Here is a 57447-nt window from a genome sequence, read left to right on the forward strand (position 1 = left end):
GTACCACCAGTACGGGGAGCCGGGGACCGAGCGGGCCGTGAAGCGGTATGCGGCCGCGTACGGGAAGGCACAGGTCTCGGTGCAGTGGCGACCGGGTGACTACGACCGGCAGACGGCGGCGGCGCTGCTCACCGATTCCGGGCCGGATGTGTTCGAGGTCAACGGGCCACTGCTGGAGCAGATCCAGGGCGGGCAGGTGGCCGATCTGACCGATGTGGTCGAGCCGGTCAAGGACGACTTCCATCAGGCCGCGCTGGCGCCGAAGATCTGGCAGGACAGGATCTGGGGCATCCCGCAGGTCGTGGACATGCAGCTGCTCTACTACCGCAAGAGCCTGCTGCGGGAGGCCGGGGTGCCGCCGCCGCAGACGCTCGACGAGCTGGTGGACGGGGCGAAGAAGCTCAGCGGCAAGAGGACCAAGGGGCTGTTCCTGGGGAATGACGGCGGGGTCGGGGTCCTCGGTGGGACGCCGTTGTTCGCCGCCGGGCTGAGTCTGATCACCGAGGACGGTAAGGCCGGGTTCGACGATCCGGCAGCGGCGCGGACGCTCGGGAAGATCCGGCAGCTCTATGCCGACAAGTCGCTGCTGCTCGGCGCCCCCACGGACTGGTCCGATCCGGCCGCGTTCGTCCAGGGGCTGACCGCGATGCAGTGGTCGGGGCTGTGGGCGATGCCGCAGATCAAGAAGGCCCTGGGGGATGACTTCGGGGTGCTGCCGTTCCCGAAGGACGGGAGCGGCGGGAAGCCTTCCGTTCAGGTGGGTGCCTATGGCTCCGCGGTCAGTGCGCGGAGCCAACGCAAGGCGGAGGCCAAGGCCTTCGCGAAGTGGCTGTGGGTGGACCGCACCGACTACCAGCAGGACTTCGCGCTGTCGTACGGCTTCCATATCCCGGCCCGGATCTCGCTGGCCAAGAAGGCCGAGCAGCTGCGCCAGGGACCGGCGGCGGACGCGGTCCGGCTCGCGTCAGATCACGGCTATGCCGAGCCGCTGTTGTGGACGACCGCGGACCGTACCGCCTACCAGGACGCGCTGAGCCGGATCATCAAGGACGGCGCCAACCCGGAGAGTGAGCTGAAGACCGTGGTGCGCAAGGTCAATTCCGAGCTTCAGCGGATCAAGAAGAAATGACCGTGGGAGGGAGCGGCGGGGCGGTCGCAGAGCATCCGCCACCGTCCCGGACCCCGGCGGTGCCGGATGATGCCCGGCGACGACGCCCGCTCGGTGCCCGGCTGCTCGGGCCGCAGCGGCGGAATCTGTGGTTCTGGGCCTTCGTCGGGCCGTTCGCCGTCGGGCTGGGGCTGTTCACCTATGTGCCGTTGGCCTGGAGCGTCTACCTGAGCTTCTTCGACGCGCACAACACGGTGAGCCCGTCCGGCGCGGACTTCGTCGGGCTGGGCAACTACACGGCGATGGTGACCAACGAGGCATTCCTCGGCAGCCTCGGCACCTTCGCGCTGTTCACCGCCTTCATCGTGCCGGCTACCTACGTCCTCTCCCTGGCGCTGGCGCTGATGGTCAACCGGCTGCGGTTCGCCCAGGCGTTCTTCCGGTCGGTGTTCTTCCTGCCGACGGCCTGCTCGTATGTGGTCGCGGCGGTGATCTGGAAGCTGTCGATCTTCAACGGGGTGCGGTTCGGGCTGGCCAACACCGTGCTGGGGTGGTTCGGGGCGGACCAGACCGCGTGGCTGTCGACGACCGATCCGCCCTGGTACTGGCTGGTCATCGTGACCGTACGGCTGTGGCTGCAGGCCGGGTTCTACATGATCCTTTTCCTGGCCGGGCTGCAGCGGATCTCCCCGCAGCTGTACGAGGCGGCGGCGGTGGACGGGGCGCGTCCCGGCTGGCAGACCTTCCGGCATCTCACCTTCCCGCAGCTGCGCGCCACGTCGGTGGCGGTGGTGCTGCTGCTGGTGATCAACGCGTTCCAGGCGTTCGACGAGTTCTACAACCTGCTGAGCGATGCGCGCGGCTATCCGCCGTACGCCCGGCCGCCGTTGGTCTACCTCTACTACACGGCGCTCGGCCGGGATCAGAACCTCGGGCTGGGCAGCGCGGGCGCGGTGATCCTGGCGCTGATCATCGCGGTGGCGACGGTGGTGCAGGCCCGCTGGTTCGGCCTCGGACGCAAGGAGGAGTGAGCGGGATGGACGACGCGCTGACGAGGGCCGGGCGGGCGCTGCGGTGGGTGCTGGTGGTCGCGCTGGCGCTGCTGTTCCTGGTGCCGTTCTATCTGCTGGTGCGGAACGGGCTGGCGACCGAGCAGGACATCACCGCGCCCGACTGGACGTTCTTCCCGCGGGTGCTGCGGTGGTCGAACCTGACCGAGGTCTTCCAGGACCCGAATCTGCCGCTGGGGCGGGCGCTGCTCAACTCCACGCTGATCGCGGTGTCGACGACGGCCGGCACGGTGCTGCTGGCCTCACTCGCGGGCTACGGCCTGGCCCGTATCCCCTACCGGCACGCCAACCTGGTCTTCTACGCGATCCTGGGGACGCTGATGGTCCCGGCGGCAGTGACCTTCGTGCCGAGCTTCGTACTGGTGTCGACGCTCGGGTGGATATCCACCCTGCGCGGGCTGGTCATTCCGACGCTGTTCAGCGCGTTCGCCTGCTTCGTCTTCCGCCAGTACTTCCTGGGCTTCCCCCGGGAGCTGGAGGACGCGGCGCGGGTCGACGGGCTCGGCTACTGGCGGACGTACTGGCGCATCGTGGTGCCCAACACCCGCCCGGTCTTCGCCGCCGTCGGGACGATCGTCTTCATCGGCGCCTGGAACGCGTTCCTGTGGCCGCTGGTGATCGGGCAGGACCAGGAGGCCTGGACGGTGCAGGTGGCGCTGTCGACGTTCACCACCGCGCAGAACCTCAATCTGCACGAGCTGTTCGTGGCCGCGGCGGTCTCGATCGCCCCGCTGGTGGTGGTGTTCCTGTTGCTGCAGCGGTACATCGTCGCGGGGGTGGAGCGCAGCGGGATCGACGACTGACGCGTTGAGGACGCCCGGCCGAGGGGGTACGGTGCGTGGCATGAGCACGCACCTGGATGTCCGTGAGGCGGCACCGCGCGACCGCGGTCCCCACGGTGTGTGCGCGCCCCGCGGCCTGAGCTTTCTGCGCCGCCGCGGCCGGGTGGGCTCTCCCCCGGCCGGCTGTTCCTGTCGGGCCTGACGGCTCCGCGCGCTGACGCCCGGCGGACAGGCCCCACGGCCGGTCCGCTCCGGTGTCCCGGCGCACCCCACGGCCGGGTTCGCCCCGGCGCACCCCACGGCCACGCCCGCACCAACATCCCCGTGTCCCGGCGTCCCGACACCCGTCCGCGCCACCCCGCCGGTCACGGCTCCCCCTCCCGCCCCCCTTCTCGCGTTCCAGGAGGACCAGTTGACGACCCTCGCCGATTCCGCGGCTCCCCCAACCCCCGCCCTGCGCCCCCACCGCATCCCCGCCGACGGACTGTACGAAGGGCCCCGGCTGCTGCGCCGGACCCCCGACGAATGGGAGGACCGGCCCTACGAACGCTTCGAGGTCGTGCCGCAGGCGGCCACCATCGGGGCCGAAATCCGTGGGCTGGACCTGTCCCGGCCACTGTCCGGGGGGCTGCGTACGGAGCTGAACCGGGCCCTGCTGGAGTGGAAGGTGCTGTTCTTCCGAGGGCAGCGGCTGAGCTCCCGGGCGCAGCGGGAATTCGCCAGGAATTGGGGCGAGCTGGAGACCAATCCGCTGCTGGCACGGGGTGATTCGAAGGATGTGGTGCGGTTCGACAAGGCCGCCGGCGGTGCCGTGACGTTCGAGAATGTATGGCACACGGATGTGACGTTCCGGGAACGTCCGGCGATGGGCGCGGTGTTGCAGCTGCGGGAGGTGCCGCCGGCGGGCGGGGACACCCTGTGGGCCGATATGGCGGCGGCATACGACAATTTGCCTCCGGAAATCCGGGCGCGGATCAATGAGGCCCGGGCGGTGCACGACTATCTCCCGGGCTTCGCGCGCCTCTACTCCCCGGCGCAACTGGCGCCATTCCAGGAGGAGTTCCCTCCGGCCGAGCATCCGGTGGTGCGCCGGCACCCGGAGACGGGGCGGCGGATGCTGTTCGTCAACGCGTCCTTCACCACCCGCATCGTGGGGCTCGGCCAGGCGGAGAGCGACCGGCTGCTGCGGCTGCTGTTCCAGCAGGCGCAGGTCCCGGAGTTCCAGGTCCGCTGGCGCTGGCAGGCGGGGGACCTCGCGTTCTGGGACAACCGCGCCACCCAGCACTACGCGGTGAACGACTACGGGACGCGGCGCCGGGTCGCCGAACGGGTCGCCATCGCGGGCGACCGGCCGTACTGACCGAACCGCCGGTGCCGCCGGGAGCCCGGACGTCCCCCGCGCCCCCGGCGGGCGGCCGGGCGCAGCGGGCACCCGGCGCGACGCCCCCTGTACACCCGCCGCCGTCCCCGGCGCTCCTCATCGGAGCCGCTCGTACGCCGCCTCCTCCGCCGGGCGCGCACCGCGCAGCAGGGCCGCGCCCAGCGGGGTGAGGGTGTGCAGCACCGCGTTGCCCTGCCGCAGGGTGAGCAGCAGTCCGGCGTCGCGGAGCACCGTCGCGTGCTGGCTGGCGGAGGCCAGCGAGACATCGGCACGGCGGGCGAGTTCACTGGTGGTGCAGCCGACGCCGATCCGCTGGAGTATCGCGGAGCGGGTCTGGCCGACCAGCCGGCCCAGCGAGCGCTCCGGCGGGATCTGGGGCGTGAGCCGGGGCGCGGGGTGCTCCACGGGATAGACCAGGACGGGCGTCAGATCCGGGTTGTGGAAGGTGACGGGGGCGCGGCGGCAGAAGTACGACGGCAGCAGCAACAGCCCCCGGCCGTTGAGGTGGAGATCGCGGTCCACCGGATAGTCGGCCTCCAGAACCGGCGGGCACCAGCGCATCATCGGCGACAGCGAGGCGAGCAGCTGGTCCGCGCCGCCGTCGAGCAGCGCCCGGCCGCGGGCCGCCCGGTCGGCCTCTATGCGGCCCTGGACGCGCGGCCAGTACGGGGCGACGGCCGCCTCGTAGTAGCGCTGGAGTATCCCGGCGAGCCGGCCGAGCGCCCGGGTGTCGCCGTCGGCCATCGCCCGTATCCACGACGGGAACGGGCGGGCGGCCGTGGAGAGCCGGGCGAGCTCGGCGCGCAGCCGGACGGCCGGTGTCTCCCGCAGGGCGGCGAGCGCGTCGGTCATCCCGAGGAGCCCTTCGGCGGGCGTCAGGAAATCGGGAAAATAGCCGCGGGTGGGCACCAGCGGTGCCAGCAGCCGCGCTTCGCCATTCAACCTTCCCCGTGTTTCCGATCGCCATTTGCCGAACGCCGAATCGTCCCGCCTGTCACGCAGCCGGTGAAAGCTTAAGACGGTCTCCCACAGTGCGTCCGGGCGTGCCGCAATGCGCACACGGGCCAGATCGAGTCCACTGAAATGGACGCGTAACACCGAACCCCCACCCCTGGTTTCCTCAGTCGGCCCCCGGCACGCCTGAGTATGCACGCCAACACGCGCGGTCACCATGCCCTTTTGGCCAGACTTGAAAGTGGTCGCGCCACCAGGGGGCCGGAAGGAATGCTGTACTCAATTCAACGGCGGCACGAACGGCCCGGGTTGCTCGATCCCGTGGGGGGTGATGGGCAAGGAACCGGCCGCTCGGCAGCCCCGCTGAAGGCCGCCTTCCCGCGCCGACCGGGGTGGCGGCAGCTCCCGAGGGGGGAGTCCGGAGAAAGCGAGGGCGGCACCTCCGCACAGGTGCCGCTCTCGTCGGACCGGTCACACACGCGAGGGCACCGCCCCGCCCGCCCCAAGGGCACCGCCCCGCAGCCCCTTCCCACCGGATGCACCCACGGGAACACGGGGGCAGGCTGGAGGCATGGCCGAGCACCCGCCCGTCATCGTGCATCCGCCGTCGCCCACCGGTGGCCGGCGCATCACGATCGAGGGCGAGATCCTCGGCCTCGCGTACAGCAGCATCGACCTTCTCGAGTTCCTGCGCCGGGCCGGTCTGGACACCGACGTGGTCTCGCTCGACGACCACGACCTGATCGAATGGCGGGGCGGCGGCCACAACGTCTGGATGTGACGGCCCCGGGTGAACCGCGCCCCGGCCCCCCGGCACGGGAGCCGGCGGGCCCGGGAACCGAAGCGAGGGCGGCACCTCCGCACAGGTGCCGCCCTCGTCGGGGTGCCGGAGCCGACGGTCAGGCGGCTGAGGGTGAGGTTGCCTTCGCGCCGGCTCCGGTGGGCTGTCGGGGCACCACGGACGCGCCTGGCGCCCGGGGTGCCCCGGTGGGGTCAGCGGCTGTCGCTGCCCTTGGACTCGGCGGCCGCCCGGCCCGCCTCCAGCCGTGCGACCGGGATGCGGAACGGGGAGCAGGAGACGTAGTCCAGTCCGGCCTCGTGGAAGAAGTGGACCGACTCCGGGTCACCGCCGTGCTCACCGCAGACCCCGAGCTTGAGGTCGGGGCGGGTGGCGCGGCCGGCCGCTGCGGCGTTGCGGACCAGGGAGCCCACGCCGTCCTTGTCGATGGTCTCGAACGGGCTGACGCCGAAGATGCCCTTCTCCAGGTACGCGGTGAAGAAGCTGGCCTCGACGTCGTCGCGGCTGAAGCCCCAGACCGTCTGCGTGAGGTCGTTCGTACCGAAGGAGAAGAAGTCGGCCGACTCGGCGATCTGACCGGCCGTGAGGGCGGCGCGGGGCAGCTCGATCATCGTGCCGAGGGTGAGCTTGAGGCTGACGCCGTGGTCCTTCTCGACCTCGGCGATGACCTGCTCGGCCTCCTCGCGGACGATCTCCAGCTCCTGCACGGTGCCCACCAGCGGAATCATGATCTCCGCGCGCGGGTCGCCCTTGGCGTTCTTGCGCTCGGCCGCGGCCTCGGCGATCGCCCGTACCTGCATGGCGAACAGACCGGGGATGACCAGGCCCAGGCGGACACCGCGCAGACCCAGCATCGGGTTCTGCTCGTGCAGCTTGTGCACGGCCTGGAGCAGGCGCAGGTCGTTCTCGTTGGCGTCCTTGCGGGCCTCGGCGAGCGCGACCCGCACCGACAGCTCGGTGATGTCGGGCAGGAACTCGTGCAGCGGCGGGTCCAGCAGCCGCACGGTCACCGGCAGTCCGTCCATCGACTCGAACAGCTCGATGAAGTCGGCCTTCTGGAGCGGCAGCAGCTGGCTGAGCGCGGCGTCCCGGTCGGTCTCGGTGTCGGCCAGGATGAGGCGCTCGACCATCTCGCGGCGCTCACCGAGGAACATGTGCTCGGTGCGGCACAGGCCGATGCCCTGCGCGCCGAACCGGCGGGCGCGGGCGGCGTCCTCGGCGTTGTCGGCGTTGGCACGGACGCGCAGCCGGCGCACCCGGTCCGCGTACGCCATGATCCGGTGGACGGCCTTGACCAGCTCGTCGGCGTCCTCGGCGCCGGCGTGCATCCGGCCCTCGAAGTACTCCACGACCGGGGACGGCACGACCGGCACCTCACCGGCGTAGACCTTGCCGGTGGAGCCGTCGATGGAGACGACGTCGCCCTCTTCGATGACGGTGCCGTCGCTGGTCGTCAGCCGGCGGGCCTTGGTGTCGACCTCCAGCTCCTCGGCGCCGCAGACACAGGTCTTGCCCATGCCGCGGGCGACGACGGCGGCGTGCGAGGTCTTGCCGCCGCGGGAGGTGAGGATGCCCTCGGCGGCGATCATGCCGTTGAGGTCGTCGGGGTTGGTCTCCCGGCGGATCAGGATGACCTTCTCGCCGGAACGCGACCACTTGACGGCGGTGTACGAGTCGAAGACGGCCTTGCCGACCGCCGCGCCCGGGGAGGCGGCGATACCACGGCCGATCGTCTCGGACTTCGCGCCCAGGTCGAAGCGGGGGAACATCAGCTGCGCCAGCTGCGCGCCGTTGACCCGCTGGAGGGCCTCGGCCTCGTCGATCAGACCCTGGTCGACGAGCTGGGTGGCGATCCGGAAGGCGGCACCGGCGGTGCGCTTGCCGACCCGGGTCTGCAGCATCCACAGCTTGCCGCGCTCGATGGTGAACTCGATGTCGCACAGGTCCTTGTAGTGCGTTTCGAGCGTCTCCATGATCTGCATCAGCTCGTCGTACGACGCCTTGTCGATGTTCTCGAGGTCGGCGAGCGGCACGGTGTTGCGGATACCGGCGACGACGTCCTCGCCCTGCGCGTTCTGCAGGTAGTCGCCGTAGACGCCCTGGTGGCCGCTGGCGGGGTCGCGGGTGAAGGCGACGCCGGTGCCCGAGTCGGGGCCGAGGTTGCCGAAGACCATGGAGCAGACGTTGACCGCGGTGCCGAGGTCGCCGGGGATGCGCTCCTGGCGGCGGTAGAGCTTGGCGCGGTCGGTGTTCCACGAGTCGAAGACCGCGCGCACGGCGAGGTCCATCTGCTCACGCGGCTCCTGCGGGAAGTCGCGGCCGGTCTCCTTGGCGACGATGTCCTTGAAGTGCGCGACCAGGGTCTTGAGGTCGGCGGCGTCGAGGTCGATGTCGACGCGGACGCCCTTGGCCTGCTTGGCCTCCTCCAGCGCCTCCTCGAAGAGCTCGCCGTCGACGCCCAGCACGGTCTTGCCGAACATCTGGATGAGGCGGCGGTAGGAGTCCCACGCGAACCGCTCGTCACCGGCCTGCGCGGCGAGGCCGGAAACCGACGCGTCGGAGAGCCCGATGTTGAGGACGGTGTCCATCATGCCGGGCATGGAGAACTTCGCCCCGGAACGCACCGAAACGAGCAGCGGGTCATCGGCCTGGCCGAGCTTCTTGCCCATCTGCTGCTCGAGGGCGTCGAGGTGCTCGGAGACCTCGGCACGCAGTGCCGCGGGCTCGCTGCCGCTGTCGAGGTAGACCTTGCAGGCTTCGGTGGTGATGACGAAGCCGGGAGGGACGGGAAGTCCCAGGTTGGTCATCTCGGCGAGGTTCGCGCCCTTGCCGCCTAGCAGGTCCTTGAGGTCCTTGTTGCCCTCGGTGAAGTCGTAGACGAACTTCGTGGCCGAAGGCTGGGTTACGTGGGGATCTTGTGTTTCCGGCACGGCACTGACTCCTCGCCGACGGGCTGCCCTGACGGCGAGGAACATACCCAGATCGAAGGCGTATGGGTACGTCCACTTGGTCGACATACCCGTGTAACCAGTCGTCCGCCACCAGATCGAAAGTGATCATGCGCCTGGAGCACACTTCATTACCTGAATGCATCACTGCGCTCCGCAGTCATTCACGGATCTTATGCTACGCACTGCGACGAATGAGTTAAGGACTCGAACGAATGAAGCATGGCACCCGGTGCCACTATTGGAGAGATGGAGCCTCACTCATTCCGCTCATCTGAGCGCACCCCCTATCAGGGGTGGCGAGAATCACGCGCTCATGTGTGACCTGGTCCCATCATTTGGACCCCCGGCGGCCCTGAGAGCAAGGACCGCGCACACCGACACGCAGGCCCACGCACGGACGGCAGACCCACTTTCCCCACGATCCAGGCATCCCTTCACGCCACCGGCCACGGAACACGGAGCGTCAGGATCAGGCCATAGTCGTCGCCCACTGGGAACAACATGTGAGCGCGGGCCGGGAGCCGCCCGACGACGCAGCGGCGGACCCCGCCGGCCCCGGGCCGGTCCGCGAGGGCCAGAAAGACACGCAGCGGGCCGGCACCACGGCCACGGCCCCGCCGCTACCTCTTGGCCCGTCGCCCGCTCCGCCGTGGGTGCGGGTCCCGGCCGTCCAGCAGTTCCAGTCGCCGGTCCTCGCCGTGGGTCTCGATCTGCGCCACGATCCGGTGCAGCAGTTGCGCCAGGTCGAGGGCCTCGTCGTCACTCAGCCCTTCGGTGACGAAGACCTCTTCGGCGTTGAACTCCGGGAAGAGCCGGGCCATCAGCCGCTCTCCCGCGGGCGTGAGCGCGAGCAGCGCGAGCCGGCCGTCGGCCGGGTGCGCCTTGCGCTCCAGCAGGCCCCGGCTCTGGAGGGTGCGGGCGACGCCGGTGAGCGTGCCCTTGGAGATCCCGGCTTCCTCGGCGACCTGCCGGGTCTCGCGCTCGCCGCCGGTCCACACCACCCAGAGCACGACGAAGGAGGTCCAGGTCAGCTCGACGCCGCGCAGTACGGAGTTCTCGAAGTGCTGGCGTACGGCGGCCGCGGCCCGGTAGAGGTGCGCGACCGCCGCCATCCGCTCGTGGCTGACGGGGGTGTCCCCGATCTTGGCCTGGACGGCCTTCTCCGTGTCCACGAGGGAACGGTGCCCGCTCACCACGGCGACTCCTTCGGCCTCGGTCCCGCACGTCCCCGCCGGGTTCCGCAGGCGGCGGTACGGGCTGCCGGGTGCCGCCCGTACGGGCGCAAACGGTAGGGCGGCACGGCCTCGGCGGCGCGTGCCCGCGCGCTGACACGCCAGGGAGGTACCCGGGTGCCGTAGGGGTGGGGGCCGGAGGCGCCGTTCCGGGCCGGTCAGCCGCCCGAGGTGTCCAGCTCCGCGCCCGCGTCCACGCCGGCGCAGTCGTACGGGTCGTCGAGCCAGCCGTCGGGCAGGACGACGCGGTTGCGGCCCGAGGTACGGCCGCGCGGGCCGTCCGCGCCCACCGGCCACGGCTGGTCCAGGTCCAATTCGGACAGCAGCGCGTCCAGCTCGTCGAGGGAGGAGGTCACCGCGAGACCGCGGCGCATCTCGGAGCCGATCGAGAAGCCCTTGGTGTACCAGGCGACGTGCTTGCGGAAGTCGATCACGCCGCGCTTCTCGTCGCCGATCCACTCGCCGAGGAGGGTGGCGTGCCGCAGCATGACGGCGGCGACCTCCTTGAGCGTCGGCTGGGCGCCCACCCGTCGCCCGCCACCACCCTCCAGCGGAAGCGCTTCGCGCCCTGATTCCGTGCCTTCGAAGGCGGCCACCAGGTCGCCGAACAGCCACGGCCGGCCGAGGCAGCCGCGCCCGACGACCACGCCGTCGCAGCCGGTCTCCCGCATCATCCGCTGGGCGTCCGCGGCCGACCAGATGTCGCCGTTGCCGAGCACCGGGATCTCCGGGACGTGCTCCTTGAGGCGCGCGATGGCGTCCCAGTCGGCGGTGCCGCCGTAGTGCTGGGCCGCGGTGCGTCCGTGCAGGGCGATCGCGGTGATGCCCTCCTCGGCCGCGGTCCGGCCGGCGTCGAGGTAGGTGAGGTGATCGTCGTCGATGCCCTTTCGCATCTTCATCGTCACCGGCAACGCCCCCGCGTTCGCGACCGCCTCCCGCAGGATCGAGCGCAGCAGGTTCCGCTTGTACGGCAGCGCCGAGCCGCCGCCCTTACGGGTCACCTTCGGGACCGGGCAGCCGAAGTTGAGGTCGATGTGGTCGGCGAGGTCCTCCTCCGCGATCATGCGGGCGGCCTTGCCGACGGTGTCCGGGTCGACGCCGTACAGCTGGATCGAGCGCGGCTTCTCGGTCTCGTCGAAGTGGATCAGCTGCATGGTCTTCTCGTTGCGCTCGACCAGCGCCCGCGTCGTGATCATCTCGCTGACGAACAGGCCCTTGCCGCCGCTGAACTCCCGGCACAGCGTCCGGAACGGGGCATTGGTGATCCCGGCCATCGGCGCGAGGACCACGGGCGGCTGCACCGCGTGGGGGCCGATCTGCAGCAGAGTCATGGCGGCGATACCTTCGGCTTTCTTCGGCTTCCGTTGGCGGGGCGGTCGGGCCGCGGCCGTACGGGTCACCGGCCGCTGCGACCTCCCATTGTCCCGCACCGCGCGAGTGGCCCCGCCAGGGCCGGGGACGGCGGATCGTTGTAGCGTTCAAGAATGCCTGAGCTCAGCCGTCGACGGCGTCTTCTGGTGCTGGCGATCTGCTGTATGAGCCTGCTGATCGTCAGCCTCGACAACACCGTCCTCAACGTCGCCCTGCCGTCCATCCAGCATGACCTGCACGCCTCGGTCGCCGGTATGCAGTGGACGATCGACGCCTACACCCTGGTCCTGGCGGCACTGCTGATGCTGGCCGGGTCCACCGCCGACCGGCTCGGGCGGCGCCGGATCTTCCTGGTCGGCCTGGTGGTCTTCGCGGCCGGCTCGCTGCTGTGCAGCCTGGCACCCAGCCTGGAGTGGCTGGTGATCTTCCGGATGGTGCAGGCGGTCGGCGGCTCGATGCTCAACCCCGTCGCGATGTCGATCATCACCAACACCTTCACCGAGCCACGGGAGCGGGCCCGGGCCATCGGGGTGTGGGGCGGCGTCGTCGGCATCAGCATGGCGGCCGGTCCGGTGATCGGCGGGCTGCTGGTGCAGACCGTCGGCTGGCGTTCGATCTTCTGGATCAACGTCCCGATCGGCGCGCTCGCGCTCTTCCTGACCCTGCGCTACGTCCCCGAATCGCGCGCCCCCAGGCCGCGCCGCGTCGACCCGGTCGGCCAGCTGCTGGTGATCGGGCTGCTGGGCTCGCTGACGTACGCGATCATCGAGGCCCCGGACGCCGGCTGGGCCTCCCCGGAGATCCTGGCGTTCGTGCTGGTGGCGCTGGCCTCCCTGGCCGGGCTGATCGGCTATGAGCGGCGGCGCCGGGAGCCCCTGATCGACCTGCGGTTCTTCCACAGCGTGCCGTTCAGCGGGGCCACGGTCGTGGCGGTCTGCGCCTTCGCCGCGCTGGCCGGGTTCCTGTTCATCAACACGCTGTACCTGCAGAACATCCGCGGACTGTCCGCTCTGGACGCCGGTCTGTACATGCTGCCCATGGCGGGGATGACGCTGGTCTTCGCGCCGGTGTCGGGACGGCTGGTCGGCAGCCGCGGCCCCCGGCTGTCCCTCCTCCTGGCCGGTACGGCGATGGGGGCGAGCGGGCTGCTCTTCGCGGCGTTCGGCGCGCAGTCGGCGAACCCGCTGATGTTCACCGGCTATGTCCTGTTCGGCATCGGGTTCGGCCTGGTCAACGCGCCGATCACCAACACCGCGGTGTCCGGGATGCCCCGCGCCCAGGCCGGGGTGGCCGCCGCGGTGGCCTCCACCAGCCGGCAGGTCGGCCAGTCGCTCGGCGTCGCGGTGATCGGCGCCGTACTGGCGAGCGGGGCGCATGCCACCGCCACCGCGGACGCCTTCCTCGCGGCCGGCCGCCCGGCGTGGTGGATCATCACCGGCTGCGGCGCGGCCGTCCTGCTGCTCGGCGCGCTGACCACCGGCCGGTGGGCGAGGGCGACGGCCGACCGCACGGCGGAGCTGTTCGGCGACGAGGCCCTGGGGTACCGGCCGGCGGACGCGCGGTCCTAGCACCTGTTCGTTTTGATCAGGCCGGAGTACCTGTCGTTTTGATCAGGCCGGATCAGGGAGCGAGCCGGTCCACACGACTGGTCCTGGACGGGCGGCCGGTGGCTTCGGCGCCGTGCGGGCTCCGCGGAAGAGGCGGTTCCGCCGCCCCGCGAAGGGGGCGCCTCCGCCGCTGCGTGAGCGGGGCGCGCGGGCGCTCACTGCGCGCCCATGAGTCCAAGCACCTTGTTGACGGCCTCGACGATCGGTACGCCGAGCGCGCCGAAGGTCGCGGCGATGCCCGCGACGGCGTACAGCGCCCGGTGGCGCTCCTGCGGCGGGACGTTCGCCCCGGACCGGAGGGCGGGCAGCGAGTCGTCGAGGGCCTCGGCGCCGGCCTGTGGGACCTGGGCACGCAACTCCTGTACCAGGGAGAGGAGTTCGCGGAGAGCCTCCTGCACGGCGGGGGACTCCGGGGCCGGGGTGACGCGCTTGTCGATGCCGACGTTGCCGGAGCCGCCGTGCAGGGTGACGTGGTCGCCGCCGCCCAGGTAGAAGTGCTGGTCCCCGCCGCTCATCAGCTCGCCATCCCCACGTTGCCGGTGCCGCCGTACATGTTGACGTTGTCTCCGAAATAGTAGTGCTTGGGGCTGATCGCGACGGTGTTCACCCGTACCACGAACTCCGCCTCGGGGTTCTCGATGGCGTGCGCGATCTGGTGGGCGAGCCGCCGTAGTTGGTCCGGGTCGGGGCTGGTCACCACGGCGGTGGAGGAGCCCGTCGTCTCCACGGCCAGGACGAAGTGCGGGGCCGCGCCGAGCACCTTCAGCATCTCCACCAGGGAGTAGACCAATGCGGCACCCGCGGCGATCACCACGAGCGCGGTGACCCCGCCGGAATCTCCGCTGCTGCTCCCGAAGCCGCCACTGGTGGCGGTGAGCAGGACGAGGAGGACCGTCCCCAGTCCGAGGAGCAGCAGCCGCTTCACGAAGAGCACCACGGCGTCCTTGCGCCGGGGGTGGATGGTGAGTGTGTACACCCGCGCGACGTTCTGGAGCGGGTAGTAGGCGTCACCGACCCAGAGCAGCCGCTTGCTGACCCTCAGATCGACCCCGATGACCGGCTGGGCCGCTGTCGGCGGTGCCACGTCGGGGTGGGGATCGGCGGCAGGCGGTGGTCCGGCAGGGGGCTGCGGCGGGGCGGTGGGCGGCAGCGGTGGGGCGCCGGGAGGCGGGCCCCCGGCGGTGCCCTGAGCCTCTGCCGGCGTGTTCCACGACGGCTCCGCCGGTCCTGTTGACGTCACGCGAGTCCCCCTCCGCAGACCTCACCGAGCGAGGTCCGGTCACCTCGTGGCAAGGAGATCCGCTTCTCTCCCTGCCGCACCGACGCAAGAGGTTTCACTGTGTCAGACGTCTTGCCGAAGAAGGAAGTTGGTCCTCCAGGGCGGCTCCTCGTCCGTACGGTCACACCGCGGCGAGCGCCGCCGGCTCCGCCGCCAGCCGCTCCAGCCGCTCCCGGGACGTCTCGTCCACGGGCGTGTAGGACAGCAGCTTGGGACCGTCGTTGGGGCCCGTCCACAGGCTGGTGGCGGTCAACTGCAGGGTGCCCACCCGGGGGTGGCGGAAGAGCTTGACGGCGCTGACCGGGCGGAGGATCTCGTGCTGCGCCCAGATCGCCCGGAACTCCGGCGACGCCTCCGTCAGCCGCGCGACCAGCGCCTTCCAGGCCGGCTCGGCGAGATGCTCGGCCATCGACGCCCGGAACTTGGCGGCCATCACCCGCATCGTGGCCTCCAGATCGCCGACGCCCGCCCGCCACTCGGGGTGGGTGAACGCCAGCCACATGCAGTTGCGGTCCTCCTCGGGCAGCGCGTCGAGGTCGCACAGCAGACGGCCGTAGGTGGGGTTGTAGGCGAGGATGTCGAACCGGCTGTTCTGGACGGCAGCGGGGAACGGCGAGAGCTGTTCCAGGATCTGCCGCAGCTCCCGGGTGACGCCCGTGCACTCCCGGCCGGGCACCGGGTCGACCGCCCCCGCCAGCGAGAACAGATGGCTCCGCTCGGCGCGGTCGAGCAGCAGCACACGCGCCACCGCGTCCAGGACCTGCGGCGACACATGGATGTCCCGGCCCTGTTCGAGCCAGGTGTACCAGGTGACGCCGACCGCTCCCAGGTGCGCGACCTCCTCACGGCGCAGGCCGGGGGTGCGCCGGCGGGCGCCCCGCGGCAGTCCGACCTGCTCGGGCGTGATCCGCTCCCGGCGGCTGCGCAGGAAGGCGGCCAGTTCGGCCCGGCGGGCGGCGGCGTCGCGCGGGGCGGTGCCGTACGGCGTGGTGCCGTACGGCGTGGCGGGGCCGGGGCCGGCGGCAGGCTGCGGCGGAGACGGGTCCACGGTCATGGGTCCAGCCTGCCGCAGGCCCGAGCCGGTTGCCAGGTAGCACTGGTACCAGGATAAGGACACTCTGGTACCCGTTTGAGCGGTCGGCGATCGTCGACTCCGTGAGCGAAACCCGAGCACAGACGACCACCCCGGAAGCCCTGGCCGTGCCCGCCGCGGCGCCGGCCACCGCCCCGGGGGCCGCGTTCCCGGACGCCCCGGCGACCCCGGGGGCACCGGCCGCACCCGGCCCCGCCCCACAGCAGCAGCGGACCCCGACCGTGCTGACCCCGCTCGGCCTGCTGACCGTGCTGCTGGGCGCGGCCCTCCCCATGATCGACTTCTTTATCGTCAATGTCGCCCTGCCGACCATCGACCACGACCTGCACGCGGGCCCGGCGATGCTGGAGATGGTGGTGGCCGGTTACGGCGTCGCCTACGCGATGCTGCTGGTCCTCGGCGGGCGGCTCGGCGACATGATCGGCCGCCGCCGGATGTTCCTGTGGGGCCTGGCCACCTTCGGCCTGACCTCGCTGGCCTGCGGTCTGGCACCGGACGCCTGGACGCTGGTGGCCGCCCGGGTCGCCCAGGGCGCCGCGGCCGCCCTGCTGCTGCCCCAGGTACTGGCCACCATCCAGGCGACGACCACCGGCAAGCGGCGCGCCAAGGCCCTCAGCCTGTACGGCGGCACGGCCGGGGTGTCCAGCGCCGTCGGCCAGGTGCTCGGCGGACTGCTGGTCTCCGTCGACCTGATGGGCACCGGCTGGCGCGCGGTCTTCCTGGTGAACGTCCCGATGGCCGCCGCGGCCTGGCTGCTGGCCGCCCGTACGGTCCCCGAGACCCGCTCCCCGCACCCGGCGCGGGTCGACGGCCCCGGCACCGCGCTGCTCGCCGCCGCCCTGATCACCCTGCTGCTGCCGCTGACCGAGGGCCGGGCCGCCGGCTGGCCCCTGTGGTCCTGGGTCCTGCTGGCCGTCTTCCCCTTCGTCGCCACCGCGTTCGTGCTGTGCGAGCGCCGGGCCGAACGCCTCGGCCGGACGGCGCTGGTGCCGCCCTCGCTGCTGCGCATCCCCTCCGTGAACAGCGGACTCCTGATGCTCGTCCCGTTCACGCTGGGCTTCGGCGGCTTCATGTTCGTGGTGGCGGTCGCCCTCCAGAACGGCCTGCACTACGGCCCGTTCGCCGCCGGACTGTCCCTGGCGCCGCTGTGCGCCGCCTTCTTCCTGGCCTCGCTCGCCGGCCCGCGGCTGGTGCTGCGGTTCGGGCGGCGGGTGGTGATCGCCGGGTCCCTGATCCAGGGCACCGGGCTGGCCCTGCTGGCGCTGACCGTGCACGCGGGCTGGCCCGGGATATCGGTGGCCGGCCTCGCGCCGAGCATGGCCGTGCTGGGCATCGGCCAGGGCATGGTGATGCCGGTGGTGATGCGCATCGTGCTGAGCGAACTGCCGGTGACGCAGGCGGGCGTGGGCGGCGGCGTCATGGTCACCACCCAGCAGTCCGGCCTCGCCCTGGGCGTGGCCACCCTCGGCACCCTCTTCCTCTCGCTGCTGCCGTCCATCGGCATCCGCGACGCCCTGCTCGCCGCGCTGCTGACGCAACTGGCGATCGTCGCGGGCACGACGCTGCTCACCCTGCGGCTGCCGCGCACGGTGCGCTGAGGCGCGCTGAAACGCGCTGACCTGGGCCGACCGCGCTGATCGGGAACGGCGGGAGGCGGGGGAACAACGGGGAACGACCGAGAACGATCGACGTGACGGCTGACAGATATTGAAATCTGTCAGCCGTCATGTCATGGTGAATACACGACGTTCCCCGTCCCTCCGCCACCTCACCCCGTCAGGAGCACGCTGTGCAGACCCGCACCCTCGGCACCACCGGCCCGCAGACCTCCGCCCTCGGCCTCGGCTGCATGGGCATGTCCGCCCTCTACGGCGACAGCGACCGCAGCGAATCCCTCGCGACCGTCCACGCCGCCCTCGACGCGGGCATCACCCTGCTCGACACCGGCGACTTCTACGGCATGGGCCACAACGAACTGCTGATCAACGAAGCGCTGCGCACCGCCCCCGCGGCGGCCCGCGAAAAGGCGCAGCTCAGCGTGAAGTTCGGCGCCCTGCGCACGGTCGAGGGCGGCTTCACCGGCTATGACGGCCGGCCGAACGCGGTGAAGAACTTCGCCGCGTACTCCCTCCAGCGGCTGGGCGCCGACCACATCGACATCTACCGGATCGCCCGGCTCGATCCGGACGTCCCGGTCGAGGAGACCGTCGGCGCCATCGCCGAGCTGATCGAGGCCGGGCACGTCCGCCACATCGGCCTGTCCGAGGTGGGCGCGCAGACCCTGCGCCGGGCCGCCGCCGTGGCCCCCATCGCCGACCTCCAGATCGAGTACTCCCTGATCTCCCGCGGCATCGAGGAGGCGATCCTGCCGACCGCCCGCGAGCTGGGCATCGGCATCACCGCCTACGGAGTCCTGTCCCGCGGCCTGATCAGCGGCCACTTCACCCGCGGCCGCCGGCTCGCCGCGAACGACTTCCGCGGCATGAGCCCGCGCTTCCAGGGCGAGAACCTCGACCACAACCTCGACCTGGTGGACGCACTGCGCAAGATCGCCGAGCAGAAGGGCATCTCGGTCGCACAGACCGCCATCGCCTGGGTGCTCTCCCGCGGCACGGACATCGTCCCGCTGGTCGGCGCCCGCCGTCGCGACCGGCTGACCGAGGCCCTCGGCGCCCTGGACGTCACCCTGGACGCCGACGAGCTGACCGCGATAGAGAACGCCTTCCCGGCCGGCGCCGCCGCCGGTGACCGCTACCCCACCCAGCAGATGGCCCACCTGGACAGCGAGCGCTGACGGCCGGGGAGACGGGAGCAGCAGAAGGGCCCGGACCGGGACCCCGTGGCCACCCTTCGGGTTCAGGACACGGCCAGGTACCGTCCGGTGGGTACCCACCCTCCGTGGGTACCCACTGTCCGTACCGCGCCCTTGGCCCCACCCGTGTCCTCCCCGCGGCACCCTCGCCCTCCCGAAAGGCCGACCGCACCATGCCCCCCGAGACGTTGACCCCCGAGCGCATCCTCGAAGCCACCGAGGAGGTGCTGCGCCGCTACGGCCCGGCCAAGGCCACGGTCGTGGATGTGGCGCGGGCCCTGGGCGTCAGCCATGGCAGCGTCTACCGCCACTTCCGTACGAAGGCGGCACTGCGGGAGGCGGTCACCGCGCGCTGGCTGGACCGTACGAGCCAGGAACTCTCGGTCATCGTCGCGGCGGAGGACCCGGCGCCGGAGCGGCTGGACCGCTGGCTGACCGCCCTCTTCGAGGCCAAGCGGCACAAGGCCGGGGACGACCCCGAACTCTTCGCCACCTACATGACGCTGATCGGAGAGAGCGGCGGTGTGGTCGACCGGCATGTCACCGACCTCGAAACCCAGCTCACCGCCCTCATCGAAGCCGGCGTCAGCCAGGGCGACTTCCACACCCCCTCCCCCGCCACCACCGCCCGCGCCGTCTTCGACGCCACCGGCCGTTTCCACGACCCGTGTTACGCCCCCGAGTGGTCCCGCCCCGGGATCACCGCCGACTTCGAGGCCGTCCGCGACCTGGTCCTGCGCGGCCTGCGCACGGACACCTGACCACGGCACACCGGGCACGGGACACGGAACCGGGGCGCACGGAACCCGGGCGCACGGATCGCGGCGAGCCGGGCAGGGCGACGTGAGCAGGGCAGTGTGAGCAGGTCGGCCTGAGCCGGACGGCCGGAACCGGGTGACCGGAACACGACGGCCGGAACCGGGTGACCGGAGCAGCAGGTCGCGGGCAGCTACACCGGGCCCGCCGTGCCGTGCAGGAAGAGGGCCCAGGCGAGGGCGCCGAAGGCGGCGGTGTGGAGGACGGCGCGGACGAGGTTCCAGGTGACCCAGCGGCCTTCGAAGGCGGCTCGGGCGGCCTCGGCCTGGTCGTCCTCGCCTGTATCGGCCGTGTCGAGGGCGGTGTTGAGCGGAACGTTGACTCCGCTGGTGACGAAGAAGCCCGCCAGGTAGGTCACCAGCGCGGCGAGAATCCAGGGCAGGGCCACCCGCCCCTGGTCGTTCCAGGCCAGCACGGTGGCGAGGAGGAGCAGCGGGACCGGCAGCAGAAAGGGGAGCAGGAACCAGCCGTTGAGAATGGCGCGGTTGATGTTCTGCATGGCCTGGACGAAGGTGCGGTCGGCGCTCCGGGCCAGGCCGGGCATCACCGCGTAGGCGAAGGCGGCGAACAGGCCGGCCATCAGGCCCGCGCCGAGCGTCGCGACCAGGAGCGTGACGGTCTGCAGTGCTCTCATGGCTCCCCCGTATCCGGTACGTGGGCCGACCCTACCGAGCGGCGCCCCCGGAGCCCGCCCCTTCAACGAGACCTGCGCTCAGGGCCGTTCCCCCGCCGCCCGTCCGGGACCGCACGGCCGACTCCGCGGCGCACCCGTCCGACCGGCGCAGCACGCCGGAGGACATGTTGTCGCACCGTTGCCGAAGGGAGCGGAAGCCCAGTGAGCAGTCCTGCAGCTCCCAGACGATACGCAGCGTCCACCGCCGGCCGAAGAGGTCGAGCGCGGCCATGAGCGGCCGCCCCGTGGACGAACCACGGACAGGCTGTCCTGGCGCCGGCGTTGCCATGGCGGCATCTCCTCCGGACCCTCGGCGCCGGCGATCACCGCACGCAACGGGTGCAGGGGCCGCTGCCCCTGCACCCACCGGCCCGCTGTCGCACGGGGACGAGCCGCACCGTCGACCCGACCACCGCACCCACCACGTCCCGCCGCGCGACACATGTGCATCCCGCCGCGCGGCACACTTCCGGGCACGCCCGCTAGCCCCCCACCCCCAGGAACCGCAGCACCGCCAGCACCCGGCGGTGGTCGGCGTCCGCCTTCGGCAGGTCCAGCTTGGCGAGGATGTTGTTGATGTGCTTGGCGACCGCGCTCTCGCTGACCACCAGCTGTGCGGCGATACCCGCGTTGGAACGCCCCTCGGCCATCAGCGCGAGGACGTCCCGTTCGCGGGCCGTCAGCCGCTCCAGCGGATCGCTCGCCCGGCGCACCAGCAACTGGGCGACGACCTGCGGGTCCAGCGCGGTGCCACGGTCCGCCACCCGCCGCAGCGCCTCGATGAACTCCTCGACATCCGCCACCCGCTGCTTGAGCAGATAGCCCACCCCGCTGGTGTTCGTCGCCAGCAGATCGGCCGCGTACCGCTCCTCGACGTACTGGGACAGCATCAACACGGCGGTACCGGGCCACTCCTGACGGATCGACAGCGCGGCCCGCACCCCCTCGTCCGTGAAGCCCGGCGGCATCCGGACGTCCACCACCGCGAGGTCCGGCCGGTGCTCCTCGACCGCGGCCAGCAGCCCCGGCGCGTCCCCCGCCTCGGCCGCCACCTCGAACCCGGCCATCTCCACCACCTTGACCAGCCCGATCCGCAGCAGAACGGAGTCCTCGGCGATCACGGCACGCCTCACATCGGGCACGGCAGCTCCACGCTCATCATGGTCGGGCCCCCCACGGGGCTGCTCATCCGGAAAGTTCCGTCCACGGAGCGCACCCGCTGCGCGAGCCCCCGTAGACCGCTCCCCCTGGACGGATCGGCGCCGCCCATCCCGTCGTCGGCGATCACCACCCGCAGTATCTCGCCGAGCCGGGTGACCGTCACGTCCGCCCGGGTCGCCTCCCGCGCGTGCTTGGCGATGTTCGTCAGCGCCTCGGAGACGACGAAGTACGCGACCGCCTCGACGGCCGGGGCGGTCCGCTGCGGCAGTTCCGCCGGGAGATCCACCCGCAGCCGTACGGGCAGCGGCGCGCGGGCCGCGAGCCCCGACAGCGCGGCGTCCAGGCCCAGTTCGTCCAGAACGGCCGGATGCAGCCCGCGCACCAGGTTGTTCAGCTCCTCGATGGCGTCCTTCGCCTCGCGGTGCGCGGCCTCGATGACCTCCCGCGCCTCCGGCGGCAGATCCGTGAGGGTGGCCTTGGCGAGCCCGAGGTTCAGCGCGAGGGACACCAGCCGCTGCTGCGCGCCGTCGTGCAGATCCCGCTCGATACGCCGCCGTTCCGCGTCGGCGGCGTCCACCGCACCGGCCCGGCTCTCGGTGAGGTCCTCGACCCGCCGCGCCAGCTCGTCGGACCGGCTCACGCCCAGCACCGCCCGCCCGACCAGGATCTCCAGCCGGACGAGGCCCGCGGCCAGGGCCGGCACGGCCGCGAGCGCCAGCAGACCCAGCACGCTGAGGTAGGTGGCCGCGGTGGTGTAGCCGCCGTGTTCGATGCGCCACCGCGGCGGGACGAGCCACACCCACACCAGGACCAGTGCCGCGGTCAGCGCCGTCAACAGCAGCCCCAGCAGCAGGACTTCCAGCACGCCGAGCAGTGGCCCGACCAGCACGTTGTAGCCCAGCTGCCGCTTGCCCGCCGTGAACCGCAGCCGCGGCAGCTCCACCCCGCATATCGCCCGGAAGCGCCAGCGCTGCGCCTCGGTGAGGCCGTACCCGGCGATGACCAGCAGGGTCAACGGGACGGTCAGGATCACGGGGGCGTCAGAGGATTTCCCGCTGATGGTGTCGGCCAGCGGGGACAGCGCCCACCAGCACAGCAGCACCGGGACGAGGTGCAACGGCGCCCCGGCGGCGATGAAGGAGAGGTCACGCCGCGTACGGACGAGGGCCCGGCGCAGCCGGGGCGGGAAGGTCATGATCACACCGTAGGGGGCGGGTTTCGCCACGACCATGACACCAGAATCCGAGGTCGGGGTGTAGCTGGTGCCACCCCAGGTCGGACAGCGGCATTACTGACGGTGGGCGACGGAAACCGGAGGGTTGAACACGAGCCCGACGGCCGGGTTCGCGACTCCGAAAGAGACCCTTCCATGGCCCTGATCGCCTTCAACTCCCCTGCCACCAAAAGTGGTTACCTCACCGGCAGTCCGGTGCGGATCGGCGCGCGACGCCGGTGGGCGGGCAAGATCCTGACCGGCGCGGGCCTCGTCCTCCTCCCCTGGCTCGGCTACCTCGCGGGCACCCTCCCGCCCGCCGAGGCCGTCGCCTGGGTCGCCCTCGACTCCCTGGAGGCCGTCGCCCTCCTCGTCACCGGCACCCGCCTGCTGCACGGCGACGCCCGGCACCGCGCCCCCGCGGCCGCCGCGGCCGTCCTCCTGCTCGCCGACGCCTGCCTCGACCTGGCCACCGCCGCCCCCGGCCCGGAACTGGTCACCGCCGTCGCCATGGCCGTCGGCGCGGAACTCCCCCTGGCGGGCCTGTGCGCCGGCCTCGCATGGCGACGGTCCTGAGTCCTAGGGGGTGTGCGAACGCATCCCGTAAGGGGTGCACGGCCCCCCTGCGGGCCACAACGCGGGGACACCGAGAGGCATTCCCGGTAGGGGCACCCCGCCAGGCACCCCCGCCCCCACCCCGCCCCCATGCCGAACGCACCACGACCTCACCCGCGCCGCGCACCCCCGTCCCCCACTCCCCCGCACCCAAAAGCGCCGGCCGGCCCCGGAAAAATCCGAGCCCGACCGGCGCTTGAGGGCACAGGTGGGCGCCCGTCGCGAAGGACCGGCGTCGCCCCGTGCAGGGACTAGCAGCCCAGCAGTCGCGCCCCCAGGTAGGCCTGGATCTGGTCCAGGCTGACGCGCTCCTGCTTCATGGTGTCGCGCTCGCGGACGGTCACCGCGTTGTCGTCGAGGGTGTCGAAGTCGACGGTGACGCAGAACGGCGTGCCGATCTCGTCCTGGCGGCGGTAGCGGCGGCCGATGGCGCCCGCGTCGTCGAACTCGATGTTCCAGTTCTTGCGGAGGTCCGTGGCCAGGCCCTTCGCCTTCGGCGACAGCTGCGGGTTGCGGGACAGCGGCAGCACCGCGACCTTGACCGGCGCCAGGCGCGGGTCGAGCCGCATGACGGTGCGCTTCTCCATCTTGCCCTTGGCGTTGGGCGCCTCGTCCTCGATGTACGCGTCGAGCATGAAGGCGAGCATCGCGCGGTTCACACCGGCCGCCGGCTCGATGACGTACGGAGTCCAGCGCTCGCCGGCCTCCTGGTCGAAGTAGGAGAGGTCCTGGCCGGAGGCCTTGGCGTGCGCCGACAGGTCGTAGTCGGTGCGGTTGGCCACGCCCTCCAGCTCGGAGAACTCGGTGCCGCCGAAGTTGAAGCGGTACTCGATGTCAGCGGTGCGCTTGGAGTAGTGGGAGAGCTTCTCGGCCGGGTGCTCGAACCAGCGGATGTTCTCCTCGCGGATGCCGAGGTCGCGGTACCAGTTCCACCGCTCGGCCATCCAGTACTCCTGCCACTGCTCGTCCTCGCCCGGCTTGACGAAGAACTCCATCTCCATCTGCTCGAACTCGCGGGTCCGGAAGATGAAGTTGCCGGGCGTGATCTCGTTGCGGAAGGACTTGCCCATCTGCGCGATGCCGAACGGCGGCTTCTTGCGGGAAGTCTGCTGCACCTGGGCGAAGTTGGTGAAGATGCCCTGGGCGGTCTCGGGGCGCAGGTAGGCGACCGAGGCGGTGTCCTGGGACGGGCCGAGGTGGGTGGAGAGCAGGCCGGAGAACTGCTTGGGCTCGGTGAAGCCGCCCTTGTTGCCGCAGTGGGGGCAGTTGATGTCCGCCATGCCGTTCTCGGGGAGCCGGCCGTGCTTGGCCTCGTACGCCTCCTCCAGGTGGTCGGCGCGGAAGCGCTTGTGGCAGGAGGTGCACTCGGTGAGCGGGTCGGTGAAGGTGGCGACGTGGCCGGACGCCTGCCAGACCTCGGGGGCCAGGATCACCGACGAGTCGAGACCGACGACGTCTTCGCGCGAGGTGACCATGGCGCGCCACCACTGGCGCTTGATGTTCTCCTTGAGCTCGACGCCCAGGGGACCGTAGTCCCAGGCAGCGCGGGAGCCGCCGTAGATCTCACTGCACGGATAGACGAAGCCACGGCGCTTGCTCAGGCTGACGATGGTATCGATCTTGTCGGCGGCCACGGTGCTCTCTTCATTACGACGACGAACGATGGATGGGCGGCGCCCTAGCGTCTCCATGAGGGGGTGAGGTCAAAAGACGGCCGGGCGAATAGTTCAGGGTACCGGCGGCCGTACCCCCTGGATCAAATCGGTTCCGGGCCTCATTGTCGTCCCGCTCACACCGGGCCATCTGTTGTTGACAATCGTTTCCAACATTGTTGAAAATGAGTGTCATGAACATACGCCGTCCCATATCCACCGCGACCCTGGCCGGAGTCTCGGTGCTCGGCCTGCTGGCCCTCTCCGCCTGCTCCCCCTCCGGCGGCGCCCGCACCGAGGACGGCAAGCTGCGGGTGACAGCGTCCTTCTACCCCATGGAATTCCTCGCCCGGCAGATCGGCGGGAAGCACGTCGAGGTGACCGACCTCACCAAGCCGGGCGTCGAGCCGCACGACCTGGAGCTCTCCCCGAAGCAGACCGGCCGGCTCGGCGAGTCCGGCGCGATCATCTACCTCAAGGGTCTGCAGCCCGCCGTGGACGACGCCGTCGCGCAGTCCGGCAACAAGCACGTCGCCGACGCGGCCGCCCTCACCTCCCTGGAGACGCACGGCACCGAGGTCGACGGCCACCACCACACCACCGGCGACAACCACTCCCACTCGGAGTCCGAGGGCGGCGACGACCCGCACATCTGGCTCGACCCGGTGAAGTACGCCGAGGTCGCCAAGGGCGTCAACAAGACCCTCGCCAAGGCCGACCCGAAGCACAAGGCCGACTACCAGAAGAACACCGACGCCCTGGTGAAGAAGCTGGACGGGCTGAACACCGAGTTCGAGGACGGCCTGAAGAAGCGGTCGTCCGACACCTTCCTCACCACCCACGCGGCCTTCGGCTACCTCGCCGAGCGCTACGGCCTCACCGAGGAGGCCATCAGCGGACTCGACCCGGAGTCCGAGCCCAGCGCCAAGCGGATCAAGGACCTGCACACCCTCGCCAAGGAGCACCACGTCTCCACGGTCTTCTTCGAGACGATCGCCAACCCGGCCACCGCCAAGGCCCTGGCCGGCGACCTCCACCTGAAGACCGACGTCCTCGACCCGCTGGAGGGGATCAACGCCAAGTCCCGCGGCAAGGACTACTTCGGTGTGCAGCGCGCCAACCTCGCCGCGCTGCAGAAGGCGCTCGGCAGCAAGTGACGGACACCGCACCGCACGTGACGGAGGCCACCATGAACCAGCCGCACCCCCAGCCGGTGATCGACCTGCGCGGGGCGACCGCCTCGCTGGGCGCCCGCCCGGTGCTGCGCGGGGTCGACCTCACCGTGCACTCCGGTGAGGTCGTCGCGCTGCTCGGCGCCAACGGCTCCGGCAAGTCCACCGCCGTCCGCTCGGTGATCGGCCAGGTCCCGCTCACCGGCGGTGAGCTGGCCCTCTTCGGCACGGAGTTCCGGCGGTTCCGGGACTGGGCCCGGATCGGCTACGTCCCGCAGCGCACCACCGCGGCCGGCGGCGTCCCCGCCACCGTCCGCGAGGTCGTCACGGCCGGCCGGCTGGCCCGTACGAAGCTGGGCATCCTGCGCAAGGCCGACCGGGCCGCGGTGCACCGGGCGCTGGAGCTGGTCGGTATGGCGGACCGGGCCAGGGACTCCGTCGACGCGCTGTCCGGCGGCCAGCACCAGCGGGTGCTGATCGCCCGTGCGCTGGCCGGTGAGCCGGAACTGCTGATCATGGACGAGCCGATGGCGGGCGTCGACCTGGCCAGCCAGGAGGTGCTCGCCGCCGCCCTGCGCGAACAGGTCGGCCGCGGCGCCACGGTCCTGCTGGTGCTGCACGAGCTGGGCCCGCTGGAGCCGCTGATCGACCGCGCGGTCGTGCTGCGGGACGGCTGTGTCGTCCACGACGGCCCGCCGCCCGAGGCCGTGGGCCAGCACGCGCTGCCCGGCCATGACCATGTCCACCCGCACGCCGACCAGGCCGCGGAACCGATCCGGACGGGGCTGCTGAGCTGATGGAGATCCTCGACTACGCCTTCATGCAGCGGGCCCTGATCGCCGCGTTGATCGTCGGCGTCACCGCCCCCGCCATCGGCATCTACCTCGTCCAGCGCCGCCAGGCCCTGATGGGCGACGGCATCGGCCATGTCGCGCTGACCGGCGTCGGCCTCGGCTTCCTGCTCAACACCAGCCCCATCTGGGCCGCCACCGCCGTCGCCATCGCCGGCTCCGTCGTCATGGAGCTGATCCGCTGGTACGGCAAGACGCGCGGCGACCTCGCGCTGGCCATGCTGTTCTACGGCGGCATGGCGGGCGGCGTGATGCTGATGAACCTGTCCGACGCGGGCTCCAACGCCAACCTCGGCACCTACCTCTTCGGCTCGATCACCACCGTCTCGCCACAGGACATGACGACGATCTACGTGCTCGCCGCCCTGGTGCTGGCGATCACGATCGGGCTGCGCCGCCAGCTGTTCGCGGTGTGCCAGGACGAGGAGTTCGCCCGGGTGACCGGCCTGCCGGTGCGGCTGCTCAATCTGCTGGTCGCCGTCACCGCCGCGGTCACCGTCACCGTCGCCATGCGCGTCGTCGGCCTGCTGCTGGTCAGCGCCCTGATGGTGATCCCGGTCGCGGCCGCCCAGCAGATCAGCCGCAGCTTCGCGGTCACCTTCTCGGTGGCCGTGGGGATCGGCGTCGCGGTCACCCTGACGGGTACCACCACCTCGTACTACGTCGACGTCCCGTCCGGCGCCACCATCGTGCTGTTCGCCATCGGACTGTTCGTCCTCTTCACCGGACTCGCCGCGCCGCTCGCGAAAAAGCGCGCAAGGGCTGCCGCGGAGGCCTCGAAGGGGTGCACTCTGGAGGTACCCGGCGGCCGCTCCACGACGGACGACGTCAGCGTGGCCGGGTGAACACGGGCGGCAGGACACCGGCGGACGCCGTCGGCGGACAGATACGTGTATCGGTAAGCGTCTCACCGGGGGGCCGGTCATCACCTGGCACAATGGCGGGACGCACGTGCAGGGGGAAGTCCTGACGTAGTGACGTCCTAGGGAGGCAACGGTGGCGACGAGCGCGGGTTCTCCGGTACGCGGCCGGTCGACGCGGCAGCGGACCGCGGTGTCGGCCGCACTCGACGAGGTCGACGAGTTCCGCAGTGCGCAGGAGCTGCACGACATGCTCAAGCACAAGGGCGACTCCGTCGGGCTGACCACCGTCTACCGCACGCTGCAGTCCCTCGCCGACGCCGGCGAGGTCGATGTGCTGCGCACCAGCGAGGGCGAGGCCGTCTACCGCCGGTGCAGCACCGACGATCACCACCACCACCTGGTGTGCCGGGCCTGCGGCAAGGCCGTCGAGGTCGAGGGCCCCGCGGTGGAGAAGTGGGCCGACCAGATCGCCAAGGAACACGGCTTCCAGGACGTCGCGCACACCATCGAGATCTTCGGCACCTGCGGCGAGTGCGCCGCGCGGGCCGGCGAGAAGCCGTAGCGGCAGCACAGACGACAGCGTGAAGGGCCGCCTCCGACGACCGGAGGCGGCCCTTCACACGTCTGCCCGCGGGCGCCGCCGTCAGGTCGCGGTCTCGCCCTCCGCCAGCTGCGCGCCGCCGAACCTGCGGTCCCGCTTGGCGTACTCCAGGCACGCCTCCCACAGGTTCCGACGGTCGAAGTCCGGCCACAGAATGTCCTGGAACACCATCTCGGCGTAGGCGCTCTGCCAGATCAGGTAGTTCGAGGTGCGCTGCTCACCCGACGGCCGCACGAAGAGGTCCACGTCCGGCATGTCCGGGTAGTACATGTACTTCGCGATGGTCTTCTCGTTGACCTTCGACGGTTCCAGCTTTCCGGCCCGCACATCCGCCGCGATGGCCGCCGCCGCATCCGCGATCTCGGCCCGCCCGCCGTAATTCACGCAGAAATACAGCGTCATCGCGTCGTTGTTCTTGGTCTGCTCCTGGGCGATCTGGAGCTCCTGCACAACCGACTTCCACAGCTTCGGCATCCGCCCGACCCAGCGGATACGGATACCCAGCGCGTCCATCTCGTCACGGCGCCGCCGGATCACATCGCGGTTGAAGTTCATCAGGAACTTCACCTCGTCGGGCGACCGCTTCCAGTTCTCCGTCGAGAAGGCGTACAGCGAAAGGTTCTTCACGCCCATTTCGATGCAGCCCTTGAGCACGTCCATGACGACGCCCTCGCCGACCTTGTGCCCCTCGGTGCGCGGCAGCCCGCGCTCCTTGGCCCACCGGCCGTTGCCGTCCATGACGACCGCCACATGGTTCGGGACGAGCTCACCGGGGATCTTCGGCGGCCGCGCACCGGAAGGGTGCGGCTCCGGCGTCACATACTCACGTCGATTACGGCCCAGAATCCCGCGTCGTGCCATGCGGCCCACGTCTCCTATGTGTCTTGAGGGCGTTTTTGCCTTGAGGGGCGTATGTGTCTTGAGGGTGGTTTCGCTATTTCTCTACATACCGGAGGGAACGCAGGCCCCGCTCCAGATGCCAGTGCAGATACGCCGTGACGAGCCCGCTGCCCTCCCGGGCGTGACGGGCCTCGCAGGCGTCCGCGGTCTCCCAGTCGCCGGTCAGCAGCGCGCTGAGGAGCCCGATGGCCTCAGAGGAGGGTACGACGCTCCCCGGCACCCGGCAGTCGCCGCAGGTCACCCCGCCCGACGCGACCGAGAAGAACCGGTTGGGGCCGGGCAGCCCGCACCGCGCACAGCTGTCGAAACTCGGCGCATAGCCGTTGACGGCGAGCGAGCGCAGCAGGAACGCGTCCAGCACCAGATGCGGCTCGTGCTCCCCGCGGGCCAGCGTCCGCAGCCCGCCGACCAGCAGCAGGTACTGCTGCACGGCGGGCTCGCCCTCGTGGTCGGTGAACCGCTCGGCGGTCTCCAGCATGGCCGTCCCGGCCGTGTAGCGGCCGTAGTCGGTGACGATCCCGCCGCCGTACGCCGCGATCGTCTCGCTCTGCGTACACAGCGGCAGCCCGCGCCCGATCAGCTCACTGCCGCGCGCGTGGAACTGCACATCGACGTGCGAGAACGGCTCCAGCCGCGCCCCGAACTTCGACTTCGTCCGCCGCACCCCCCGGGCCACCGCACGGACCCGGCCGTGCCCCCGGGTGAGCAGCGTAATGATCCGGTCCGCCTCACCCAGCTTCTGGGTGCGCAGCACGATGCCGTCGTCGCGGAACAGACTCATGGCGCCATTCTCGCGCATGGGCGAAGCGGGCCGGTCCGGGTGTCCCTCAGTCCCCTCCCCTCAGCCCCGCCCGCCCGCGGGGTGTTCGCCCCGGGAGTGCTCGGTCAGCGCGTCGGTGAGCTGCCGGGCGACCTCCATCGAGCACCGACCGAGTTCGACGAGCGGCGGGATGTAACGGTGCGCGATCGACACCGGGTCGGGCCGCAGCGAGGGCAGCACGACCCCGGCCCGCGCCAGGGCCTCGCGCAATTCCGTCGTCACGGCTTCCACTTCCTTGAACTGCTGCATGGGCGTCCGCACTTTCCGTGAGGGGTTTCACTGTTCGCATTCAGAGCGTGACGGTGTGGAACTACGGTGGGCAAGGGGGACGGCCACTGCAACGGGTGCGCAGAGAAAGGACGTACGTCATGGCCAATGCTTCACGGCAAGCTGCCTGGGAATTCTGGGGCACGGAGCTGAAGCGCCGCCGCGAGGACGCGGGCTTAACCCAGGAGGCCCTGGGCCGCCGGGTCTTCGTGTCCGGCGGCTACATCGGCCAGTTCGAGCAGGCGATCAGGAAGCCACAGTTGGATGTGGCGACGCGGATCGATGACGTCCTGCAAACCGATGGCTTTTTCGAGCGGACCTGGCGGAAGCTGATCGACGACAAGCGGTACGCGGATTACTTCGCGGCTGCGGCGGAGCTGGAACCGCTGGCGACGAAGATCTGCGAGTTCGAATCGATGATCGTGCCCGGCTTGTTGCAGACAGCGGGGTACGCGCAGGCGCTCACGCTCGCGGACAACCCGTTCGCGGCCGACGCGTGCATCGAAGAGACGGTCCACGCCCGATTGGACCGGGCGACCATCCTCAAGGAATCCACCCGGCCCTTGTATTGGGCGGTACTGCACGAGGCCGTACTACGGGTGCCGGTGGGTGGACCGGCCGCGATGGGTGAGCAGTTGGAGCACATCGCGCGGCTCGCACGCGAACGGAAGATCCTCGTCCAGGTCCTTCCGTTCGCGGCCGGGGCGTGCCCCCTCATGGGTCGCATGCTGACGCTCATGGAGTTCGAGGACTCCCCGCCAACCGCCTATACAGAAGCCGTGTATTCGGGGAATTTGCTGGACGATCCGGCCTCGGTGAAGCGCGTGCGGGAGAGCTACGATCAGGTCAGGGCCGCCGCTCTATCGCCGGGGGCGTCCCTGACCCTGATCGAATCGGCGGCGGAGGACTACAAACGATGCGCGAGTTCGACCTGAGCACCGCTAAGTGGCGCAAGAGCAGCTACAGCGACGGCAACGGCGGTAGCTGCGTCGAGGTCGCCGACGACGCCCCCGGCATCGTCCCCGTCCGCGACAGCAAGGACCCCCACGGCCCCGCGCTCGTCTTCCCCGCGGCCGGATGGACCGCCTTCATCGGCGCCGTCAAAAATTCGCATTTCACCGGTGCCTGACCGCCTTTCACCAGGCGTACACAACAGGCTCACAAAGGCCCCGCCATCGCACTGGATGACGGGGCCACATCACGTTATGGTCCGGGTCATCGTGGGCGGAAGACGACCTTCCGTACTTCTCAGTCGCCCCGTGGAAGTGGCCCTCACGGCTCGTCAACTGCCCGGTAGCATCCGGTGATGTTCGGCAGCACATCGCCGTGAAGGCCGGCCGATCCAGTCAGTACCCAATTGAGGATCTCGATGACATCCATACCGGAGGCGCTGTTGTGGTGCCTCAGCGCAGGTACGGCCGCCGCCGTGGTCCTGGCGGCGCTCTCGATCCGTGCGGGCAGGCAGCGCGCGGACCTGAGAAGGCGCCTGTCCGCCGCTGAGGAACAGAACAGCGCCACGCTCCACAGCAATACGGAGCTGACGGCCCGGCTGCGCGCCACCGAGGCCGAGATCCGGCACCTGGCCGGTACCCGGCTCCCCGATCTGACGCTGGCGCTGGCCCATCCCCATGTGCCCGTTCCGGGACTGCTGGACGCGCGGTTCACCGCGTCGGAGACCGACCAGGCGCTGAACGCCGTACTGGAGCAGGTCAGCGACGCGATCACCAAGGAGCGGGCGCGGGTCGACGCCGCCGCGCAGTCCACCCTCCGCGGGGCGACCACCACCATCCAGGCGCTGCTGTACCAGCTCCAGACGTCGCTGCAGGAGATGCAGCACCGCTACGACGACCCGAACGTCGCCCAGGACCTGCTGAACGCCGACTTCCTCAACGAGCAGGCGTTGCGGCGCGTCCAGGCCACCGGCGTGGTGTGCGGTGCCTGGCCGGGGCTGACCCGTGAGGACTCCTACCTCGCCGAGCTGGTCGTCGGCGCCACGTCCCGGCTGCGCGGTTACGAGCGCGTGAACGTCAGCAACCAGCTGCGTGACCCGATCGCGGTGGTCGCGCGGGCGGTGGAGCCGATCGCGATCGTGGTCACCGAACTGCTGGCCAACGCGCTGCACCACTCGCACCGTGAACTGCCCGTCACCATCACCCTCCAGCAGGGCAACCGCGGCGCCTCGGTCATCGTCGACGACTACGGCGTCGGCATGCACGACGACGAGATCAAGGCGGCGATGGAGCTGCTCGCGGGTGACCAGGACCTGCTGCTGACGCAGCTCGGTGACCCGCCGCGGTCCGGGTTCGCGGCGGCCGGCCAGCTGGTGCGGCAGTACGGCTTCGGGGTGCACGTCGAGCCCTCCCCGTACGGCGGGGTGCGGGCGGTCGTGTACATCCCGGGTGACCCCCTCCTCACCGTCCTCGACGAGAGCACCCAGCCGATGTCCGTGATGGCTCCCATGCCGCACCGTGCCGCGGTGCCGGATCGTTCCGCCTCCGTGCTGCCCACCGGTACGGCGACGCCGCCCCCGGCCGCCGCGCAGCCCGCGCCCGCCGCGCAGCCCGCCCCCTCCTACGAGGCACCGGCCCAGCAGGCCGAGGGCGAACTCCCGCGCCGGCGGCGCCGTAAGCCCGTCTCCGAACCCGACGAGAGTGCCGCGCGCACCGAGTCGGCTCCCGAGCGCTCCCCGGAAGAGACCGGATCGCGCTGGGCAGCGCTCCAGCGCGGCACCGAGTCCGGCCGGGCGGCCGCCCAGTCAGAACCCCCTCGCAGTCCCGAAGGGAACTCCCAGTAATGAACAGCCCCACCCGCCGCCGTGTAGCCGAGGACAAGTCCTGGGTGCTGGAGCCCCTTTTGGAGCTGCCGCATGTGATTCACGCAGCCGTCATCTCCGGCGACGGATTCATCGAGGGGGCCTCGCCCGGCCTGAAGCGGGACTCCGCCGAGGGTGTCGCCGCGATGATGTCCGCGCTCCAGGGCGCGGGACGTGCCGTGACCGCGGCGTTCGCCGAGAAGGACGACACCCGGCTGCGGCAGACCGTGATCGAGTCCGATGAGGGTTTCGTCTTCGCGATTCCGGCCGGCGAGAACACCTGCCTGGCCGTCTTCGCCGGCCCGGAGGTGAACATGGGTGTGGTCGCGCACCATATGCAGGTCCAGGTGACGACCCTGGGCAACAAGGTCATGAACAGCCGGGCGCGGGACCTCGGCAACCCGGCATGACCCCGCGCCAGAGCAGCGGCAGGCGCCTCGTACCGGCCTATCTGGCGACCGGCGGACGCGCCCAGCCCAGCCGTAACACGTTGGACCGGCTCACCCTGCTGCACGGCGTGGGGATGCCGATCACCAGTGAGGTACGCCCGGAGGAGCACCGCATCCTGGAGCTGCTGCAGCCCGGGGCGCTGTCTCTGGCCGAGGTCGCCGCCCACCTTCACCTGCCCGTGAGCGTGGTGAAGGTGCTGGTGGCCGATCTCGTCGACGCCGGGCGGCTGCACGCCCGTGCCCCCATCCCCGAAGCCGAGCAATTCGACCGACACATCCTGGAGAGGGTTCTCGATGGACTCCGCTCTCTCAAGTCCTAGCCCCGGCACCGGCGCGAGCACCGGCAGCATGTACCTCTCCGGCGAGAACCAGACACTGGTCAAACTGCTGGTGGCGGGTCCGTTCGGGGTCGGCAAGACCACCCTCATCCGTGCGCTGTCGGAGACCCCTCCGCTGCACACCGAGGAGGTCATGACCCAGACCGGCGCCGCCGTCGACGACCTCGCCGGGGTCCGGGACAAGACCACGACCACCGTCGCCATCGACTTCGGGCGGCTGACCCTGCCGGGGGACCTGGCGCTGTACCTGTTCGGCACGCCCGGCCAGAAGCGCTTCCGCCCCCTGTGGCAGGACATCGCCCGCGGCGCACTGGGCGCCCTGGTCCTCGCGGACACCCGCCGGCTGGCGGACTCCTTCGAGGTGATGGACATCGTCGAGGAGGCCGGGCTGCGCTACGCGGTCGCGGTCAACACCTTCCCCGACGCGCCCCAGTACAGCGTCGAGAAGCTCCGCGAGGCGCTCGACCTGCACCCCGAGACCCCGCTGGTGATGTGCGACGCCCGCGACCGGGAGCAGTCCGTGGACGCGTTGATCGCGCTCGTCGGGCACGTCCTGGCCCACACCCCCGAGGAGAACCCGAACCCGTGACTTCCCCGCACCAGCCGGGAGCCGCACCGCCACCGGGCTGCCCGGCGCACGCCGCCGCCCCGTACCAGCAGGCACCCGCCGACGCCCACGCGCCGGTGAAGCTCTACGGACCGGACTTCGCCGCCGACCCCCACCGCATCTACGCGCAGCTGCGGCAGTACGGCGCGGTGGCGCCGGTCGAGATCGCGCCGGAGGTGACCGCGATGCTGGTCACCGACTACCGGGCGGCCCTCGACCTGCTGCACGACGACACCACCTGGTCCAAGGACTCCCGTGAGTGGATGACGACCGTCCCCGCGGACTCGCCGGTCATGCCGATGCTGATGTGGCGCCCCAACCTCTTCTACGCGGACGGGCCGGCGCACGTCCGCTACCGGGACGTCGTCGTCGACAGCTTCAAGCTCGTCGAGCCGCATGAGCTGCGGGCCCGTGTGCACCACGCCGCTGACACCCTGATCCAGCGGTTCGGGGCGCACGGCGAGGTCGACCTGATCGCCGACTACGCGCGGCTGATCCCGCTGCTGATGTTCAACAACCTCTTCGGGATGCCCGACTCCTACAGCGACCGGCTGATCGAGGCCATCGCGGGGATGCTGGACGGCACCTCCCCCGAGGAGGCCGCGGCCGCCAACGAGGCGTACACGAACTACATCATGGAGCTGGTCGGCGCCAAGAAGGCCCAGCGCGGCCCCGACCTGACGTCGTGGTTCATGGACCACCCCAACGCGCTCACCGACGAGGAACTGATCCACAACGTCATCCTCACCATGGGCGCGGGCAACGAGCCGCTCGCCAACCTCATCGGCAACGCGCTGTCGCGGATGCTCTCCGACGACCGCTACTACAACACCCTGTCCGGCGGCGCGCTGACCGCGCACGACGCCATCAACGAGGTGCTGTGGAACGACCCGCCGCTGACGAACTACTCCGCCCACTTCCCGGTCCGGGACGTCTTCTTCCACGGCACCTGGGTGCGCAAGGGGCAGCTGGTGATGGTGTCGTACGCGGCCGCCAACAGCCAGTTCGACACCGGGACACCGGGCTCGGGCGGCGGTTCGCACCTCGCCTGGGCGGCCGGTCCGCACGCCTGTCCCGTGAAGCGGCACGCGCTGCTGATCGCCACCACCGCGATCGAGCGGCTCACCGCCTGGCTCTCGGACATCGAACTCGCCGTGGACGCTAGCACGTTGCAGTGGCGCAACGGCGCGTTCCACCGGGCCCTCGTCGCGCTCCCGGCCCGCTTCACCCCGATCACCCCCGACCAGGCAGGAGCAACGCCGTGGCACAACAGGGACAGCAGCCCTTCGTCATCGACCCGGTCGGAAGCGACATCCACGGGGAGGCAGCCCGCCTCCGCGCACTAGGCCCGGTGGCGCGGACCGAGCTGCCCGGCGGTATCGAGGCCTGGACGGTCACCAGCCACACCCTGCTCAAGCAGCTGCTGACCGACGACCGGGTCTCCAAGAACCCCCGGGACCACTGGCCGGAGTGGCAGCGCGAGGAGATCCGCGGCAGCTGGCTGCAGTCGTGGATCGGCGTCACCAACATGTTCACCGCGTACGGCGCCGACCACCGGCGGCTGCGCAAGCTGATCGCCCCGGCGTTCACGGCCCGCCGCACCGACGCCATCCTCCCGCGCGTGGAGAGCATCACCGCGGCGCTGCTGGACGACCTCGCGGCGCACCCCGCGGGCGAGCCGCTGGACCTGCGGGCACGGTTCAACCACCCGCTGCCCCTGCAGGTCATCTGTGAGCTGTTCGGCTTCCCGGAGGGCGAGCAGCGCACCGAGCTCGCCCGGCTCGTCGAGGCGATCATGGACACCACGGCCACCCCGGAGCAGGCCGGTGCCACCGCGGCGGGCGTCCACGCGCTGCTGTCCGGACTGGTCGGCAGCAAGCGGGAGAACCCGGCCGACGACCTCACCAGCCTCCTGGTCTCCGCGCGGGACGACGAGGGCCAGAAGATGACCGAGCAGGAGCTGCTGGACACCCTCCTGCTCGTCATCGGCGCCGGTCACGAGACCACCGTCGATCTCCTCGGCAACGCCGTGCACGCCCTGCTGACCCACCCCGGGCAGCTCGCGCTGGTGCGGTCGGGCGAGGTCTCCTGGAACGACGTCATCGAGGAGACGCTGCGCTGGGCCCCCAGCATCGCCGCGCTGCCGCTGCGCTTCGCGGTGGAGGACATCGAGATCGCGGACGGTCCGACCATCCGCAAGGGCGAGGCGATCCTGCCGGGGTACGCGGCGGCGGGCCGGGACCCCGGGTTCCACGGGGACACGGCCGCCGGCTTCGACGTGCGGCGCCGTCGCCAGGAGCACCTGGCGTTCGGGCACGGCGTCCACCACTGCCTGGGTGCGCCGCTGGCGCGTATGGAGGCCAGGATCGCCCTCCCGGCGCTCTTCGCCCGCTTCCCCGATCTCCAGCTGGCTTCTCCGGCGGAGGAGCTGGAGCCCACGGGTGGTTTCATCTCGGGCGGTCTGCGCAGCCTGCCGGTCCGTCTCGCCCCGGCGTGATCCCGGTGTGAAGCGGGCCTGGACCGGCCCGCCGTCATGGCGCGAGGCCCCGTCACCCTGCCCGGGTGACGGGGCCTCGCGCTGTCCGGACGTCCGGGGGGATGACGGACGCCCGGCCTCCGTCAGGACGGTGTACGGGCCGCGGCCAGCAGTCGGCCGGTCTCGGCGGGGCGCAGCATCAGGGCGCTGCCGACGGTGCTGAGCACCTCGCGTTCGGCGGGGGTGTAGGCGCCGTCGGCGAGGGCGATCCGGGCGCCCTGGAGGAGGAGCGACTCCCGGCCCGCCGGGGCGAGGTGCGGGGCCAGCGGCTCCAGCGCCTCGTGGAGCTCTATGGCCAGCGCGGTGCCGCACGGGTCCAGGCCCCGGTGGCCGCAGTGGCCGCCGGTGACCGCGCCGTAGGTGCCGGTGAGCCGGGCGGTGTCGGCGGCGAGGGCGGCGAGCAGGGTCAGCAGCTCGTCCTCGGAGCAGTCCGCGAAGCCGGCCACGCGGACCGTGTCGACGGCGGTGTCGCGGACCGCGCGGGAGGAGGTGCCGCCGGCGGCCAGCAGCGCGAGGGTGACGGTGTGGACGGCGTCCCGGAGCATCGCCGAGAAGCGGACGGTGGTGGGGTGGTCCAGGGCGTCCGGGCCGAAGTGGCCGTGGCAGGCGGAGCACTCCAGGACGGGGCCGGTGGCGCCGCGGGAGAGGAGCGGGAGGCCGAGGACGGTGAGGCGGCGGCGGCCGGTCCGGCGGAGGTAGTTGCGGTCCCCGCCGCAGTCCGGGCAGAAGAACTCGCCGTCGGCGACGGTACGCCAGGACGTGCGCACGCCCATCACACGCATCTTGCGCATCACGTCAGCCCTCCGTAACTCACCCATGACGCCCGGGACACGGGTGGGAGTCCCCCCATGACCCCCTCGTCGTATGGGACGTGATGTTAGCCACATGTGTGATGCGGCGTCAGCACCTCGTACCGGACAACTGGCCGGATGACGGAGGGCCCCGCCCCCGCGGAAGGCCGGGGGCGGGGCCTGGGGACGCCGTGAAGCGCGTGGCCATGAGGAGGCGGGGTGCGGGTGGGGTGGCCGGAGGGACCGCGCTTGACGGGGGCCAGGCTTTGGCCAAAACCGGTGGGGGCGGCGGGCCGCGCCGGAGCCGCCGTCAGCCGCCAGCCGTCAGCCGTCAGCCGTCAGCCGGACGAGGCCATCAGGGCGCGGGCCACCTGCCGCGTCTGGTTGTCGAGGCCGCGGGCGTTGGGGTGGACGAAGGTGCAGGCCTCGCCGGTGCCGGGGAGGGAGCGGCACTGCTCGTTCGGCGGGTCGGTCTGGTCGCCGTGTCCGGTGAGGTTGTCCTTGACGCCGTACATCCACTTCGCGTCGCCGCTCTCGCACACCCCGTGCGCGGTGCTCGGCCCGTAGGTGTCGACGTAGGTCGCGGCGTGGTAGGCGGCGCGCTTCTCCAGCAGTGCGTTCAGGCGGAGTTCGAGGCTGTCGAGCCAGGGCATGTCGCCCTTCTTGACGGTGCCGAGCTGGTTCCAGCGGCCGAAGGTGCAGCCGGAGTTGTCGGGGACGATGGCCGGATAACCGACGACCGCGACCCGGGCGTGCGGTGCCCGCCGGTGGACCTCCCTCATCATGTGGGCGAGGTCGGTGTCGAGCCGGGTGAACTGCCCCTCCAGCCACTCCTCGCCCGCACCGCCGTTGCTGTAGTGGTCGGTACAGGGCTTCAGCTTGAAGGGGCTGGTGGCGCCGAGTTCGAGGCACTTCTTCACGATGGGCCCGAAGCCGAGGGAGTTGCCGCCGATGCCGACGGTCACGTAGTCGGTGTCCGGGCTCAGCGCCGCGACCTGCGGGGGCAGATCGGACCAGCCGCCCGGGGGCGGGATGGTCGGCGGCCCGTAGATCTTGGACGCCGGCTGGGAGGCCAGGACGCCATCGACCACCTCGGCGGCCCCGCAGGTCACATCCGTCAGCTGGAGTCCGAGCTGTCCGGCGACCTGGTGCGGGTAGTTGCGCCCGGAGCGGCCGCAGCCATCGTGCTCCTCCCAGGGGCGGACGAACACCCCGGCGCTATAGGAGTCGCCGAGCGCCACGTACTGCGGGCGGTCCGCCGTCCGGGCCGGGGTGCCGGACGCCGCCGGGGCGAACGCGGCGGCCACCACGGCCAGCGAGGCCGCCGCCGCGACGGCCAGCCGGGAGAGTGCGGGCATGCCGTATCTGCTCATCTGCACGTCCTTGGTGTCCGCGCCGCGGCCTGTCCGACGAGCGCTCATCACCAAACGTACTGACTCACTTACTCACCGTGACATGAGTGGTGCCCAAACCCCACCTTCAGGTGGCGGGGTCGCACAACGGCGCCCCCGCGGCTCGGAGAGAGCCACGGGGGCGCCGGGGACAGCGTGCGGTGCGGGCGTCAGCGGCCCGCGCGGTTGACGGCGGAGACCACGGCCTTCAGCGAGGCGCGGGTGGTGTTCGCGTCGATGCCGATGCCCCACAGGACCTTGTCGCCGATGGCGCACTCGATGTACGAGGCGGCCAGCGAGGAGGCTCCCTCGCTCATGGTGTGCTCCTGGTAGTCCAGCAGCCGCGCGTCGACGCCGATGCCCTGCAGCGCGTGGAAGAACGCCGAGATCGGGCCGTTGCCGGTACCGACCAGCACCGTCTCCGCGCCGTCCACCTCGGCCTCGACGGTCAGGGTGTCGACGCCGTCCTTGTCGGTGGTGGTCTGGCCGTTCCTGACCTGGATGCGGCCCCAGGGGTTCTCGGGGTTGGGCAGGTACTCGTCCTGGAAGGCCGACCAGATGGCGGCCGGCGTGACCTCGCCGCCCTCGGCGTCGGTCTTCTCCTGGATGATCCGGGAGAACTCGATCTGCATCCGGCGCGGCAGTTCCAGCTTGTGGTCGTTCTTCAGGACGTAGGCGATACCGCCCTTGCCGGACTGCGAGTTGACGCGGATGACGGCCTCGTAGGAGCGGCCGACGTCCTTGGGGTCGATGGGCAGGTACGGGACCGCCCACTCGATGTCGTCCACGGTCTTGCCGGCGGCGGTGGCCTCGGCCTCCATGGCGTCGAAGCCCTTCTTGATGGCGTCCTGGTGGGAGCCGGAGAAGGCGGTGTAGACCAGATCGCCCGCGTAGGGGTGGCGCGGGTGGATCTCCATCTGATTGCAGTACTCGCTGGTGCGACGGATCTCGTCGATCTGCGAGAAGTCGATCTGCGGGTCGACGCCCTGGGAGAACAGGTTCATCCCCAGCGTCACCAGGTCGACGTTGCCGGTGCGCTCGCCCTGCCCGAACAGGCAGCCCTCGATGCGGTCGGCGCCCGCCATGATCGCCAGCTCGGCGGCGGCGACCGCGGTGCCCCGGTCGTTGTGCGGGTGCACGGACAGGCATACGTGCTCGCGCCGGGTCAGGTTGCGCGCCATCCACTCGAAGCGGTCGGCGTGGGTGGAGGGCGTGGAGCGCTCGACGGTGGCCGGCAGGTTCAGGATGATCTCGCGGCCCTCCTCGGGCTGCCAGACGTCACAGACCGCCTCACAGACCTCCAGGGCGAAGTCCAGCTCGGTGTCGGTGAAGATCTCCGGGCTGTACTGGTAGCCGAAGATCGTCTCGTCGCCCAGGATCTTGTCGGCGTACTCCATGACCAGCCGGGTGCCGTCCACAGCGATCTGCTTGACCTGCTCCTTCGAGCCGCGGAAGACGACCCGGCGGAAGGTGGGCGCGGTGGCGTTGTACAGGTGCACCGTGGCGCGGTGGGCGCCACGCAGCGACTCGACGGTGCGCTCGATCAGTTCCTCGCGGGCCTGCGTCAGGACGGAGATCGTCACGTCCTCGGGGATCGCGCCCTCTTCGATGATCGAGCGGACGAACGCGAAGTCCGTCTCGCCGGAGGACGGGAAGCCGACCTCGATCTCCTTGTAGCCCATGCGCACCAGCAGGTCGAACATCTCGCGCTTGCGGGCGGGCGACATCGGGTCGATCAGCGCCTGGTTGCCGTCGCGCAGGTCGGTGGAGAGCCAGCGGGGCGCGACGGTGATGCGGTTGTCCGGCCAGGTGCGGTCGGGGATGTCGACCGCCTCGTAGCGGCCGTACCGGTGGACCGGCATCCCGGAGGGGCGCTGCAGCTGCGTCGCGTTGGTGACCGGGGTGGGACGGCCGACGGCATGGCCTGCGGGGCTCGACGGATTCGTCATGATGCGTAGGGCTCCTCGTATGTCCGCTGGGGGTGCCCCTGCTCCAGAAGAGTCAGGGCGGGGCCGACGGGGCGACAGATCGCAGCACCGAACTCCGCGGGGAGGGGGTCGGCCTACGACTACAGGCCCTCGCCGCGGCAGCTAAGGAGAAGCAGCCCGAAACGCATGATGCACAGCACCCTAACCGAGGTACGCCCTGTCTGGCGGTCGCGTATCAGTATGCGGGACCGGACGGACGTTACGACCTAAATGCGACCAACCACACTTTTACGGGAATCTTGGACGCGGGCAGTGACAGCCGCATTACACAGTGCCACCGTTTGTGCATGGACCTCAACGACGCGCAGTCAGATCCCGCCACCTGCCACACGCCCGTCTTCTGCACGATCATCCCGCCGCACATCCTCGACAACCTGGCCCAGTCGGACGACCCGGAGCGGCACGAGCCCGCCCGCCGCACCCTGGAGCACGACCACGTACGGCGCACCGAGCGCCGCGCGATCGCCGACCGCGGCGGCCTCACCCCCGGCGAGGCCGGCGCCGGGGCCGACAAGCCGAACCGCACCATCTACGACGCCCGCCACCGCGAGGACCTGCCCGGCAAGAAGGTGCGCAAGGAGTCCGACGGCCCCTCCAAGGACGCCTCCGTCAACCGCGCCCACGCCGGCCTGGGCGCCACCTTCGAGCTCTACCTCAAGGTCTACGGCCGCAAGTCCATCGACGGCGCCGGCCTGCCGCTCAACGCGACCGTCCACTACGGCCGGCGGTACGACAACGCCTTCTGGGACGGCGAGCGGATGGTCTTCGGCGACGGCGACAACGACCTGTTCAAGGACTTCACCATCCCCGTCGACGTGATCGGCCACGAGCTGACCCACGGTGTCACCCAGTACACCGCCAACCTCGACTACCAGGGCCAGTCCGGCGCCCTCAACGAGTCGGTCTCCGATGTCTTCGGCGTGCTGATCAAGCAGTACGCCCTCGGCCACACCGCCGACCAGGCCGACTGGCTGATCGGCGCCGACCTGCTCGGCCCGAACGTCACCGGCACCGCCCTGCGCTCGATGAAGGCCCCGGGCACCGCCTACGACGACGACGTCCTCGGCAAGGACCCGCAGCCCGCCGCCATGAAGGACTACGTCAAAACGACCGACGACAACGGCGGCGTGCACATCAACTCCGGCATCCCCAACCACGCCTTCTACCTGGCCGCCACCGCCATCGGCGGCAAGGCCTGGGAGCGCGCCGGGCAGATCTGGTACGACGTGCTGACCGGCGGCGAGCTCGGCAAGAACGCCACCTTCACCGACTTCGCCACGCTCACCGTCAAGGCGGCGCAGGCCCGCTACGGCGCCGGCGACGAGCACGAGGCGACGGTCAAGGCCTGGACCCAGGTCGGCGTCACCACGAAGTAGCGGCGCCGCACCACGCGGGGCGGCGGGATTCGGCAGCGCCTTCCGCCCCGCGCACGATTACCGTGGCCATACGGGGTAGGAGTCCGTCGAAGACGTCGGAGGAGTCCGATATGCGCATTCACGTCCATCGCACCGGAGGCTTCGCGGGCGTCGACCGCCGCGCCGAGGTCGACACCTCGGGCCGCCCCGACGCCGATGACTGGCAGGACCTGGCCCAACAGGCCGTCGCCACCGCCCGCACCGAACCCCCCGTCGGGGTCCCGGACGGCTTCAGCTACCAGATCACGGTCGACGGCCGCACGGTCTACTGCTCCGACCCGCGCCTCACCAAGGAACAGCGGTCACTGATCACGAAGGTGATGAAGGAAGGGGCGTAGCCGCCTCCGGAGATCTCGCGGGGCCGTCCGGGTCAACTCCCGGGCGGCCCCGCCCTCTTGACACCGTTACCGCCGGTTACAAAGATCCGGCGCATGACGACCGAACCGGTGCCCGCCCCGCTGCCCCGCTTCCCCCGTGACTTCGTGTGGGGGGTGTCCACGTCCGCCGCGCAGATCGAGGGGGCGGTGACCGACGGCGGGCGCGGGCGGTCCGTGTGGGACGTGTTCGCGGCGGAGGCGGGGCGGATCAAGGACGGGTCGGACGCGCGGGTGGCGACCGGCCACTACCACCGGTACCGCGAGGACGTGCGGCTGCTGGCGGAGCTGGGGGTCGGCGCGTACCGGTTCTCGGTGGCCTGGCCCCGGGTGGTGCCGGACGGCGCCGGGGCGGTCAGCGCGGCCGGGCTGGACTTCTACGACCGGCTGGTGGACGCGCTGCTGGCGGCGGGCGTCGCGCCGGTGCCGACGCTGTTCCACTGGGACACCCCGCAGGCCCTGGAGGACCGCGGCGGGTGGCTGGTCCGGGAGACCGCCGAGCGGTTCGCGGCGTACGCGGACGCGGTGGCGGAGCGGCTCGGGGACCGGGTGCGGCGCTGGATCACGCTCAACGAACCGGCCGAAGTGACCTTGCTCGGCTATGGGCTGGGCCAGCACGCCCCGGGGCGGCAGCTGCTGTTCGACGCGCTGCCGGCGGCACACCACCAGCTGCTGGGGCACGGCCTCGCCGTACAGGCGCTGCGGGCCCGCGGGGCGACGGACATCGGCATCGCCAACTCGCACGGGCCGACCTGGACGGCGAGCGTGTCGGAGGCGGACACCGCGGCGGCCGGCCTCTACGACCTGCTGCTCAACCGGCTGTTCGCGGAGCCGGTGCTGCTGGGGCGGTATCCGGACGAGGAGCTGGCGGCCCTGCTGCCGGGGCCGGTCGCCGAGGATCTGAAGGTCATCGCGCAGCCGCTGGACTGGTACGGGATCAACTACTACCAGCCGACGCTGGTGGGCGCCCCCGGGGCCGGGGGGACTGCCGCGGCCGACTTCGGCGGCATCCAGCTACCGCCCGAACTGCCCTTCGCGCCAAGGGAGATCGAGGGCTATCCGCGGACCGACTTCGGCTGGCCGGTGGTGCCGGAGGCGCTCACCGAACTGCTGCTGTCGTTCCAGGAGCGCTACGGCGACCGGCTGCCGCCCGTCGTGATCACCGAGAACGGGTGCTCCTACGAGGGCGTCGAGGACCGGGAGCGGATCGCGTTCCTGGACGGGCATCTGCGGGCGCTGCACACGGCCATGGCGGCCGGGGTGGACGTGCGGGGCTACTTCGTGTGGTCACTGATGGACAACTTCGAATGGGCGGAGGGGTACGCCCGCCGGTTCGGGCTGGTGCACGTCGACTACACGACGCTGGAGCGGACGCCCAAGGCGTCGTTCCGCTGGCTGCGGGACGCCCTCCGGGAGCAGGCCAGGGAGTGAGCCGCCCCACGGCTCCGGAGGCGCTCACGGAGCCGGCGGAGCGGGCCGGGCGCGGGTGGACCGCCGCGCTCTCGCTGGCCAACGGGGCGGTCTGGGTCGGGTGGTACGGGCCGCTGCAGATCCTGCTCGCCCTCCAGGCCGCGGAACTCGCGCCGCCCGGCACCGCGAAGGAGTCGGTGCTGGCGTGGGTGACGGGGGCGGGCGCGGTCGTCTCGATGGTGGCGAACCCGCTGTTCGGGGCGCTGTCGGACCGTACCGCCTCGCGGTTCGGGCGGCGTACCCCCTGGGTCCTCGCGGGCGTCCTGGGCGGGGCCGGGGCGCTGGTGCTGCTGGCCGGGGCGGACACGGTGCCGCAGATGGCGCTGGGGTGGTGTCTGGTGCAGCTCACCCTCAACGCGGCGTTCGCCGCGGTCACGGCGGCGGTGCCGGACCGGGTGCCCCAGCGGCAGCGCGGGGCGGTGGGCGGCTGGGTGGGCGCCGCGCAGATCCTCGGGGTGGTGACCGGTACGGGGCTGGCGACGCTCGCGGGCGGGGTGGTCGCCGGCTATCTCGCCTGTGCCGGTTTCGCGGTGCTGGGCACCCTCCCGTACGTGCTGCTGCACCGGGACCCGGTGCTGCCGGCCGGGCGGCGTCCGGCGGGCGGCGCACGGGCCCTGCTCGCCGGGTTCCTGATCAGCCCGCGCCGCCACCCCGATCTGGGGTGGGCCTGGCTGACCCGGTTCCTGATCAACCTCGGCAACGCGCTGGCCCTGCTGTACCTGCTCTACTACCTGCGCGACGTGCTGCACCGGCCGGACCCGGACGGCGGGGTGCTGGTGCTGACCGCCGTCAACGCCGTGACGCTGCTCGGCACCGTCGTCGTCGGCGGCCTCTGGTCGGACCGGGTGGGGCGCCGGAAGCCGTTCGTGCTGTGGGCGGGCGTGCTGATGACGGTGGCGACCGTGCTGCTGGCCGGGTGGCAGACCTGGCCGGGCGCACTGTGCGCCGCGGCGCTGCTCGGGGTCGGCTTCGGTGTCTTCACCTCGGTCGACTTCGCGCTGATGACGGAGGTGCTGCCGGCCGCCGCCGACCGCGGCAAGGACCTGGGCGTCATCAACGTCGCCAACGCCCTGCCGCAGGTGGCCGCCCCGGTACTGGCCGCCCCGATCGTGCAGCACCTCGGCGGCTACCGGGTGCTGTACGGCGTCGCGGCGGCCGTCGGGCTGCTGGGGGCGCTGCTGGTGCGCAGGATCAGGGGGGTGGCATGAGGCCGGGCGGGCGGGCCGCAGCTCCAAGGCGGAGCACGTCACCCAGTTGTGGGTGACATCGCAGTCGCCCTGCCCCTGCCCGGACCATGCCGGGCAGGCCGACGATCGAGTCGATGAGTCCGACGCCGTGGCCCGGCTGACGCAGCCGTCCTTCGCTCCGGCACCAGGCGCCGCGCCCGGTCGGCCCTGCCCGCGACGGCCCGCTCACCTGGCACATTTGCCGCCCACTTAAAGACATCGCGGCCATACGGCCCTGAGGGCAGGATGAAGCCGTTCCACTCCGGTTCCTGAGCATGTGGCCCCCACCGTCCTGTCCAGGCGTTTGCCCCGTCCGTGTCGAACCCACCTCGATGTCCGTGGGTCCTCGGACGTCCGTCGGCAGACCCGCCGTCCACCACTCGTGACCACGGCTTAACCCGGAGTACCGCCGTGCGGCACCACCAGCATGGCGTCCGATCTTCCTGATGCGCAGGTCAGACGAGCATGGAGGCAAGACCATGTCCGAACAGAGACAGGCCCGCCGAATCTCCCTGTTCGACTCCACGCTGCGCCCCGGCGAGCAGGCTCCCGGGATCGGCTGACAGCCCGGACATCCTGCCTTAGACGAGAGGGAACGAGCGTGTCCCAGCAGGCCCTCCACCATGGCGCAGCACCCGTCGCCATCCGCAGCGCCGCCTGGTATCTGCCCGAGCGCACTCTGCCGGTCACCGACGTAAGGACGCTCGACGAGACCGAGCGCGCCACCCGCGACGGTCTGGGTATCGACACGGTCCGGGCGGACGACCGGCTGAGCGCCGTCACTCTCGCGGAACGTGCCGCGCGCCGAGCGCTCGAACAGGCCGGGCTTGACGCCCGGGACCTGGGCGCCCTGGTGATGGTGGAGTCGCGGGTCCAGGAGACGTTCCTCAGCTCCGAGGTGACCAGGCTCCAGCACCAGCTCGGCGCCGACAACGCCACCACTTTCTCGGTGGGCGGGCTCGGCTGTGTCTCGATCACCCCGGCCCTGCTGACGGCCCGCGGACTGCTGGCCGCGGACCCTGCCCTGGAGCACGTCCTGGTCGTGCACGGCAGCAAACCGGCCGCCGCCCTGCGCTACCGCCACCCCGTCACGGTCAACGGCGACGGCGGGCAGGCGCTGCTGCTCTCCCGCAGCGGGCGGATACGGGTACGCGACATCGCGCAGCTGACCAACGGGCGCTACTGGGACCTCTTCCACGTCGACTACCGGGACCGCCCCACCGCTCAGTGGCGCGAACAGTGCACGGAGCCCAGCACCTACTCCTTCCGCCTGGCCATGGAGACGCGCAACCGCTTCTCCGCGATGCTGGGCGACCTGCTGCGGCGCAACGGAATCAGCCGGGGGGACGTCGCCGGCTTCGTCAGCCAGAACCTGTCCGCCGGGAGCTTCGCCTTCCTTGAGGACTCCCTGGACATCGAGCTGCTGCCGGCGTGCCGGGAGAACCTCCGGCAGTACGGACACCTCGGTCCCAATGACGTCTTCCTCAATCTCCGCACAGCACTCGACCGCAAGGAGCTGGCCCCCGGCGACCTTGCGGTCCTGATCAACGTGAGTCCGGTGGCTGCCTGGAGTCTGCTGCTGGTCGAGACAGGTCCACAGGAGGACGCGGCATGAACGACATCACCTCGCAGATCACCGGCTTTCTGAGCGCGGCTCTTCGCCGGCAGGTCGAGCCGGACGACGACTACTTCGCGCAGGGCCTCGCCGACTCACTGTTCGCACTGGAGCTGGTGACCTTCGTCGAGAGCCACTTCGCCCTCACCGTCGAGGTCGAGGACCTGGATCTGGACAGCTTCAGGACCGCCAACCGCATCACGGAGTTCGTCCGGCGCAAGACCGGAGCACCCGAGCTGGGAGAAGCGCATGTCGAGGGTTCCTGAAAGCCGCCCCGGCGCCGCGACGACGGATCTGTCGCCCGTGGAGCCCGTGGATCTGTCCCCGGTCGCGGCCGATGTGGCGGCCCACGCGCATGAGTGCGCCTCTCGTTGGGACCAGGACGGCGGACTGCCCGATTCGGTGCGCAAGAAGCTCGCCGCGTCGGGACTGCTCGCCGCGGACCTGCCCGGGCGGTACGGGGGCGTAGGCCTTCATCCGCTCACGCTCGGGGAGATCACCGCACGGATCGGTGGTGAGTGCAGCGCCCTGCGCGGGCTGCTGACCGTACAAGGCATGGTCGCGGCGGCGCTGCTGCGCTGGGGCACCGAGGCACAGCGCGCCGACTGGCTGCCCGGGCTGGCCGGCGGCGAGCTGACCGCCGGCTTCGCGGCGAGCGAGCAGGGCGCCGGCAGCGCGCTGGGGTCGGTGGAAACCCGTATCGAGGCGTCGGACCGGTCGGGCCACCAGGAACTGGTCGTGAGCGGTCGCAAGAGGTGGGTCACCTTCGGTGCGGTCGCCGACGTGTTCCTGGTCCTCGGCACGTACGAGGGAAGACCGACCGCCGTGCTCGTGGACGCGGACCGCGCCGGCGTCGAGCGGGAGCCGGTGAACGGCCAGCTCGGCATGCGGGCCGCCCGGATCGCCCACCTGTCCTTCGACCGTGTGCGGGTGCCCCGGCGTCAGCTCGTCGCCCCTCCCGGCCTGGGGCTCTCCCATGTCGTTGGCACCGCGCTCGACCACGGCCGGTTCACGGTCGCCTGGGGATGCGTGGGCATGGCGGAGGCGTGCGTCGAGGACGCCGCCACCCATGCCGCAGTCCGTCGGCAGGGCGACATCCCCCTGGGCGACCACCAGTTGGTCCGGTCACTGCTGGCCAGGGCGGCGGTGGACGCCGCCGGGGCCCGGGAACTCGCTCGCAGGGCTGCGGAGGCACGGGCCTCAGGGCCGGGGCACGGGGTGCCGGAGACGCTCATGGCCAAGTACGCGGCGGCTTCCGCAGCGGCGACGGCCAGCCGCGACGCCGTACAGGTACTCGGCTCGGCCGGCTGCGCGCCCGACAGCAGGGCCGGCCGTCACTTCCGGGACGCCAAGGTCATGGAGATCATCGAAGGAGCTCAGCAAGTGTCCGAACTTCACATAGCCGAGCGGTTGTTACGGCGCTTCGGTGGTGTGGCGCGCGGCCCGGAACGCCCCGTCGCGGCCGGTCTCACCGGAGGATCGCTGTGACGGCGTCCGAGGGCGCACCCACCGTCAAGTGCCTGGTGTGGGACTTGGACGACACCCTCTGGGACGGGGTGGTGCTGGAGGGCGACGATCCCGTCCCCTTCCCCGCGGCACTGAAGACCCTGGCCGAGCTGGACCGTCGCGGCATCCTGCATGCCGCCGCCAGCCGTGGCGAACACGGAGTCACTCACCGTCATCTGACGGAACGCCGACTGATCGACTGGTACTGCGCGATACAGGTGGGCTGGGGCACCAAGTCCGCTGCGGTGCGCCGCATCGCGAAGGCCCTCAACATCGGGCTGGACACCATCGCGTTCGTCGACAACGACCCGGTGGAGCGGGCGGAGGTCGCGAGCGAACTCCCCATGGTCCGCTGCTACCCGGCGTCGGAGGTCGGACAGCTGCCGGAACACCAGGACTTCCGGCCCGAGCACCTCACCGCGGAGGCCACCGGGCGACGCCGGCTCTATCAGGCCGAGTGGCAACGCCAGGAGGCCGAAGAGGAGTTCACCGAAGGACGCCAGGCGTTCCTCGACTCGCTCGACCTGGTCATGGAGCTGCGCCCGGCCACCGAGGACGACCTGTCCCGGGCCAGCGAGCTGACCGTCCGCACGCATCAGCTCAACAGCACAGGCCTGACCTACGGCATCGACGAACTGCGCCGGCTGAGCTCCTCACCGGACCATCAGGTGCTGCTGGCCACGCTCCGCGACCGCTTCGGGGACTACGGGATCATCGGCCTGGCCGTCACCGAACTCGATGGGCGGGACTCGGTCCTGCGGCTGATGCTGATGTCCTGCCGGGTCGCCTCACGGGGTGCGGGGAGCGTGCTGCTGCACCATCTGATCCAGCGGGCCCTGGCGGCCGGCCGGCGCCCCGTCGCGCACTTCATCCCGACCGAGGCCAACCGGAACATGCTGGTCACGATGCGCTTCGCCGGCTTCGAGGCGACGGTCACCGAAGAGGACCGCCTCGTGCTCACCGTGGACCCGGAGCGCCCGCTGCCCAAAGCCCCCGGTCACACGCGCGTGATCACCGGTGCGGCGTGAACGGCACAGAAAACGGCACAGGAAGCGAGGCTGCGATGACCCGACGTCCCGGTGGTACCGATGAGTTGGTCCCCACGGACACTCCGGGGGAGGAACGGCCGGTGTGGGCCGCCTTCCGAAGGCAGGTGGTCAGTGCGCCCGAGGCGACCGCGCTCATCATCGGCGGGGTCTCGCTGACGTACCGCGAGCTCGACCATGCCTCGGCCGGTCTCGCGCAGCTGCTGTGGCAACACGGGCTGCGGCCCGGGCGGGTCCTCTGCGTCCGGACGCAGCAGAGCGCCCTGTCCGTGGTCGCCATGCTCGCCGCACTGCGCACCGGTGCCACCTGGGCGGTCCTGGAACCGGACCTGCCCGTCGGGAGGTTCGAGGCGCTGTGCCGGGACGTCGACTGCGCGGTGGTGCTGAGCGAGGGCGGCGACGCCGTGCCGGCCTCCGCACTGGCGGCGATGCCCGCCCCGCCGACGGTCGTGGACGCGGCGGACCTCCAGCTGACGCTGCTCGTCAAGGCAGGGCAGGAGCTGCCCACCGACCTCTACCCACCGGTCCCGGAGCAGAGCCCCGCCTACGTCGCCTACACCTCGGGTTCCACCGGTGTGCCGAAGGGCGTGCTGGTCAGCCGGGGCCAGCTCGCGGCGTCCATCAGCTGCCGGGGGCCGGTGTACGGCACCGAGCACTCCGTCTTCCTGATCGCGTTGCGGCTGTCCTTCGACGGCATTCTCGGCGGAATGTTCTGGTCGCTCACCGGCGGTCACACACTGGTGCTGCCCGACCCCCGACAGCTCGTGCACGTGGCGGAGTTCGTCCGGCTGGCCAGGGAACACGGTGTGACACACCTGTTCAACATCCCCTCCTACTACCGGGCGGTGCTCCAGGACCCCGGCGGCCTGCCCGACACGCTGCGTCTTGTGGTCGTGGGGGGCGAGGTGTGCACCCCCCAGCTGGTGGGCGCGCACCACGAGCGACTGCCAGGGATACCGATCGTCAACGAGTACGGGCCCACCGAGACGACCATCGCCTGCACGGTGGAGACCGATCCGGACCCGGCCCGGGACCGTGTCCCCATCGGGCGGCCCTGGCCGGGCGTGCAGACCCTGGTACTGGACGAGCGGTTGCGTGAAGCCCCGGCCGGGGAGCGGGGCGAGCTCTACGTCGGCGGCTCCCTGGTGGCCATCGGTTACGCGAACCAGCCGGCCCGTACGGCCGAGCGATTCATCGCGGACCCGTACGGGCGACCGGGTGGGCGCCTCTACCGCACCGGGGACATCGCCAGCGTCGACGAGCGGGGCGCGCTGCACTACCACGGCAGAACGGACCATCAGGCCAAGGTCCGCGGTATGAGGATCGAACTCGGCGAGATCGAAAGCGTGCTGGAGCGCCATGCGGGCGTGGAGCAGGCCGTGGTGCTCTGCGAGCGTGCCGGGCAGGGCGAGCCACAGGTGATCGCGTTCGTGCTGCCGACACCCGGCAGCAGGCCGCCGGACGCCGAGGAACTGCGCGGACACTGCCGCGGCCGGCTGGTGGAGCAGGCCACACCGACCCTGTTCGTACCGGTCGACCACATGCCGCTCGACCGCAGCACCAAGGCGGACCGGGCCACCCTCCGCACGCTGATCCCGACAGACCGGCAGGGCCCCGGAGGCACCGCGGGCGGGGACTGGAGCGGGCACCGGCTCGCCGTCGGCCGGATCTGGGCGGAGGTCCTCGGACACTCCGACTCCACCCCGGACGACAACTTCTTTGCTGTCGGCGGGAGTTCGATCAAGGTCGTCGACCTGCACGACAGGCTGGACAGGCAATGGCCCGAGGCACTGCGGGTGGGCGAGCTGTTCGACTACATCACCATCGCCACCCAGGCGCAGCGGATCGCAGACCGCCTGGGCGAGCGCACGCACGAGGAACACGCCGAACACGCCCCACCGGCCACATACGAGCTCTGACATGCGTGAACGGAGAGGCGACATGAGCGGTACGGGCGTGACACACGACAGGCCGGCCGTCGCGGTGATCGGCATCGCCACGAGATTCCCGCAGGCGGATTCCCTCGCCGCCTTCCGGGCGAGCCTGCGGGCGGGGAGGGACTCGGTGCGCCCGATCCCTCCGGAACGAGTCCGGAGTACCGGGCTCGATCCCCGGCACGACTACCCGGAGATGGGCTACCTGGAGCGGATCGACCTCTTCGACCACAAGCACTTCGGTCTTTCCCGCCGCGAGGCGGAGGTGACAGACCCGCAGCACCGCCTGGCGCTCCAGCTCACTCAGGAGGCACTGGAGAATGCCGGATACGCACCGTCCGGGCTCCGGGACAGCCGGACAGCGGTGATCTTCAGCTCGCCGAGCAACGGCTACGCGCCTCTGGTGCGCGAGCACGGCACCCTTGGCCTGTCCGGGAACATCCCCTGCGCCCTGCCCGCCAGGATCTCCCACCTCTTCGGTTTCCTCGGCCCTTGCTACGGCGTGGACACCGGCTGCAACGGCTCACTTGTCGCCGTCCACCAGGCATGCCGTGAACTCCGCGACAGCGACGCGGACTACGCCGTCGTGGGCGGGGTGAGCCTGCGCCATATCGTGCCGCCGGCGGCCACGGTGGCCGACTTCCCCGGCATCAGCTCCCCCACCGCCCGGTCCCGCGCCTTCGACCGCTCCGCGGACGGCGCGGGCTTCGGCGAGGGCGGCGCGGTAGTGCTCCTCACCACGCTGGAACGGGCACTGACGGAGGGCTCGTTCATCCACGCAGTGATCCGGGGCAGCGCCGTGGTGCACAACGGCCGGCATTCCGCGACCATCAGCACACCGAGTGCCCGCTCGCAGGCCCAGGTCATCACCAAGGCATGGCGCAATGCCGCGCTGGACCCGGCGACCGCCGGATACATCGAGACACACGGTTCGGGCACCCGGCTCGGCGACGCGGTCGAGGCCGAGGGCCTGGCCCTCGCCCGTCCCGACGGCGACCGGACGGTGAAGGTGGGCTCGGTCAAGACCAACATCGGGCACCTGGACCACGCCGCGGGAATCGCCGGGCTGGTCAAGACGGTACTCAGCGTGCACCACGGCGAGCTGTATCCCTCACTGCACTTCGAGGAGCCCGCCGACGAGGTCGACCTCGAAGGCGCCCGCCTTGAGGTCGTCACCTCGCTCGAGGAGTGGGACGACGAGACTCGCCGGGCGGGCGTGAGCTCGTTCAGCCTCGGCGGCGTCAACGCGCACTGCGTGGTGGAGCAGCCACCGGTCACCACCCCGGTACGCCCCGCCGACAGCGCCCCGCAGCTGATCGCGGTGTCCGCCCGCAGCCGGACGGATCTGCTCTCCCAGTGCGAGCGGCTGTCGCTCGCACTGCGCGACGGCGCCCACCCGCTGGCCGCCGTCGCGCGGACGCTGAACGAGGGCAGGGACCACGACGCCCACCGTGTGTCCGTGGTCGCCCGGGACACCTCCGAGCTCGCGGCGCGCCTGGCCGCCGAGGTCACCTGGCGTCGGCTCACGTCGCCCGAGACGGCCGAGACGACCACCACCGGCGCCATGGCCACGCCTCGGGTGGTCTTCCTGCTCTCCGCGGACGCCGCACCCGCCGAGCAGCGCGACAAGCTGCCGGACGAGCTGCCCGCACCGGCCGACCGGGCCGCGATGATCGGCGGACAACTCGCGACATACCAGGGGCTGGTCCGGGCCGGCGTCTCGCCGGACGGGCTGATGAGTTCGGGGATCTCCCACTACACCGCCCGGTACCTGCGGGGCGATCTCAGCGCCGAGGACACCGCCACGCTGCGGCGGGCGCGCAGCGGACAGGACGCCGCGGTAGCGGGCAACCCGCTGCGACTGGAGCAGCTCCACGCGGCGGCGGACGAGCAACTCTCCGCCGGCCCCGTGGTGTTCGTGGAGCTGGCTCCCCGGGGCGAGATCAGCGACCGGTTGACGGCCCACCTCCGCGACCGCGCGGACGCCCGTGTGCTCTGCCTGCGGCCCGGTGCCGCCGACGCCGACGCCGCCGTCCTGGAGCTGCTGGGCAGGTTGTACGAGGAAGGCGTCCCGCTGGACTGGCCGGCACTGCGGGCCCACCCGTCGGCGGGCCGGGTTCCGCTGCCGGGACATCCGTTCACCGGCGTTCGCTGCTGGGCCAGACCACTGGGTGAGGTGCTGTCCTTCGACGAAGCGCTCCATGAGCCCACTGCTCCGGCTCCCGTTCCGGCTCCGGTGCCTGCACCTGCCGCCGAGGAACCGGTCCGCGCACCCGGCGGCCAAGGGCCCGAAGAACCCCGGACCGTACTGGACTGGCTGCGGGGCACCCTCGTCGAGCTGCTGCACGCGGACGAGGTCCCGGCCGACGCGGACTACTTCTCCATCGGCGGAAACTCCGTCATCGCTCTCCAGCTCGTGGAGCGGGTCCGGGTGCGGCACGGGGTCCGGCTCAAGCTGGCGGACGTCTACGACCACCCCGTCGTCAGCTCGCTCGCGGAGGCCATTCACGACCGGGCTCCGCACGCGCCCACACCGAGCGCCGTCGGCGCGCCGACGGCCCAGGCCGTCCCCGAGGTGCCCGACGCCGAGTTGCCGCCGATCGTCCCGGGCGGCGAGCCGGTGCTGTCGTACGGGCAGGAGCGCATGTGGTTCCACCATCAGCTCGACCCGACGACCACGCTCTACAACCTCCCCGGTGCCTCCCGGTACCGCGGCCCCCTGGACGTGGAGAAGTTCAGGCTCGCCTGGGAGGACCTGGCGCGGCACCACGAGGTGCTGCGGTCCAATTTCGTCGAGGCCGACGGCAGGCCCGTGCTGATCATCCGGCCCGAACTGGGCGACTTCTTCACCTACCTTGACGTCTCGGCCGAAGATGCCCCGGAGACCGCGGCGGGTGCGGTCATCACCTCCGCCAAGCGCTGGGTCTTCGACATCGCCGACGAACCACTGGTACGGGTGACCGTCGTGCGGATCGGCGATGACGACCACATCGTCTGCTGGTGCATGCACCATGCGGTGAACGACGGCTGGGCTCCGGAGATCCAGATGAAGGACCTGCTGGAGTTCTACAACGCCCGCCTGGAGAACCGTGCCCCCGGCGTCGAACCGCTGCCGGTGCAGTACGCGGACTACGCGCGTTGGCAGCGCGAGCTGATGGCCGACTCCCGCCTTGACGGTGAACTGAGCTACTGGCGCGAACGGCTGAGCGACCCGCCCGCGCTGGAGCTGCCCACCGACCGGCCGCGCGCCGACCGGATGGACTTCGCGGGTGCGACCCACGGGTTCACCATCCCGGACGCACTGGTGCAGCGGCTGCGCGAGGTGGGCGGACGGGAGACGGCCACTCTGTTCATGGTGCTGCTCACCGCGCTCAAGGTGCTGCTCGCACACTGGTCGGGCCAGCGGGACATCATCGTCGGCACCCCGACCATCGGTCGTAACCGGCCCGAACTGTGGGATCTGCTCGGCTTCTTCAACAACACCGTCGCGCTGCGCTCGGACCTGTCGGGCGACCCGAGCTTCCGCGAGCTGCTGCGCCAGGTGCGCGGGGTGGTGCTCGGCGCGCTCGACCATCAGGAGGTCCCGTTCGACAAGGTCGTGCGCGAGGTCGCAGCCGACCGTGATCCAAGCCGAAACCCCGTCTTCGACGTGATGTACGTGCACCAGACGCTGCCACCGGCCGTCGGCTTCGGCGAAACCGCCGTCACTCCCGCGTACGACCCGGAGAGCGACCCGCACTTCCCCGGTCTGCCCCCCGGCACCGCCAAGTTCGACATCTCGATGGTGGTCGGCGAGCTGGCGGACAAGGACGAGATCGTGGTCATGCTGGAGTACGCGACGCAGCTCTTCGACGCCGACACGATCTCCGCCATGTCCGAGGCGTTCATGGAGCTGTTGCACGCCGTCGCGGACAACCAGGACATCCGCTGCACCGAGCTCCCCGGCGGTCCTCCCAAGGCGATCGGACCGGTCAGGGGCCGATCGGACACGGCGCCCGCTCCGGTGGTCCCGGTCGCCGACCCCGTCGTCAGCTGCCTCGAGCTGCGCGGCGAGGTGCGGCTCCCCGCGCTGCGCACGGCGCTGGAGGAACTGGCGGAGCGGCACGAGGTGTTGCGTGCCCGGACCGTCGAAGCCGTGGGGCACGGCTCGTTGCTCGGCGACGGCTTCCTCACCACCGCGGACGTCTCCGGCGAGAGCGAGCCCCTGGACACGGCCAGGGAGATCGCGCAGGCCGAGGCCGCACTCGTACTCGATCCGGCATCGGGTCGCCGGCTCCACGCGCTCCTCGCGACGACGGGCCCGGCCCAGCACATCCTGTTGGTGACGACCCTCCGGCAGGCCTACGACGGCGGCCAGCCGGAGGTGTTCTTCCGGGACCTGTTCGCGCTCTACGGCGCCCGCCTGGACGGACACCGGGCCGACCTTCCCGCGCTGTCCGCCGCGCACACCGAGCCTTGGGCAGGCCCCCGGCAGCAGACCCAACTGGCCTATTGGACGAGGACCTTGACGGGACTGGCCGACGGCGCGCCCCCGCTGGACCGGGCCCGGCCCGTCGGCGGCACCCACGCCACCGCCACCCTCGGGTCCCGGATTCCGGACGACCTCGCCCACGCGGTGGGCCGTTTGGGGACCAGGGAGAGCGTGCTGGCGGCCGTCGCCGCCTTACTCGCCCTGCACACGGAGGCGGACGAGGCGCTCATCGGGCTGACCGGCATGGCGCTGCCCCTCTCGGCGGCCCGCACTCGGCTGGGGACCTTCGCGCGAAGCCTGCCGCTGCGTCTGGACCTGGCCGACGACCCGTCCTTCGAGGAACTCACCGACCGGGTACGGCGCGCCGTCACCGTCGCGGAACAGCACGGGGACGTGCCGCTCGCCGACATCGTGCGCGCGGCCGGTCTGCCCGACGAGCCCGGCAGGGCACCGCTGTTCGATGTGACATACGCCTACCACACTCTGCCGGCGGCACTCGGCTCGGCGGCCGGGGTGGAGACAGCCCCCGTGGTGTGGCCCGACACCGACGCGGGACGGCTCACGCTGCCGCCCGGCCACAGCGAGCCGGACCTCTCCTGGTCCGTCGTCAAAGGGCCGGGGCGGGACGAGTTGTCCCTCTCGTTGGACTACCGCACCGAACTCTTCGACGCGTCGACCGCCCAGGCTCTCGTCGAAGGAGTGCTCACGGTGCTGCGTACGGCCACCCGCGCCCCCGGCGCACCCCTGTCCAGCCTGTGGCCCCTCCACACCACAAGCGCAAGCACACCTGCGAAGCCGGCCACGGCACGGCCCGCACACGCCGACTGACGCGGCTCGGCCAACGAAGGAGACCTGCAACAGTGCGCGATCAGACAGAAGTTCAACAGGCCGCACAGGCCGCGCAGACCGTTCCGGCCGGGTCGCTGGTGGGCGTCGTCGGCGCGGGCACGATGGGGATCGGTGTGGCGCAGTGCTTCGCCGAAGCCGGCCACCCCGTGGTCGTCTTCGACCCCGACCCCGGAGCACTGGCCTCGGGGCCGGCCCGGCTCCGCGCGGGGATCAGGACAGCCACGCTGCTGCGCCGGGGGGCCCAGCAGGCGCAGGCGGGTGCTCCCGCCCCCCGCGCCGAGTCCCTCGTGACCTGGTCCGCCGAGCTCGCCGACATGGCCGCTGCGCTCCTGGTGGTGGAGTGCGCCCGGGAGGACGAGGACATCAAGGAGGCGGTCCTCCAGAAGCTGGACCGGATCTGCGGGGCCGAGACGATCTTCGCGTCCAACACCTCGTGCATCCCGGTCAGCCGCCTCGGGTCCTTCACCGGCCGCCCCGACCGGGTCATCGGCACCCACTTCATGAACCCGGCCCCGCTCAAGGACGCGGTGGAGGTCATCCGCGCCCCGGAGACCAGCGATCTCACCCTGGAGCGCACGGAGGCGTT

The 57447-nt window shown here is 71.2% G+C and carries 50 protein-coding genes (2 of these 50 only partly in view); 33 read left to right on the forward strand and 17 right to left on the reverse strand.

Going from position 1 to position 57447, the window contains the following annotated elements; genetic code table 11:
- The 4 genes from ACWC9R_RS02255 to ACWC9R_RS02270 all read left to right on the forward strand — a co-directional run.
- Positions 1–1129: the 3' portion of an ABC transporter substrate-binding protein gene (locus ACWC9R_RS02255; RefSeq protein ID WP_450728169.1), read on the forward strand. The gene continues 131 nt to the left of window position 1, outside the view; only the last 1129 of its 1260 coding nucleotides appear in the window; the start codon falls outside the window, past its left edge; its stop codon occupies positions 1127–1129.
- Positions 1126–2139, forward strand: a complete 1014-nt coding sequence (locus tag ACWC9R_RS02260) for a carbohydrate ABC transporter permease (protein ID WP_450728171.1) — start codon at positions 1126–1128, stop codon at positions 2137–2139. Before ACWC9R_RS02255 ends, ACWC9R_RS02260 begins: the two co-directional genes overlap by 4 nt.
- A gap of 5 nt (positions 2140–2144) precedes the next feature.
- Positions 2145–2981: a carbohydrate ABC transporter permease gene (locus ACWC9R_RS02265; RefSeq protein ID WP_362606362.1), complete on the forward strand. Its 837-nt coding sequence runs from the start codon at positions 2145–2147 to the stop codon at positions 2979–2981.
- 391 nt (positions 2982–3372) lie between these two features.
- The gene (locus ACWC9R_RS02270; RefSeq protein WP_450728174.1) at positions 3373–4320 is read left to right on the forward strand and encodes a TauD/TfdA dioxygenase family protein; all 948 of its coding nucleotides are present in this window, start codon (positions 3373–3375) and stop codon (positions 4318–4320) included.
- A 117-nt stretch (positions 4321–4437) separates the two neighbouring features.
- On the opposite strand, the gene ACWC9R_RS02275 is transcribed toward ACWC9R_RS02270, so the two are convergent.
- Entirely contained in the window at positions 4438–5283 is an 846-nt protein-coding gene (locus tag ACWC9R_RS02275) for a DUF5937 family protein (RefSeq protein WP_450728176.1), read from the reverse strand.
- Between the two features lie 583 nt (positions 5284–5866).
- Between ACWC9R_RS02275 and ACWC9R_RS02280 the strand changes: the two genes are divergently transcribed.
- Positions 5867–6076, forward strand: coding sequence for a hypothetical protein (locus ACWC9R_RS02280; protein ID WP_450728178.1), 210 nt, complete (start codon positions 5867–5869; stop codon positions 6074–6076).
- A gap of 212 nt (positions 6077–6288) precedes the next feature.
- Here the strand turns inward: ACWC9R_RS02280 and ppdK are convergent, their stop codons facing one another.
- From ppdK to dusB, 3 genes are all read right to left on the reverse strand, one after another.
- Positions 6289–9069 (reverse strand): pyruvate, phosphate dikinase, encoded by a 2781-nt coding sequence (ppdK, locus tag ACWC9R_RS02285; protein WP_450728282.1) that lies wholly within the window; start codon positions 9067–9069, stop codon positions 6289–6291.
- A gap of 596 nt (positions 9070–9665) precedes the next feature.
- Positions 9666–10238: a MarR family winged helix-turn-helix transcriptional regulator gene (locus ACWC9R_RS02290; RefSeq protein WP_450728180.1), complete on the reverse strand. Its 573-nt coding sequence runs from the start codon at positions 10236–10238 to the stop codon at positions 9666–9668.
- 197 nt (positions 10239–10435) lie between these two features.
- Positions 10436–11608 (reverse strand): tRNA dihydrouridine synthase DusB, encoded by a 1173-nt coding sequence (gene dusB, locus ACWC9R_RS02295; protein ID WP_450728182.1) that lies wholly within the window; start codon positions 11606–11608, stop codon positions 10436–10438.
- Positions 11609–11761: 153 nt separating this feature from the next.
- Here dusB and ACWC9R_RS02300 point away from each other — a divergent pair, with 153 nt between their 5' ends.
- Positions 11762–13216 carry an MFS transporter gene (locus tag ACWC9R_RS02300; RefSeq protein WP_450728184.1) on the forward strand — a complete coding sequence of 485 codons (1455 nt, stop codon included), beginning with the start codon at positions 11762–11764 and terminating at the stop codon, positions 13214–13216.
- A 194-nt stretch (positions 13217–13410) separates the two neighbouring features.
- Here the strand turns inward: ACWC9R_RS02300 and ACWC9R_RS02305 are convergent, their stop codons facing one another.
- The 3 genes from ACWC9R_RS02305 to ACWC9R_RS02315 all read right to left on the reverse strand — a co-directional run bounded on the left by ACWC9R_RS02305 (position 13411) and on the right by ACWC9R_RS02315 (position 15588).
- Positions 13411–13770 (reverse strand): hypothetical protein, encoded by a 360-nt coding sequence (locus ACWC9R_RS02305; protein ID WP_450728186.1) that lies wholly within the window; start codon positions 13768–13770, stop codon positions 13411–13413.
- Positions 13770–14339 (reverse strand): DUF6232 family protein, encoded by a 570-nt coding sequence (locus ACWC9R_RS02310; protein WP_450728188.1) that lies wholly within the window; start codon positions 14337–14339, stop codon positions 13770–13772. Before ACWC9R_RS02310 ends, ACWC9R_RS02305 begins: the two co-directional genes overlap by 1 nt.
- A 316-nt stretch (positions 14340–14655) precedes the next feature.
- Positions 14656–15588, reverse strand: a complete 933-nt coding sequence (locus tag ACWC9R_RS02315; protein WP_450728190.1) for a helix-turn-helix transcriptional regulator — start codon at positions 15586–15588, stop codon at positions 14656–14658.
- 146 nt (positions 15589–15734) lie between these two features.
- Here ACWC9R_RS02315 and ACWC9R_RS02320 point away from each other — a divergent pair, with 146 nt between their 5' ends.
- From ACWC9R_RS02320 to ACWC9R_RS02330, 3 genes are all read left to right on the forward strand, one after another.
- Positions 15735–17225, forward strand: coding sequence for an MFS transporter (locus tag ACWC9R_RS02320; RefSeq protein ID WP_450728284.1), 1491 nt, complete (start codon positions 15735–15737; stop codon positions 17223–17225).
- Positions 17226–17416: 191 nt separating this feature from the next.
- Positions 17417–18421 carry an aldo/keto reductase gene (locus tag ACWC9R_RS02325; RefSeq protein ID WP_450728192.1) on the forward strand — a complete coding sequence of 335 codons (1005 nt, stop codon included), beginning with the start codon at positions 17417–17419 and terminating at the stop codon, positions 18419–18421.
- Positions 18422–18612: 191 nt separating this feature from the next.
- Positions 18613–19200: a TetR family transcriptional regulator gene (locus ACWC9R_RS02330; protein ID WP_450728194.1), complete on the forward strand. Its 588-nt coding sequence runs from the start codon at positions 18613–18615 to the stop codon at positions 19198–19200.
- A 188-nt stretch (positions 19201–19388) separates the two neighbouring features.
- On the opposite strand, the gene ACWC9R_RS02335 is transcribed toward ACWC9R_RS02330, so the two are convergent.
- The 3 genes from ACWC9R_RS02335 to ACWC9R_RS02345 form a co-directional block, all read right to left on the reverse strand.
- Positions 19389–19889: an anthrone oxygenase family protein gene (locus ACWC9R_RS02335; RefSeq protein ID WP_450728196.1), complete on the reverse strand. Its 501-nt coding sequence runs from the start codon at positions 19887–19889 to the stop codon at positions 19389–19391.
- 521 nt (positions 19890–20410) lie between these two features.
- Positions 20411–21049, reverse strand: coding sequence for a response regulator (locus ACWC9R_RS02340; RefSeq protein WP_450728286.1), 639 nt, complete (start codon positions 21047–21049; stop codon positions 20411–20413).
- 8 nt (positions 21050–21057) lie between these two features.
- Complete coding sequence (locus tag ACWC9R_RS02345; RefSeq protein ID WP_450728198.1) at positions 21058–22284, reverse strand: sensor histidine kinase; 1227 nt, start codon at positions 22282–22284, stop codon at positions 21058–21060.
- A 174-nt stretch (positions 22285–22458) separates the two neighbouring features.
- On the opposite strand from ACWC9R_RS02345, the gene ACWC9R_RS02350 reads away from it, so the two are divergent.
- Positions 22459–22878: a hypothetical protein gene (locus tag ACWC9R_RS02350; RefSeq protein WP_450728200.1), complete on the forward strand. Its 420-nt coding sequence runs from the start codon at positions 22459–22461 to the stop codon at positions 22876–22878.
- 290 nt (positions 22879–23168) lie between these two features.
- Here ACWC9R_RS02350 and ACWC9R_RS02355 read toward each other — a convergent pair whose 3' ends face one another.
- Positions 23169–24551, reverse strand: coding sequence for a glycine--tRNA ligase (locus ACWC9R_RS02355; protein ID WP_362606316.1), 1383 nt, complete (start codon positions 24549–24551; stop codon positions 23169–23171).
- 212 nt (positions 24552–24763) lie between these two features.
- Here ACWC9R_RS02355 and ACWC9R_RS02360 point away from each other — a divergent pair, with 212 nt between their 5' ends.
- From ACWC9R_RS02360 to ACWC9R_RS02375, 4 genes are all read left to right on the forward strand, one after another.
- Entirely contained in the window at positions 24764–25726 is a 963-nt protein-coding gene (locus ACWC9R_RS02360) for a metal ABC transporter substrate-binding protein (protein WP_450728202.1), read from the forward strand.
- 32 nt (positions 25727–25758) lie between these two features.
- A complete protein-coding gene (locus ACWC9R_RS02365; protein ID WP_450728204.1) occupies positions 25759–26538 on the forward strand; it encodes a metal ABC transporter ATP-binding protein in 780 nt (259 codons plus the stop codon).
- Positions 26538–27437: a metal ABC transporter permease gene (locus ACWC9R_RS02370; protein WP_450728206.1), complete on the forward strand. Its 900-nt coding sequence runs from the start codon at positions 26538–26540 to the stop codon at positions 27435–27437. Before ACWC9R_RS02365 ends, ACWC9R_RS02370 begins: the two co-directional genes overlap by 1 nt.
- A 151-nt stretch (positions 27438–27588) precedes the next feature.
- On the forward strand, positions 27589–28017 hold the full coding sequence (locus ACWC9R_RS02375; protein WP_450728208.1) for a Fur family transcriptional regulator: 429 nt from the start codon (positions 27589–27591) through the stop codon (positions 28015–28017).
- Positions 28018–28098: 81 nt separating this feature from the next.
- Here ACWC9R_RS02375 and ACWC9R_RS02380 read toward each other — a convergent pair whose 3' ends face one another.
- From ACWC9R_RS02380 to ACWC9R_RS02390, 3 genes are all read right to left on the reverse strand, one after another.
- Entirely contained in the window at positions 28099–28917 is an 819-nt protein-coding gene (locus ACWC9R_RS02380) for an isoprenyl transferase (RefSeq protein WP_159746084.1), read from the reverse strand.
- Between the two features lie 73 nt (positions 28918–28990).
- Positions 28991–29737, reverse strand: coding sequence for a DNA repair protein RecO (recO, locus tag ACWC9R_RS02385; RefSeq protein WP_450728210.1), 747 nt, complete (start codon positions 29735–29737; stop codon positions 28991–28993).
- A 60-nt stretch (positions 29738–29797) separates the two neighbouring features.
- On the reverse strand, positions 29798–29998 hold the full coding sequence (locus ACWC9R_RS02390) for a hypothetical protein (protein ID WP_450728212.1): 201 nt from the start codon (positions 29996–29998) through the stop codon (positions 29798–29800).
- A gap of 146 nt (positions 29999–30144) precedes the next feature.
- Between ACWC9R_RS02390 and ACWC9R_RS02395 the strand changes: the two genes are divergently transcribed.
- The 8 genes from ACWC9R_RS02395 (at position 30145) to ACWC9R_RS02430 (ending at position 36746) form a co-directional block, all read left to right on the forward strand.
- On the forward strand, positions 30145–30978 hold the full coding sequence (locus ACWC9R_RS02395; protein WP_450728214.1) for a helix-turn-helix domain-containing protein: 834 nt from the start codon (positions 30145–30147) through the stop codon (positions 30976–30978).
- On the forward strand, positions 30960–31172 hold the full coding sequence (locus tag ACWC9R_RS02400) for a DUF397 domain-containing protein (RefSeq protein WP_450728216.1): 213 nt from the start codon (positions 30960–30962) through the stop codon (positions 31170–31172). The genes ACWC9R_RS02395 and ACWC9R_RS02400 overlap by 19 nt, the downstream gene beginning before the upstream one ends.
- A gap of 240 nt (positions 31173–31412) precedes the next feature.
- On the forward strand, positions 31413–32837 hold the full coding sequence (locus ACWC9R_RS02405; RefSeq protein ID WP_450728218.1) for an ATP-binding protein: 1425 nt from the start codon (positions 31413–31415) through the stop codon (positions 32835–32837).
- Positions 32837–33265, forward strand: a complete 429-nt coding sequence (locus ACWC9R_RS02410; protein ID WP_362606293.1) for a roadblock/LC7 domain-containing protein — start codon at positions 32837–32839, stop codon at positions 33263–33265. The genes ACWC9R_RS02405 and ACWC9R_RS02410 overlap by 1 nt, the downstream gene beginning before the upstream one ends.
- Positions 33262–33624: a DUF742 domain-containing protein gene (locus ACWC9R_RS02415; RefSeq protein WP_362606290.1), complete on the forward strand. Its 363-nt coding sequence runs from the start codon at positions 33262–33264 to the stop codon at positions 33622–33624. The genes ACWC9R_RS02410 and ACWC9R_RS02415 overlap by 4 nt, the downstream gene beginning before the upstream one ends.
- Positions 33625–33652: 28 nt before the next feature.
- Entirely contained in the window at positions 33653–34231 is a 579-nt protein-coding gene (locus ACWC9R_RS02420) for a GTP-binding protein (RefSeq protein WP_450728221.1), read from the forward strand.
- Entirely contained in the window at positions 34228–35595 is a 1368-nt protein-coding gene (locus ACWC9R_RS02425; RefSeq protein ID WP_450728223.1) for a cytochrome P450, read from the forward strand. Before ACWC9R_RS02420 ends, ACWC9R_RS02425 begins: the two co-directional genes overlap by 4 nt.
- Positions 35511–36746 carry a cytochrome P450 family protein gene (locus ACWC9R_RS02430; protein WP_450728225.1) on the forward strand — a complete coding sequence of 412 codons (1236 nt, stop codon included), beginning with the start codon at positions 35511–35513 and terminating at the stop codon, positions 36744–36746. Before ACWC9R_RS02425 ends, ACWC9R_RS02430 begins: the two co-directional genes overlap by 85 nt.
- Before the next feature lie 122 nt (positions 36747–36868).
- On the opposite strand, the gene ACWC9R_RS02435 is transcribed toward ACWC9R_RS02430, so the two are convergent.
- From ACWC9R_RS02435 to leuA, 3 genes are all read right to left on the reverse strand, one after another.
- Positions 36869–37576, reverse strand: coding sequence for a TerB family tellurite resistance protein (locus tag ACWC9R_RS02435; RefSeq protein ID WP_450728227.1), 708 nt, complete (start codon positions 37574–37576; stop codon positions 36869–36871).
- A gap of 338 nt (positions 37577–37914) precedes the next feature.
- Positions 37915–38949 carry an SGNH/GDSL hydrolase family protein gene (locus ACWC9R_RS02440; RefSeq protein ID WP_450728229.1) on the reverse strand — a complete coding sequence of 345 codons (1035 nt, stop codon included), beginning with the start codon at positions 38947–38949 and terminating at the stop codon, positions 37915–37917.
- 188 nt (positions 38950–39137) lie between these two features.
- Complete coding sequence (gene leuA, locus ACWC9R_RS02445) at positions 39138–40916, reverse strand: 2-isopropylmalate synthase (RefSeq protein ID WP_450728231.1); 1779 nt, start codon at positions 40914–40916, stop codon at positions 39138–39140.
- Between the two features lie 326 nt (positions 40917–41242).
- On the opposite strand from leuA, the gene ACWC9R_RS02450 reads away from it, so the two are divergent.
- The 11 genes from ACWC9R_RS02450 to ACWC9R_RS02500 form a co-directional block, all read left to right on the forward strand.
- On the forward strand, positions 41243–42331 hold the full coding sequence (locus ACWC9R_RS02450; RefSeq protein WP_450728233.1) for a M4 family metallopeptidase: 1089 nt from the start codon (positions 41243–41245) through the stop codon (positions 42329–42331).
- 110 nt (positions 42332–42441) lie between these two features.
- Positions 42442–42708, forward strand: coding sequence for a protealysin inhibitor emfourin (locus tag ACWC9R_RS02455; protein WP_450728235.1), 267 nt, complete (start codon positions 42442–42444; stop codon positions 42706–42708).
- Positions 42709–42801: 93 nt separating this feature from the next.
- Positions 42802–44175, forward strand: a complete 1374-nt coding sequence (locus ACWC9R_RS02460) for a GH1 family beta-glucosidase (protein WP_450728237.1) — start codon at positions 42802–42804, stop codon at positions 44173–44175.
- Positions 44172–45422 carry an MFS transporter gene (locus ACWC9R_RS02465; protein ID WP_450728239.1) on the forward strand — a complete coding sequence of 417 codons (1251 nt, stop codon included), beginning with the start codon at positions 44172–44174 and terminating at the stop codon, positions 45420–45422. Before ACWC9R_RS02460 ends, ACWC9R_RS02465 begins: the two co-directional genes overlap by 4 nt.
- A gap of 661 nt (positions 45423–46083) precedes the next feature.
- Positions 46084–47055, forward strand: a complete 972-nt coding sequence (locus ACWC9R_RS02470; protein WP_450728288.1) for a 3-oxoacyl-ACP synthase — start codon at positions 46084–46086, stop codon at positions 47053–47055.
- Complete coding sequence (locus ACWC9R_RS02475; protein ID WP_450728241.1) at positions 47052–47321, forward strand: acyl carrier protein; 270 nt, start codon at positions 47052–47054, stop codon at positions 47319–47321. The genes ACWC9R_RS02470 and ACWC9R_RS02475 overlap by 4 nt, the downstream gene beginning before the upstream one ends.
- Positions 47305–48543 (forward strand): acyl-CoA dehydrogenase family protein, encoded by a 1239-nt coding sequence (locus ACWC9R_RS02480; protein ID WP_450728243.1) that lies wholly within the window; start codon positions 47305–47307, stop codon positions 48541–48543. The genes ACWC9R_RS02475 and ACWC9R_RS02480 overlap by 17 nt, the downstream gene beginning before the upstream one ends.
- Entirely contained in the window at positions 48540–49589 is a 1050-nt protein-coding gene (locus tag ACWC9R_RS02485; protein WP_450728245.1) for an HAD-IIIC family phosphatase, read from the forward strand. Before ACWC9R_RS02480 ends, ACWC9R_RS02485 begins: the two co-directional genes overlap by 4 nt.
- Before the next feature lie 35 nt (positions 49590–49624).
- Positions 49625–51526: an amino acid adenylation domain-containing protein gene (locus ACWC9R_RS02490; RefSeq protein WP_450728247.1), complete on the forward strand. Its 1902-nt coding sequence runs from the start codon at positions 49625–49627 to the stop codon at positions 51524–51526.
- 22 nt (positions 51527–51548) lie between these two features.
- The gene (locus ACWC9R_RS02495) at positions 51549–56840 is read left to right on the forward strand and encodes a condensation domain-containing protein (RefSeq protein ID WP_450728249.1); all 5292 of its coding nucleotides are present in this window, start codon (positions 51549–51551) and stop codon (positions 56838–56840) included.
- Between the two features lie 32 nt (positions 56841–56872).
- Positions 56873–57447, forward strand: partial view of a 3-hydroxyacyl-CoA dehydrogenase family protein gene (locus ACWC9R_RS02500; protein ID WP_450728251.1) — the 5' portion only. 382 nt of this gene lie beyond the right edge of the window; only the first 575 of its 957 coding nucleotides appear in the window; the start codon lies at positions 56873–56875; its stop codon lies off the right edge, out of view.

The organism is Streptomyces sp. NPDC001219, from assembly GCF_053597915.1.

Coding starts and splice junctions, on each gene's coding strand:
- ACWC9R_RS02260 (WP_450728171.1), top strand. CDS start 1,126: ATGACCGTGGGAGGGAGCGGCGGGGCGGTCGCAGAGCATCCGCCACCG.
- ACWC9R_RS02265 (WP_362606362.1), top strand. CDS start 2,145: ATGGACGACGCGCTGACGAGGGCCGGGCGGGCGCTGCGGTGGGTGCTG.
- ACWC9R_RS02280 (WP_450728178.1), top strand. CDS start 5,867: ATGGCCGAGCACCCGCCCGTCATCGTGCATCCGCCGTCGCCCACCGGT.
- ppdK (WP_450728282.1), bottom strand. CDS start 9,069: ATGTTCCTCGCCGTCAGGGCAGCCCGTCGGCGAGGAGTCAGTGCCGTG.
- dusB (WP_450728182.1), bottom strand. CDS start 11,608: ATGACTCTGCTGCAGATCGGCCCCCACGCGGTGCAGCCGCCCGTGGTC.
- ACWC9R_RS02300 (WP_450728184.1), top strand. CDS start 11,762: ATGCCTGAGCTCAGCCGTCGACGGCGTCTTCTGGTGCTGGCGATCTGC.
- ACWC9R_RS02305 (WP_450728186.1), bottom strand. CDS start 13,770: ATGAGCGGCGGGGACCAGCACTTCTACCTGGGCGGCGGCGACCACGTC.
- ACWC9R_RS02315 (WP_450728190.1), bottom strand. CDS start 15,588: ATGACCGTGGACCCGTCTCCGCCGCAGCCTGCCGCCGGCCCCGGCCCC.
- ACWC9R_RS02330 (WP_450728194.1), top strand. CDS start 18,613: ATGCCCCCCGAGACGTTGACCCCCGAGCGCATCCTCGAAGCCACCGAG.
- ACWC9R_RS02335 (WP_450728196.1), bottom strand. CDS start 19,889: ATGAGAGCACTGCAGACCGTCACGCTCCTGGTCGCGACGCTCGGCGCG.
- ACWC9R_RS02345 (WP_450728198.1), bottom strand. CDS start 22,284: ATGACCTTCCCGCCCCGGCTGCGCCGGGCCCTCGTCCGTACGCGGCGT.
- ACWC9R_RS02350 (WP_450728200.1), top strand. CDS start 22,459: ATGGCCCTGATCGCCTTCAACTCCCCTGCCACCAAAAGTGGTTACCTC.
- ACWC9R_RS02360 (WP_450728202.1), top strand. CDS start 24,764: ATGAACATACGCCGTCCCATATCCACCGCGACCCTGGCCGGAGTCTCG.
- ACWC9R_RS02365 (WP_450728204.1), top strand. CDS start 25,759: ATGAACCAGCCGCACCCCCAGCCGGTGATCGACCTGCGCGGGGCGACC.
- ACWC9R_RS02370 (WP_450728206.1), top strand. CDS start 26,538: ATGGAGATCCTCGACTACGCCTTCATGCAGCGGGCCCTGATCGCCGCG.
- ACWC9R_RS02380 (WP_159746084.1), bottom strand. CDS start 28,917: ATGGCACGACGCGGGATTCTGGGCCGTAATCGACGTGAGTATGTGACG.
- recO (WP_450728210.1), bottom strand. CDS start 29,737: ATGAGTCTGTTCCGCGACGACGGCATCGTGCTGCGCACCCAGAAGCTG.
- ACWC9R_RS02395 (WP_450728214.1), top strand. CDS start 30,145: ATGGCCAATGCTTCACGGCAAGCTGCCTGGGAATTCTGGGGCACGGAG.
- ACWC9R_RS02400 (WP_450728216.1), top strand. CDS start 30,960: ATGCGCGAGTTCGACCTGAGCACCGCTAAGTGGCGCAAGAGCAGCTAC.
- ACWC9R_RS02405 (WP_450728218.1), top strand. CDS start 31,413: ATGACATCCATACCGGAGGCGCTGTTGTGGTGCCTCAGCGCAGGTACG.
- ACWC9R_RS02410 (WP_362606293.1), top strand. CDS start 32,837: ATGAACAGCCCCACCCGCCGCCGTGTAGCCGAGGACAAGTCCTGGGTG.
- ACWC9R_RS02415 (WP_362606290.1), top strand. CDS start 33,262: ATGACCCCGCGCCAGAGCAGCGGCAGGCGCCTCGTACCGGCCTATCTG.
- ACWC9R_RS02420 (WP_450728221.1), top strand. CDS start 33,653: ATGTACCTCTCCGGCGAGAACCAGACACTGGTCAAACTGCTGGTGGCG.
- ACWC9R_RS02435 (WP_450728227.1), bottom strand. CDS start 37,576: ATGCGCAAGATGCGTGTGATGGGCGTGCGCACGTCCTGGCGTACCGTC.
- ACWC9R_RS02440 (WP_450728229.1), bottom strand. CDS start 38,949: ATGAGCAGATACGGCATGCCCGCACTCTCCCGGCTGGCCGTCGCGGCG.
- leuA (WP_450728231.1), bottom strand. CDS start 40,916: ATGACGAATCCGTCGAGCCCCGCAGGCCATGCCGTCGGCCGTCCCACC.
- ACWC9R_RS02450 (WP_450728233.1), top strand. CDS start 41,243: ATGGACCTCAACGACGCGCAGTCAGATCCCGCCACCTGCCACACGCCC.
- ACWC9R_RS02455 (WP_450728235.1), top strand. CDS start 42,442: ATGCGCATTCACGTCCATCGCACCGGAGGCTTCGCGGGCGTCGACCGC.
- ACWC9R_RS02460 (WP_450728237.1), top strand. CDS start 42,802: ATGACGACCGAACCGGTGCCCGCCCCGCTGCCCCGCTTCCCCCGTGAC.
- ACWC9R_RS02475 (WP_450728241.1), top strand. CDS start 47,052: ATGAACGACATCACCTCGCAGATCACCGGCTTTCTGAGCGCGGCTCTT.
- ACWC9R_RS02480 (WP_450728243.1), top strand. CDS start 47,305: ATGTCGAGGGTTCCTGAAAGCCGCCCCGGCGCCGCGACGACGGATCTG.
- ACWC9R_RS02490 (WP_450728247.1), top strand. CDS start 49,625: ATGACCCGACGTCCCGGTGGTACCGATGAGTTGGTCCCCACGGACACT.
- ACWC9R_RS02495 (WP_450728249.1), top strand. CDS start 51,549: ATGAGCGGTACGGGCGTGACACACGACAGGCCGGCCGTCGCGGTGATC.